Genomic DNA, 57671 nt, shown 5'->3' with positions numbered 1-57671 from the left:
GGCCAGGTCCATGGCATTGATCCCCTGGCGCCCCTGCAACTCGGCGAACAATAACTCGCGCCGGTTCTCCCGCAGGATCGCCAGCCGCCCCTCGATGGTCTGCCCCGGCACCTTGCGCAGCTCCGCCGGATTGCGCTTGTAGAGCTTGATGGTGAGGTCCCGCACCAGGCTGCGCGTCTCCACGATCACCTCGTCCGCCACCAGGTCGATATCCGACTTGGCCAGGTTCTTGATGTCGTAGTGGCCGCAGGCGGACAACAGCAGGAACAGGCCGGGCAGCAACAAGCGCGCGGCCCGGCGTCTACCGGCAAACCCGGACAGCCCAGTGGTAGCCCTCACTCTCGCCCCCTCGCGCATCCCCAAACGCCCACATGGTAAGCGATCCAGGTGACAAATACAGGGGCGTCAACGGAGCAGCGGGGCTATCAGCTCGCGGTCGTCAAACGGTCCTTACCCGCCGACTTGGCGCGGTACATGGCGTGGTCCGCGGCGGCGTAGAGGCTGTCGGCGTCGCGGCAACCCGGGCCGAAGGCGGCCAACCCGATACTCACTGTCACCTGCAGCGGGGTCCCGTCCGGAAGGATAAAGCGGTGCTGGCGAATGCTGTCCAGGAGCCGCCCGGCCACCGCCCGCGCCTGCGCCACCGGGGTGCGGGGCAGTATGCAGAGAAACTCCTCGCCGCCGACGCGGGCCATCTCGTCGCCGGGGCGGAGCTGCCCCCGCCCGAGTTCGGCCATGGTTTCGAGGATGCAGTCACCGGCGGGATGGCCGTAGCGGTCATTGATACCCTTGAAGTCATCCACATCGATCAACACGATGGACAGTTCGCCGCGATCCTCGGGCAGGTCGCGGGTGAGCTTTTCCAGGTGATTGAAGATAAAGCGGCGGTTGTACAGGCCGGTGAGTTCGTCGCGACTGGACAGGTCGCGGAAGCGGCGGGTGTTGCGCAGCTGGTAGGCCAAAAAGCCCACCACGATGCAGGTCGCGCCAATCCAGGAAGCCGTGGTCAGGCGTTGCGCGCGGTTGTCGCGCCGCTGCTGCTCCAATTCGAGGGCGTCGACCCTGGCCTGCTCCCGGAGCAATTCGATCTCGTGGTCCTTGCGCGCGTTTTCCAGGTCCAGGCGCAGGGTCATCAGGCGCTCGGAGGCATTTTTACGCTCCAGCGCCAGCATGTCCTCGTGGTAGGCCAGCAACAGCGCGAAGGCGCGGGTGCTGTCACCCAGGCGGGCCTCCACCTGCGCCAGGGCCTTGTCGACCTCGAGCACCCAGCGCGTGCCCTCCAGTTCAGTGAACTGGTCGAAGATGTTCCGGGCGGCGGCGATGGCCCCGCGCGCGCCCGCGGCGTCACCCCGGCCGGCGAGGCAGACGGCCTGGCGTTTGTAGAGTTCGGCCTTGAAATCCAGCGGTCCCTCGGTACCGAGAGCGAGGCCGATATTGGGCAACGCGCTGGCGCAATCGTCCATTTCGGCGTAGGTCATGCCCAGGCCGTAGTGAGCCATGAACCTGCCGTGGTCGCTGCTGCCGCCCTCGGTGAGTTCGCGGTAGCGGCGGAAGCTGGCCAGCGCCGCCTCCCAGCGCCGGGCATAGCGGTAGGAAATGGCGAAGCCGTAGGTCGCCTCGGCTTCGTACACCGTGTAGCCCAGCTCGTCATAGGTATCGAGGGCTTTCTGGTAGTGCGCGATGGACTCGTCGTAGGCGTTGATGTAACCGTAGAACGCGCCGAAACTCTCGTTGACGAAGGCGATCAGAAAATCATCGCGCCGCGCCACCGCCATGGCATAGGCCCGCTGCAGCTCGGTCAGGGCCAGCTCGTTGTCGCCGGCCACGCTGCGGGTGAAGCCCAGTTCCGCCATCGCGAACACGGCGAGAAATTCGAGACCCCGCGTCCGGGCCTCCTCCACGACCTGCTCCATCCGCTGCCGGGCGCGCGCGTAATCGCCGGCACGGCGCGCGCGAATGCCGTCGAACAGCTCCAGGAACAAGCGGGTTTCCGCCGGCGCGCCCGGCGTGAGCGACGCGAGGCCGGCCTCGACGGCGCGCTCGAATTCATCCCCGACATAGAGGTTCATCAGGGCAAAGGCAAGGCGCTGGTAATAGAGCGCCTGTATCCGGGCCTCCGCCCGGGCCACCTCGGGGCGCAGCGCATTGAGATGCTCCCGCGCGGTCCAGGGGTCGCGCCAGATCAGCTCCTGCAGCTCGTGCAGGGCCCGGGTCAGGTCGGCGGCGGGTTCGCCCCGCGCGGGCAGGGCCAGCCCGGCCAGGGGAGCGGCCAGGAAAAGTACCAGGGCCAGCCGCGGCGGCCACGTCGATAAACTTGAGCGAATCACGGCTGCCCCAGGACGCCGGAAAGCAATCAGTTTATCACCACCCCCACCCACCGGCTGAAGCACCGCGTCGATAGTGTGACAAATTTCCCAGTTTCGCCCCGGCGGGGGCGCCCGCGGCCCGCCCCCGGAGGGCGGCGGGGACGGGGAAGCACCCCCGGCAATGCCGGGGCCGCGGACTCAACCGGCCAGGTCCGCGGGCAGCTGGTCCACCAGGGCGTCCACGTCCCAATACACCTTGAGGCTCTGGAGCTTGCCGTGCGGGTTCACCTCGTAGGTGGCGATCATTTCGATGTAGGTCTTGAGACCCTCGATATTGTTGGCCGCGGTCATCGCCACCGCCACCACGTCCTCGCCACAGGGGTAGCGTTTGTGGGGGATGATGGTGAGATTGCCGGGGCCAATCATCATGTCCCAGAACTCGGAGATGCGTTCCTTGCCGCGAAAACCCTCGCCGTTCGGGTCGTGCGGCGACTTGCCCACCGGGTCGTGCACCACCGCGTCATCGGCGAACAGGGCCAGCCAGTCTTCCTTGTTACCGGCCATGGCATTGGCGATGGAGGCTTTGTGGGCGCGGATCGCCGGGGTGTCCTTGTCCATGTTATTCACTCCTGATTCTACAATGGGGGGATCGAGGTGAATGTGCTGTATAGCAGCCGCGGGCGCGGCTGCCATCCCGCCGGGGACGAATTCATCGCGCGCGTTTACGATGGTATACCCACGCGGGCAAATCGGCGGCGACAAGGCGGCCCGGGAGCCACGCCTGGCGCGCCGGCCGCGGCCCCGCCGACTCAGGAACCGAGGTGGTCGAGTTTGCCGCCGTACAGCAGGGGCGTGGACACCTGCTCCGCCACCAGCGTCACCATAACCCGCTCGGCACCGGGCTCGTCGAGGTCGAAATCGCGCCCCATGTTCTTGCGGAAGATTTTCTGGTTCAGGGAACCGCCCGGATCATCCTCGAGCAGCGCCCGGCCACGTATTTCGATATAGCGGGTAGGCGCCACCGGGTCCATGACACACACCGTCAACCGTGGGTCCGCTTTCATGTTCCGGTATTTCATGCGGCTTTTCAGCGTGCTGAAACGAAGGGCTTCGCCATCCCAGTCAAAACTCACCGGGTTGGTGGAAATCAGCTGGTCCCTGGCTCGAATCGTGCTCACATAGGCAATTACCGCCGTCTCAAGAATCGGGCGGTGGCTCTCGGGAATCGCGGGTGAAGCGGGCATCGCAACCTTCCTCCTGGTTTATCGATTATTAGACACCTCAAGGATAGCGCCCGCGGGCCACGCCGGCAGCGACCTCCGGGGCCATCCGGGTGGACTTCGAAGCTCAACACGGTATTCCCGGACCCGGGCCGCGAGGCCTGGTCCAATTCATCGCAACGGCCGTAGTGTAGGTGGCTGGCCTACAACGCTGGACACCGCAAACCGCCAAGCCTCAACATGGGGCCCTGACGCGGTTCACCGCAACCTGGAGACGAACATGCCACGCCTTTTGATCGCCAGCCTGCTGGCCTGCCTGCTTACCGCCTGCGCACAGTACGAGAGCCAGCGCGGCGTCGACGTGACCTGGGACACCCCCGCCATGTCCGGTTTTGTCGTCGGCGAGACCACCCGCGCCCAGGTGCTGCGGCAGCTCGGCCCGCCCTCCCAGCTCATCGCCCTGGGCGGTGAAACCGTGCTGTACTACCTGTTCGAGCGGGCCGAGGGCGAGGGCCTGATCCTGATCGCCTACAACCGTTTTGCCATCGACACCCGCTACGACCGCGCGGTATTTATCTTCGACGACAACGACCGCCTGACGGAATTCGCCACCAAAATCCATGACCAGGACAGCTAGCCTGCTCGGCGCCCTGCTGCTGGCACTGCTGCAGGGCTGCACCCAGTGGCACTACGAGCTGGGCTCCCCGCTGGAGACATCCGGGAACGACCTCCACCGCGGCACGCCGATCGCGGAGGTGTTGCTCGCCCTGGGGCCTCCGCAACGCATCAGCGGCTCGGAGCTGGGCTACCTGATGGCCTGGGAATACTGGCGGATACGCGAGAACACCCTCGGCCTCAGCCTGGGTGCGCTGGGCGTGGACTTCCTGTCCCTGGACTGGGGCGGCGCCCGGGTCAGCGGGGAGTTCCTGGTGCTCGCCTTCGATCGCGAGCACCGGCTGGCGGCCGCGCGCTTCAAGCGCTGGGATGACCGGCGCGGCAGCGGCCGCGCCATCCAGCCCTCGGTCGGCATCGCCGATATCATCGATGTGGACGACCTGGTGCAGCCCATGCCACAGCACACCTGGGGCGCCAGTCTGTTCAAGCCGCTGCCGCAAACACTCAACACGCCACACGCCCCCGATGCCGGCAACGCCGGCCTCGAGCAGCGCGGCACCCCCTCCGGCACGGGGCAGCGCTCGCTGGAGATGGAATAGCCCGCGCGGCGCGGCGGTAGTAGACTCTCCCCCTTTTGACCACTGTGGCCACCCGAGGGGCGGACCGGCAGCGGCGTCGAAAGGAGTGCCCACCATGGCGGACCTCGCCACCTGGCAATACGTGGCCATTGCCTGCCTGTTTGTGTGGAGCGGCTTTGTGCGTTCCGGCCTGGGATTCGGCGGCGCGGTACTGACCCTGCCCTTCCTGTTGATGGTCCACAACGCGCCGCTGGTGTACCTGCCGATCATCGCGGTGCACCTGCTGGTTTTCTCCGGCCTCACCATCACCCAGGCCCATTTCCGGCACTCCGGCAAGCCCGAAGAGGGCACCGTCAACTGGCCCTTCCTGCGCCATGCGCTGCTGCTGATGATCGTGCCCAAGCTGATCGGCGTGGCGGGAGTGCTGACCCTGCCCACCGCGGTGGTGAGCGGCTTTATCTTCATCGTGGTGGCCGCCTACGCCGTGAGCTACCTGCTGGACCGCCCCTTCAAGAGCAAGAACCGCGCGATGGACACGCTGTTCCTGCTGCTGGGCGGCTACGTCAGCGGCACCTCACTGATCGCCGCGCCCCTGGTGGTGCCGGTGGCGGCCAGCCGGGTGCAAAGGCACCAGCTGCGCGACACCCTGTTCGTGCTGTGGTTTGTACTGGTGGCCATCAAACTGGCCGCCTTCGCCTGGACCGGCACCGACCTGCAGTGGCGGCACCACCTGTGGCTGCTGCCCTGCGCCGCGATCGGCCACGTGCTGGGCCTGCGCTTTCACGACTACACCCTGCGCGCCGACACCCGGGTGTTTTTCCGGGTACTGGGCGCGGGATTGTTGAGCGTCAGCCTGGTGGGCCTGGTGCGACTGTTTACCACCACTACCTAGCGGGCCGGGCTCCCGCCCGCCTCAGGCGGCGAGGAAATCCTCCAGGAACGAGGCGGAAAACGCGTGCCGTCCCTCCAGGCCCGACTTGCCATAGATGGCGGAGGCCTGCTGCCGCACGGTCTTCTCCCGGGTGTCTCGCACCACCGCGATTTCCTTGAAACTGAGCCCCTTCAGCAACAACATCGCCACTTCCTGCTCACTCTGCGTCAGCCCCCAGTCGCGGAACTGCCGCTGGATCGCCTCGCCGTAACGGGTACGCGCGCAACGCGTTTCCTCGGTAATGGTCTGCAATTGCCGGTCGACATGGGAAAGGTTGGATTTGAGGGCCTTCAGTTCCCGGCTGCGCCGGCGCATTTCCCACAGTAAATAGCCGAAGCCGACCGCCGAGACGAGGACAAGCATCGACTCCTGGACAATGTGCCAGGTGGGCACGCCGAGATTGATGTCGGTCACCACGTCCAGGGAATTCAGGACCATTATCACGCCCAGCGCCGCCGCAATCAGAATATCTTTCATTTTCCCTTTATAAACAGCAAGTTATCGAATATGGGACAAGTGTACCACAACGCCAACACCGACAGATGCCCGATGCGCGCCAGCCGGGCCGCCACTACATTGGCCCCGATTTCAGCCCCGGCGGTCAACGACAGGCATGACACTATACACTCGATTCCGACACATTTTGCTGGTCGCGTTCCTGGCACCGGCAACAGCGTTTGCCACAACCTCGGCGGCTGAGCTGCCCCTGTCGGAGGTTGCGCGGGCGGCCCTGACCCGGGGCGCGGCGACCGCGACCGGGGCCCCGCCCTTCAGTGCCTCGGCCTGGCTGGCGGCATTGCCCTCCCTGGAGGCGAGCTACCTGCGCAGCGAGGAGCCACTGGGCACCGACGAGTCCGAACTGGGACTGAACCTGCCGCTGAAGTCGCCCTTTCTACGCAAGCAGGACGCGCGCCTGCGCCAGCTGGCCGCCGACCTGGCGGAGGCGGAACACCAGCGGCAGCGGCTGTACTACTCGGGCCTGGTGCGCGAAGCACTGTGGAGCGCGAGCATCGCGGAGCGCCGCGCCGGGCAAACCCAGCGCAAAATCACCCTGCTGCAAGAGTTGCGGGAGCGGACCCAGGCGCTGTTCGACGCCCGCGGCGCAAGCCGCTACGCGCTGCTGCTGGTGAGCCAGGAGCTGGTCGACGCCCGCCTCGAACACGAGGATCAACTGGCCCTGGAGAATCGTTGGCGGGAGCGGTACCGCGCGCTCACTGGCCTGGGCACGCTGCCCCGGCGGATCGAGGAAGCCCCGGTTACCGACCGCCAGGCCTGGCAGGCACACCCCGCCCTGCGGCTTCTGGATCTGGGCTGGGAGCAACAGCAGGCCCTGATTGCCGCCGGCGGCGCCCACGGCGCCCCCTGGAACTTGCGCCTGGCCGCCAAACACCTGGAGAGTCCGGCCTTCGACGATACCCAGTACGGCGTGTCGATCGAGGTGCCTCTGGGCTTCGCCGGCAGTGACACCCAGTCCAGCAGCAGCGAGTGGCAGGCGGCGGCGCGCGCGCATGCGCGGGAGCGCGACGAAATGCAGCTGACCCTCGCCCAGAGCTGGCGACAGCTGCAGCTGGAGGCAAGGCACTTGCAACGTCGCCAGGCCCTGTTGGACGAGGCCGCCGGCATCAGTGGCGAGCTGAGCGTCGAGGCAACGGCGCTGGGACGCCTCAACGAACTGGGGAGCGAAATCCGCATCAAGCGGCTGATCGCCGACCTCGACCGCCAGTCCGAGGCGGCCATCAATCAACTGCTCATCGGCCAGAACCGCGCGATGAGCCAACAGGCAGCGGGAATCCCCCTATGAAAACACCCATCCTGGCACTGGCGCTGGCCGGATTTTGCGCCGCGCCGGCGCAGGCCCAGCGCATCGATATCGACACCCTCGGATCGCTACAGCTGGACTACACGCGAGTCGCCGCCAGCGCGGGCTACACCGGAGCGCCGCTGGCGGGGGACGTGGGATTCCGGCCGGGTGACGCCCTGAGCGTGGTGTCGCCCTACCATATCCAGCGAATCCGCTACCTGGTGAACCCGGGCGGGGCGGTGACCCGCGGCCAGCCCGTCGCCGAGCTGGCAGGCCCCGAAATCCACCATTTCCTTGTCCAGTACGAGGTCGCGGCCGAGCGCCTGGCGGTCGCGCGCAAACGCTTCGAAAGCAACCGCGAGCTGTACCAGCGGCGGGCGATCGACGAGCAACGCTGGATCGAGATCAGCGACGCCTACTTCAGCCTGCGGCTGGAACACGAGCACCTGGCCCATTTCCGCGAGTTACTGCGCGAAGCCCCCGACAACTCCGATCACATCCTTTTCACCGCCCCCGCGGCGGGACGGCTGCTGTACCGATTGACGTCTCCCGGCATCGCCGCCGGAGGCGAAATCGCCCAGGTGGTGCCCGACTCCGCCCTGCGCCTGCGCGTCGCCATCCCCGCCGGGGCCGGAGGCGGCCCGTCCCGGCTGGCGCGGGGCGAGTGCGACCTCGCCATCGACGCCATCGACAGCGTCGTGGAGGGCTTTCACCGGCGCGCCTGGAGCGCCCCCCTCGCGCCTGAATGCCCCTGGCTGCCCGGCCAGCGGGTCATGGTCTCCCCCTTCTACCCGCAACAAGGCTATGAGGTCCCGCGCGAGTCGCTGCTGCATTGGGAGGGCGATCCGGCAGTGCTGCTGCGCTCCGGCGCACAGCTGGAGCTGGTTCCCGTAGAGGTGGTATCGAGTACCACCGGGGGCTACTTCGTCCGTTGCGACGCGACCCTGAGTGATCGCGAGGTACTGTCCGCCTCGGTCAGCGCCGTGCAAGGCATCCTGCTTGGCCTGGGGGGAGAATAGTGCTGGACGCCGCCATTCGCTTCGCCCTGACCCAGCGCCTGTTTGTCCTGATGCTGGCCGCGCTGCTGGTCGCGCTCGGCACGCGCGCCTGGCTGCAGATTCCCATTGACGCCTTCCCGGATATCTCGCCCACCCAGGTGAAGATCATTCTCAAGGCGCCCGGCATGACGCCGGAGGAAATCGAACAGCAGGTCACCCGCCCCATCGAGACGGAACTGCTGGGCATCCCGCGCCAGCAGATGCTGCGCTCCACCACCAAGTACGCCATTACCGCCATCACCCTGGACTTCGTCGATGGCACCGACATCTACTGGGCGCGGCAACAGGTGAACGAGCGCCTGGCCAATCTCTGGGACAGCCTGCCGACGGACATCGCCGGCGGCCTCGCGCCGATGAGCACCCCTCTGTCGGAGATGTTCATGTTTACGCTTGAGAATCCCGAACTCACGCTGATGCAGCGCCGGGAGATCCTCGAGTGGGAGGTGCGCCCGGCGCTGCGTACCGTGCCGGGCGTGGCCGATGTCAACATCCTCGGGGGCTATGCCCGCACCTACCAGATCACGCCGCGCCTGGAACAGATGTCGGCGCTGGGGCTGGGCGTGACGGACCTGCGGGACGCGCTGCGCTCTAGCAATCTCAATGCCGGCGCGGGGCGTATCGTGGAGGGCAACGATACCCTGATCGTGCGCACCGAAGGCAGGCTGGAATCCATCGACGATCTCCGCGCGCTGGTCATCGGCGCCCGCGACGGCATTAACTACCGGCTTTCCGACGTCGCCGAGATCGGCATCGGCCACCTGACCCGCTACGGCGCGGTCACACGCAACGGCGAGGAGGCCGCCGAGGCCCTGGTCGTCGCGCTCAAGGACAGCAATACCGCCGATGTGATCGCCGGCGTGAAGGACAAGCTTGCGGCACTCGAACCCACGCTGCCCGCGGGCACCCGACTCAATGTCTTCTACGACCGCTCAACCCTGATCGATACCGCGGTGGGCACCATCACCAAGGCACTGCTTATGGCGGTGGTGCTGGTCATTGCCCTGCTCGCCCTGTTCCTGGGTGACCTGCGCGCGTCGCTGGTGCTCTCGCTGTCGCTGCCGCTGGCGGCACTGGCGACTTTCCTGTGGATGTCGGGCTTCGGCCTGTCCGCCAACCTGATGAGCCTGGGCGGACTGGTGATCGCCATCGGCATGCTGGTCGACGCCTCGGTGGTCGTGGTGGAAAACATCACCATGCAGCTGGCACAGAAACCCAGCCTGCCGCGTTTACACCTGATCTACCGCGCCAGCAAGGACGTCGCCCTGCCGGTGGTGTCGGGCACCGTGATTGTGCTGATCGTGTTCTCGCCCCTGCTCACCATGACCGGGCTGGAGGGTAAACTGTTCACCCCGGTGGCGCTGACCATCGTGTTCGCCATGATCTCGGCGCTGATCCTCGCACTGACCGTGATCCCGGTACTGGCTTCGCTGTTGCTGAAATCCGGCGGCGACAGCACACCCGGCTACATCCGCCGGCTACAGGCCGCCTATCAAGGCAGCCTCTCCCGGGTAATGTGGCACCCGCGTCCCCTGCTGTTCACTCTGCCACTGCTGCTGGCCGCCAGCGGCATCCTGCTCGGCTTCGTCGGCAAGGCCTTCATGCCGACCCTCGACGAGGGCGATGTGATCGTGCAACTGGAGAAGTCGCCGAGTATTTCACTACCGGCCTCCGTCGCCCTCGACCGGCAGGTCGAGCGCGCGCTGCTCGAGGCGATACCGGAAATCCGCCAGATCGTCGCGCGCACCGGCTCCGACGAACTCGGCCTGGACCCCATGGGGCTGAACGAAACCGACATTTTCATGGAACTGCGCCCCCGCGACGAATGGACCGTGGCATCCAAGGACGAGCTGGTGGCGCGCATGCGCGAGGTCCTGCACCAGTTCCCCGGTATCAATTTCGGCTTCACCCAGCCCATTCAGATGCGGGTCTCGGAGATGCTCACCGGCTCGCGCGGCGACCTTTCCATCAAGGTGTTCGGCGATGATATCGCCACCCTCGCCTCCCTGGTGGCCCAGGTGCAGGAACTGCTGCAGGACATACCGGGCGCGGTGGACATCCAGGCCGCGGTGATCGAGGGCGGCCGCTTCCTCAACGCCCGCCTGAACCCGCAGATCGCCGCGAGCCACGGCATGACCGTGGAACACCTATCCCGACACCTGCGCACGCAACTCGAGGGCATGCCCGTATCGGAGATCATCGAGGGCAAGAAGCGCTTTCCGCTGGTCCTGGCCAATCGCGGCGCGCAGCCGGACCCGGCCTCGAGCATCGACGCCCTGCAACGGCAGCTGGTGAACCTGCCCGACGGCAGCCTGGCGCCGCTCGGGGCGATCGCCGACATCGGCTTCCGCGAGGGGCCGCTGCTGATCAACCGCGAGCGCGGCAACCGCTTCGGCGTGGTCACCAGCAACGTCGCCGAGCGGGACATCGTAGGCTTTGTGGAGGAACTCCGGGGCCGTGTCGACACTGCGATCACACTGCCCACCGGCTACTCGATCGACTTCGGCGGCGAGTTCGAAAACCAGGTCCGCGCCACCCGCAACCTGCTGCTGGTGGTACCAGCGGCGCTGCTGATGATCCTGGTGATTCTATTCGCCACCTTTCGCTCACTGCCCCTGGCGCTGCTGATCCTGGCCAATATCCCCTTCGCCCTGATGGGCGGCATCGTCGCCCTGTTCATCAGCGGCGAGTACCTGTCGGTGCCGGCCTCGGTGGGCTTCATCGCCCTGCTGGGCGTGGCGGTACTCAACGGCGTGGTCATGATCAGCCATTTCGAACAGACCGCCGCGACCATTCCGGACCACGAAACCCGTGTTACCCAGGGCGCGGTCAAGCGCCTGCGCCCCATCCTGATGACCGCCACCACCGCGATGTTCGGCCTGCTGCCGCTGATTTTCGCCAGCGGACCGGGCGCGGAAATCCAGCGCCCCCTGGCCATCGTGGTCACCGGCGGCCTGTTCAGCTCAACCATCATCACCCTGTATGCGCTGCCCATGGCCTATCTCTGGCTGCAAAGGAGGACGACATGACAGAGCAACTACTGGTGGCCATCTTCTCCGAGGGCATCCGCGACGACCTGATCGATGCCCTGGTGCAGCTGGATGAAGTATCCGGGTTCAGCCTGCAGGCCATCGACGGCTACAGCCGGGAGCACAGCCAGTACGATGTGCGCGAGCAGGTCGCGGGCTACCGCCGGATGTGCCGGGTTGAGGTGCTGCATTGCGCCCGGCACGAACCCGCGCTCCTGGCTTCGCTGCGGGCTGTGTGCGGCGCCAGCCCCATTCGCTACTGGATCGCGCCGTTGCAATCCGCGGGCCATCTGCCGGAAGACCCGCCTTCCCCGGGATAGCCATTCGCCTGCGCGACACAAAGTCACATCGCCACCCGCGCGTTCAATCCCGGCCAGGTCTGCGCTACCCTGATGCCAGCAATCCTCAGAGAGAGAACTGTGCATGTGGCGACTACTGATGGGCATCATCGCCCTCGCCTGGCAGGCCCAGGCCATGGCTGGCGAGAACCGCCCAGCGATACAGGCGGAACGGCTATCCGGGACCGTCAAGATCCTTGCCTCGGACGACTTCCAGGGCCGTGCTCCCGGCACTCCGGGCGAAACCAAAACCGTGGACTACCTCATCGCGCGCATGCAGGCGCTGGGCCTGCGGCCCGGCGGCCCCGACGGGCGCTGGACGCAGGATGTGCCGATGATACGCACCCGGGTCCAGTCGCCCGCGACCATGGCCTTCACCGGCGGGCAGTCGAAGCTGGCGCTGCAACAGGGCGTGTCGATCGACCTCGCCACTGCGCGGGCCCTGGAAACCATTGACGCCGAAGAGATCCCCGTGGTCTTCGTCGGCTTCGGGGTGCACGCCCCGGAACAGGATTGGGACGACTTCGGCGATATCGACCTTACCGGCAAGCTGGCGGTGTTCCTGGTCAACGACCCGGACTTCGCCGCCGCGCCGGAGGAACCCGCGGCCGGCCGCTTCGGCAACCGGCGCATGACCTACTACGGCCGCTGGGCCTACAAATTCGAGGAGGCCGCCCGCCGGGGGGCCTTCGGCGCACTGGTGATCCACGAAACCGAGGCCGCCGGCTACGACTGGAGCGTGGCCGCCGCCGGTGCCGGCGAGCGGGTCGCGCTGGGCAGCCAGCCGGCGGATACACCGGCCATCACCGTGCAGGGCTGGTTGCACAACGACGCGGCCACCGAGCTACTGGCCATGGCTGGTCGCAATCTCGACGACCTGCGCACCGCCGCGCGCAGCCCGGATTTTCAGGCCTTTGAATTGACGGGGGTCCATTTCAACGCCGATCTGGCGATCAACCTCAGCCGCTTCGACAGCCGCAACGTCCTGGGCCTGCTGCCCGGCGCGGAGCGCCCCCGGGAGGTGATCATGGCCTCCGCCCACTGGGATGCCTTCGGCGTCGGCGACGCCGACGAGCAGGGGCGCACCGTGCGCCCGGGCGCCAACGACGACGCCCTCGGCAGCGCCGGCATCCTGGAGATCGCGCGGGTGCTCAAGGCCGGCCCGCCGCTGGCGCGCAGCGTGGTGTTCGCCTTCTGGACCGCCGAGGAAGCGGGCCTCATCGGCTCCAAGGCCTACGCCAGCGACCCGGTCTACCCCCTGGAGAGCACTGTCGCCAACTTCACCCTCGACATCCTGCAGACCGCCGGCGCCGCGCGCGACGTGATCCTGGTGGGCAAGGGCCAGAGCGACCTTGAGGAGGACATGGCGCGGGTGGCCAAGTCCCAGGGCCGCTACGTCACCGAGGAAAACCTGCCGGAAAACGGCCTGTTCTACCGCGCCGACCACTTCTCCCTCGCCCGCGAGGGTGTCCCGGTGCTACTGATCATGGGCATCGCCGGCGGCGCCGACCTCGTCGATGGCGGCCGCGAGGCCGGCAACCAGTGGATCGCCGACTATGTCGGCAACTGCTACCACAAAACCTGCGATGCCTGGTCGGCGGACTGGGACCTGACCGGCGCCGTGCAGGATATCGAATTGATCCGCCATATCATCGAAGACTTGGGTAACTCCACGCACTGGCCGCGGTGGCGGGCGGGGTCGGAGTTCAAGGCGGTGCGTGAAGCGAGCGCATCGGTAAGGGAGTGAAGTAAAACTGGCCGCGCCGGCGGGCTGGCGGGCTGGCGGGCTGGCGGGCTGGCGGGCTGGCGGGCAAGTGTATTCATTGTTAACATCGGTCGCGGAAACACGATAACAATAACAGGGAGAATGACCGTGACCGCACGACAAGGTTTCCTGCCAAGCTTGGTATTGGCTTTTTTCAGCACCCTCCTCACCGCCTGCAGCGACAGTGGCAACGACGGCCCGGAGGTGGAACTGCAGAACAACATTCTGGTGCTTACCCAGGCGCGCGTCCCCAGCCGCCTGGTACAGGACATCGTCGACGAACACGAGGCGGCGCCGGATGTCCCGCTGCAGGACGACATCCTCGGCCCCTCACTGAGCCTGGTCAAGCTGATGGGCAAAACCAACCACTTCGGCATCGATATACAGGTCGATCCCCCTGAATATATCGACTACCACGCCACGGTTCCGGAGACCCTGGTATGGATCGCGGAGTACCCCGAAACCCGCGAGCGCAACCTGCAGACCGACGCCTCCGGCTGGTGGACCATGTACGTGTTGAAGGACCGCGGCGCGGACCTGGAGTTCTCTTTCATCTACGAGAAGGAGGACTGGATTACCACCAAGACCAACGTCAACACCATCAACGACGAAGACAATACCGACTTCGCGATCCAGTTTATCGACCCTTACTATTACCAGTACGGCATGCTGCCCTTCGTGGAAAACCTGATGCGCAGCAACGGCCACCCCAACTTTTTCTTCTCCAATGCGATGGTGGTCACGGTGGGCAAGTCCTGGGGTTCCATGCACGACGACCGCCTGCCCCACGGCGACCCCGGCGCCCTGGTCTCGCTGAGCCCGGACACCCCGGACGCCATCGGCCCGATCTATTTCAACAAAGCCGTGATCCCGGACCTGAACCAGGAGAGCGTGTCGGTGGACGGGGGCGTCACCTGGCTGAATATGCCGGTGAACGCGACCTATAACGTGACCGCCCACAAGGAAGGCGTCACCTACCCCACCGCAACCTTCCGCATCACCGATGCCGATATCGAGGCCGGCGTGGAGCTCTTTATCGCCTCGCCGCCGGACTCCCTGGAAGGCGACAACGACTCCCCGCCCGGGGAAGACTGAGCCCAAAGTAGTGAACGAAATTGTCGGACATAAAAAGGCCCGCCTAAAGAAGCGGGCCTTTTTCATCAAATGGAACCCGGGCCAGTACCAGGACGACCTCCGCTAGTTGAAATATGCCTCATCGCCGTAGTCCGGGCAGACCTCGACCAACTCTGGCGCTTGCGAATTCTTGCGACTATCCGCAAGCCAGCACTCATCAAAAATTGAACAGTAGCAGAAAATGACCTCGCCTCGCGGCTCGCTGACGACGCCAAAAAGCTTCCGCGCCAGATCAGCATCGGTCGTACTGAAAACGACGACCTTTTCATCAGGTCGGAGGACGCGATCACTGATAAAGCTACGGCTGACCGCGGCTCCAGTGTCCCCCCCAACACTGGCAACCAGCTCAGACCAGTTTCGGGTGACGTTACCACCGACACTGATGCGAACGTCCCGCATCTTTGCGGGCCCGACACCGGCATTCGTAAATGCCAACGTGAATCCCGCGGCGTCTCCCGTGTCATAGTCTTCGAGCATCACCTGCACGAAGGGCCAAACGGCGGCCGCGGTCTGCTGGCGAACGGCAGCGGATTCAGTGAGCGCGGCATACAGGGCGAGGACCGCAATCAACACACCGACGACCGAGAGGACCGTTTGCCAAAAGGTCAGGCGGATGATGTGCTGTTCCGCGCGTAACAGGGAATGGGTTCTCACTGACTCCACATCAGTCATATCTGCCTTTTCATCAGTCATAAATCGGGCCCTTATTGCCTCACGGTCGCCGGTAAAGGATAGTCCAGATGTCTTGAAACAGGCGAAAGCGGGCTTCTCACCAATCTAACCCCTACTGAGCATGGAATTAACTTGCACGATGAAGGTGAGGGACCTTGAGAGGATCGGGGAACTACTCCGGTAAGCGCTTGGCCATTTTCCTAATCCTCCACTCGTACTCAACCCGCTGTTCGCAGTGTGATAGCGCTCTCCCTGAAAGCGTCAAAGCGTAGATAAACCCCTTTCCAGGAGGGCCTACGGCTTGAGGAACTTTGCGAGTTACCGCTTTGGAGTGCTGACCCACTGCGGGTGGGATGGCATTACTTATCAGCTACGCGTGGAGGCCCATCCCGCGTGTATGGGGTGGAGCCAGAAAAACAGGGAAAATCGAAACCCGGAAAACAAAAAAGCCGCTCCGGGATTACCGTAAGCGGCTGATTTGTAAGAGAAATTTGGTCGGGACGGCAGGATTTGAATTATTCGACACCGACCATATTTCCTTATATATCAATAGGTTACTAATATCACCCTCTCTCAAATTGATCCTCAGAGACCTCGATTACGACGCTTCTGCCGACAACGTGCCGACAGGCCCCTAGTCCGATCAAACCATAGCAACCCGATACCCTAACTATGATTTTTCAGAACCGATACCCACCCGAGGGGCTAAGCACCTCTCCACAGAATATCCAGGACCACGGCCCCAGGCACCAAAGTCAGTGATAGCGAGGCCTCGAGAGTTGGGTTCTGAAACTACGTCGGAAGCGACCTCTCACCTGTACCCGGTGTACTAAGCCCTCCACAGAGGCCCAACACGGCTATATCAACCCGGTGGGCTAAAAAGGTTTAGGAAAACCTTTAAGGCAGGTATCTCATCTGCCTACGACGGCAGTAACTGTCATGTCGCTTCAACAATCAAAACTCCCCCCCCCCCCCTGTGATCCTGCACTGGTTTGCAACTCATCTCCAGCAGGCCGGCCGACTAATGGGCCTGGCCCGGGTTCATAGGGCCAACTACCACTTCATTGATTCACAACCCGCAGAGGCCTACTGGTCTCACTGCACCTACCCCCTGATAAGGACTCACATGAAAACTGAAAACCTCCCAGCTCCACACGGACGTATCCTCAAAGGACTCCCCTTCAACGCCCGTCACCAGGCCACGATCCGCGAGGCCGTTGGCATCCTGGAGTCCCATCTGCAGACATCACCAGTGTTTACACACCCAAACCAGGTAAACGAATACTGCCAGCTTCAACTGGCAGGAGAGGCAGATGAAGTGTTCTGCTGTCTGTACCTCGACACACAGCACCGGCTTCTCAACTTTGAGCAGCTCTTCCGCGGAACGATCGACTCAGCCCACATTCATGAGCGTGTCATCCTGCGTCGCTGCCTGGAGGTCAATGCTGCCTCTCTGATCGTCTGTCACAACCACCCTTCTGGCTCACCTGAACCGAGCAATGCAGACATCCACTTCACCGCCCAGCTCAAGTTCCTGCTCGCCATGATTGATGTCCGCTTGATGGACCACATCATCGTCGGCGCAGAGGGCCATGTTTCTATGGCACAGGCAGACCTACTCAACTCCGTAGGTAGATAGTCTGACCAAGTAAGTTAGAAGTCCATCCCGGAACTCCAACCTCAACATTCCAACCATCCGTTAGGGTACTGCCCACCTGAGCCATATCTTTAGCCCAGTAAACATGCGGGTTGTGGAGGATAGTTAGAATGCCGGGATGGCATTTCTGACGAGGTAGTTCGAGGGACAATGCGGAACTCGAACCTTCCGGAACTGGCTCACATCCAGACCAATCTACCTACAACAGATCAGCATCATTCAGGCTCATCAAGTACCACATAGATGGCCTGTAAGTTACTCTTACCCGAATATCTCACGGCCATATGGCAGTTCATTTTTTAACCAGAACGCAGGACGCTATGAATAACTCGAACTCTCTGGAAGAACGGATTCTCGCCCTCCTCCCCGCTGATGGCAGCACCATGGGCAACATGGCCGTTCTGCAGGCCCTGGAGGCCGGTGGACACCAAACCACGGATGATGAGTACCAGGCTGCCAGGGACTCTCTGCTGACTGCAGGCCTGATCGTCAAAGGACGTGGCCGCGGCGGTTCTATCGCCAAGGTACTGTCCAGTTCCGATGCCCTAGTCCTGGAGGTCCAGACCACTCCAGAAGATAGTCCAGAGACAAAGAAGCCCCGGCAGAAGAAGGCCACCAAGAAAGCCAGTAGATCAAAAACTGACCAAACTCAGGTCCTGTCCTACCGCTACGATGACAAGCGGAAGAACAACCCACATGTGGGCATGGTGGACACGCACAGCGATGGGGTCGAAGAGAAGAAGGTCTGGCGCTATGACCCACACCTGGACCCGGAACTGCAATTCGACTCATCAGCCAATCGGAGCCAGGTCGAGGCCCTCATAGACAACGCTCTTCAGGCCACTGCCGCAGAAGCAGAACACACCAAGGGTGAACTACTAGCCTGGCTCGATCATGCCCTGGCGGGCCACGACGAGGCTGCTGTCAGGGAGGTTGTTACCAACCTCAGGAAGCGTGTAGCAGATCAGAAGCCTTCCTCAGATGCACAACGCTCACTCGAGGAGTTGAAGCGGCTCCAGGCTCCCTACCTCCAGTGGACCGGCAAGGCAGAAAGAACCAGCTTTGAGGTCGACACAGTCTCCCTCCATGTCCATGAGCGTATTGACCCCGCCACCATCCTGGCAGCAGTCCAGAAGCGCATTAAGGATGCCCAGAGCGGTGACAGCACCGGCCTGCAGAGTGACTTGTTCAGCGCCCCCTTCGAGAACCTGCCCATGCATCAGGCCATAGACTTCTACAAGCATGAGAGAGACTGGGCCAACCGCCTTATAGCAGGTGATTCGCTACTGGTGATGAACTCTATGTTGGAGAAGGAGGGTATGGCAGGGCAGGTGCAGATGATCTACATCGATCCTCCCTACGGGATCAAATACGGCTCAAACTTTCAGCCATTCACGAACAACCGAAGTGTTTCCGATGGTCGGGATCAGGATTTAACCCAGGAGCCTGAGATGATAAAGGCGTTTAGGGATACTTGGGAGCTCGGCATTCATTCCTATCTAACCTACCTGAGAGACCGCCTATTACTTTCCAAAGATCTACTTCGATCTAGTGGTTCCATCTTCGTTCAGATTTCTGATGAGAACCTTCACATCGTCAGGCAACTACTGGACGAAATATTCGGGCAAACCAACTTTATTAGTCAGATTTCTTATTCGACAACAACAGGCACCGCCGATGCGCTACTAAGCAGTGAGCACGACAAGATTCTCTGGTACGCCCGAAACCGATCCGAGGTTAAGTACAATCAGCTGTGGCTAGAAAAATCGGTAAAAGACGTTAAGAGCTATAAATACAAGGTCGCCAGCAACCGCCGTAGTTACTCAAGTTTAAGCAAAGAAGAGAAATCTGGCTCTAGAAAGGTTCCAGATGGGTGGGCTATATCTCAATTGAGTTTTGCTGTTTCTCAAGACCCTGGATCGCCAGAAGAGCGTTTCTATAACCTTTTTGGTAAGGAATATGATTGCGGAGTTTCCCGCCATTGGAAAACTAAGAACCCTACTGGCCTAGACCGGTTGCATCGAGCAGGAAGACTTCTCCCACTGGCATCTCAGCTAAACTACATCCGATTCTTGGATGACTACCCATTAACCGTTCTCACAAATGTCTGGGATGATACTGGAAGTGCAGGCTATTCAAACCAGGATCCCAAGAGATATGTTGTTCAAACAGACACCTCCGTTGTCCAGCGATGTCTGTTAATGGCCACCGATCCAGGCGACATCGTAATTGATCCAACCTGTGGCTCAGGGACTACAGCGCTAGTTGCTGAGCGGTGGGGGCGGCGCTGGATTACTTGCGACACTTCACGAGTCGCCATAACTCTAGCAAAGCAGAGACTAATGACCGCCAGCTTCGACTACTTCGACTTGAAATATCCCCATGAGGGCCTCCGAGGTGGCTTCATATACAAGACCGTGCCTCACGTCACTCTGAAATCCATCGCAAACAACCCCGAGGTCGACCAAATATACGGCCGGATGCACCCCGAAGTTGTTGAGGAACTTGCCAAGCTTAATGCCACACTGAAAGGTCACGACCACCAGTTCATTGTCGCGGAGGGGGGACGTAAAGGCAGATCTGTGCAGTTCAATGCAACCGATACCGACACCCTTGAATTACCCTCTGGTGAAGTCGCCAAAGTCAACGCCCTACTTGAATGGGAAGTCCCGTTTGAATTCCCCGAGGACTGGCCGGATGTGGCCAAGGAGCCCTTTGAGGCGTTTCACACTGCTCGCCGGACCATGCAGCAGCAAATGGACGCCAGCATTGCCGCCCACGCCGGACAGGAGGTCCTATACGACCAGCCTACCGTAGCGAAGGACAAATTACGCATTACAGGGCCATTCACTGTGGAGGCAGCCCCCTTCCCGACCGTTCTGGGTTTAGACGACACTGAGCAGCCGACTGAAGCAGATATAGCTGTGGCGCGGTCGGGTGCTACGTCCCTACAAGCCCAGTGGCGTGACGAACTTATCAAGACCGGCATCAGAGGCAAGGGAGGCCAGAAACTCAAACTGATGGATCTCGAACCACTTCCCGGCACTCACTACATCCATGCAGTCGGCACTGTGGCTGACAGTGGCGAACGAGTAGCCGTCAGCTTCGGTCCTGAACACGCAGCCCTGGAGCAACGTCAGGTCGAGATCGCCATGAGGGAAGCCAGTGAACTCTTCCCCTTGCCCAAGATGCTCCTGTTCTGTGCTTTCACCTTCGACCCCGAGGCCGCCAAAGACATCGACGCCATCAAGGGTGTCCAGGCCCTCAAGGCCCAGATGAACACCGACCTGCTGACCGAGGACTTGAAGAAGGGCCGGGCCAGCAATGAGTCCTTCTGGCTCATGGGCCAACCAGAGGTAGAGGTTCACAGCAACAAGGACGAGACCCTCACCGTTGAAGTTCATGGCTTCGACTACTTCGATACCAAGACCGGTGAACTCAAGTCGGGTGGCAAGAAGAACATCGCCATGTGGGCCCTGGACACCGACTACGACAACCGATCCCTGTACCCCCGGCAGGTCTTCTTCCCCATGGCCGGCAGTAAGGATGGCTGGTACAAGCTGAAGAAGGACATCCGGGCCGAGCTGAATGAAGACCTGCTGGAGAGCTTTCACGGCACTGTCTCTCTCCCCTTCAAGCCAGGTGACAACAAGTGCCTGGCGGTGAAGATCGTTGATGACCGGGGTATTGAGTCGCTCAAGGTGATTCGTCTGGACTAGTGGTGACCCTCTACCACAGTTCCAACAATCCAATAGATGAACGGATCACCAAGATAAGGACTTACCCGTGACAGCCGAATCACTCATCATCAACTCGCCCTATGACGTTCCCAGCCAGCACTGGAGCCAGGACGCCAGTGGCAAGGTCGCCAACACCGTGACGGGGCGTAGACCCGCCGCCTATGAGATTTACGACACCCGTAACAATACCCGCCGGGTTGAACCTCTTGAGACCGTCAACAAGATCCGAGAGAGACTTGACCAGTGGCGAGCTGACCGATGGCCTGGAGTTACCAGCGTCACCCGGGAACTACTGCAGCACTGGCATGCTCGAGGAGACTGGGAGGTAGACTCCCGAAGCTGGCAGGGAGGCCCCCGCCAGTACCCTTTCTACTTCTGCCAGCTGGAAGCCATAGAGTCCCTGATCTGGTGGCTTGAAGCACCGGATGCCTACAAACAGGGGATCGCCCTACCTGGCGATGGAGGCCCCTGGGAGCGCATCTGTAACAAGATGGCCACCGGGTCAGGCAAGACCACGGTCATGGCCCTAATCATCACCTGGCAGGTGCTGAACGCCCTCCAGTACCCCAAGGACAAGCGGTACTCCCTCGCCGTGTTCATCGTGGCCCCAGGCCTGACAGTGAAGAGCAGGCTCCAGGTCCTCTACCCGGGCGACCCCAAGAACGTCTACGACGAGTTTGTGCTATGTCCCAATGAAGCCATGCGCCAAAAGCTCAACCGGGCCGAGATCCTGATCGAGAACTGGCACACCCTGATGCCCCTCAAGGAGACTACCCGGTCTGTGGTCAAGAAAGGGGCCGAGAGCGATGAGGCGTTCACCCGTAGGGTCTTAGGTAAGCTGTCCCAGCACAAGGACATCATCGTCATCAACGACGAGGCCCACCACGCATACCGCCAACGGGCTGAGGTAAAGGTCAAAAAGAAGGATGCTGATGAGTTAGGTATCGACCTTGAGGAGGCTACCCGCTGGATCGAGGGGCTAGACCGCATCCATAAGACCCGCCGCATCCGCCGCTGTTACGACCTCACAGCAACACCCTTCGCCCCCACTGGCAAAACCAACACTGAGAAGGGCCTGTACGAGTGGATCATCTCGGACTTCGGACTCAATGACGCGATCGAAGCCGGGCTGGTGAAGACCCCCCGGATCGTCATCCGGGACGATGCTCTGGCGAACGCTAAGACCTACGCCAGCAAGCTCTACCACCTGTACCGGGAACCCGAGGTACAGGAGGACCTGAACCGGAAGGCAGAGCCCCATGAGTCCCTTCCTGACCTGGTTCAGAAGGCCTATACACTACTGGCCTACGACTGGAGAGAAACCAAGAATGAATGGGAACGCGGTGGACACACTATCCCCCCGGTGATGCTCACTGTGGGCAACCGGACGGAGACCGCCTCCCGTATTGAGCACTTCTTCAACTCTGACGACTGCCTCATCAAAGAGACCCATCAGCCCAATGCCACACTGAGAGTGGATTCCAAGGTGCTGGAGAAGGCTGAACGAGGTGAGAGTGTCACCAAGGACAAGGACTACGCCGAACGGTTGAGCGACATCATTCAGTCATCCGGCATGCCCACGGACAAGATGGAAGAACTGCTGGGTGAGAAGCAGGAAGTTCAACTGAGGGCGCTGGTCGACACCGTCGGCAAGCGAGGCCAGCCCGGCCAGAAGCTCCAGAATGTGATCTCTGTGGCCATGCTCTCAGAGGGCTGGGACGCAGCTAACGTGACTCACATCATGGGCCTGAGAGCCTTCACCAGCCAGCTACTGTGTGAGCAGGTGATTGGACGAGGCCTGCGCCGAGTCGCACATGACATGGACGAACACGGCCGCTTCCTGCCTGAGTACGTCAACGTCTTCGGTGTCCCCCTGTCCATCTTCCAGGATGTTGAAGGTGGTGGAACCCCACCTCCACCACCCAAGCCGAGTGTTCGAGTCGAGGTGGAACCCGGTCGTAACCACTTGGAGATCCGCTGGCCCAACATCGAGCGCATCCAGGAAGTTCTTAAACCAGAACTGACCATGGACTGGAACAAGGTCCCGCACTACTCACTGGACCCTGCCCAGACACCACTTAACGCTGAGATTGCACCTTCACTGACTGGCTTCCCGAATCTGGCCCAGGTCTCTGAGATCGACCTGGAGAAGGCCCTGGACGACTTCAGGCTCCAGCACCTCATCTTCAAGGCCGCCAGGAAGCTGTTCCTGCAGGCCGCCACAACCTTCGAGGGAGACAAGCAGTACCTGGCTGTCCAACTCATCCGCATTGTTGAACAGTTCCTGGAGTCCGACAAACTGGAGATTCCCAGCCTCTGGCACCAGGACCCAGTACGTCGCCGGCTCCTCTTCGCTCTCAACATGGATGCAGTTGTGGGCCATGTGAACCAGTATGTGAACCTCCAGAACGTTCAGCGTATGGAGCCCCTGTTCAATGAGCACCAGCCCATAGGCTCTACGGCCTACATGAGAGCCTGGCTAACGACCAAACCATGCCAACCGACAGTCCGGTCCCAGATCAGCCCGGTGGTGTATGACAGCACCTGGGAGAAGCTCGTGGCCGATGTCTGTGAGAAAGACTCCAACGTAGTGGCCTGGGCAAAGAATGACCACCTCGACTTCAAGATCCGCTACATCTGGCGGGGCTCCTCCAGAAACTTCGTACCGGACTACCTCATCAGGTTGAGTAACGGGAAACACCTCATCCTGGAGGTGAAGGGTCAGGACAGCGACCAGAACAAGGCCAAGCGCAATGCCGCTGACCTCTGGGTGAAAGCTGTCAATGACCACGGCGGGTTCGGGAGTTGGTGCTTCGACACCGCCTTCGAGCCGGCTCAGATCAAGGACCTGCTCAACCGACACACTTGACATACGCTCACCCAGCTTAGTTGTTTGGGGCCGTTTCCCGCGGCCTCAAGGCCCTTGCCGTGACAACTGGAAGACCATCTGACCACAAGGAAGAAACAGTGAAACTAAGCACTCCACTACTCTCACTCTCTACCGCAGTACTTCTCACAGGCTGCAAGATTCAGCTTACGGCGCTAGATGGTGGGGACATCTATGCTAAGAACGCCGGATTTGTCTGTGATGAACAGACCACCTGTTCTGCCAATGTTGACGATACCACCTTCAATGAGTCCTTCCAGCCCAGGGCCAAAGAAGGCTACACATTCGACAGCTGGGTGGCTGGTGACGGCCTCTTCTGTGGCGGCAAGAAAGGCACGTGTGACCTCTCCACTGCAGGCTTCGAAGGGAATCAGCCACTCCTTGATGTTCTTGATTCTGGCAGGGAGTTCTACCTGATCGCCCGCTTCAAGCCAGAATGCTACTCAGGTAGCAGTGAGCTGGGCGGCATGTACAGAGAGCCACTGAGACTATGCCGGGAAGGTAGCCCCTACACAGTCACTTCTGACATCCAGTTGGGGCCAGAAGCCCCACTTTTCATTGATGCTGGTGTCACACTCAACTCCACTTCACCGACCGGCAACAGGATCGTCGCCTACTCCAACCTCTACCTGCTGGGCAAACCCAAGCAGAAGGTTCGGATCAATGACCTGAACATCGAGACTGCCTATAACGGGCAAACCAGTACGATCGACATCAACCACACCTTAATCACGTACCCGAAAACCCAGGATGTCAGAACGCCCTCACTGGACATGGTATTTACTGAGGCAGGAGGCTATGCGCGTCTAACAGATTCCGAAATTCATGCCAGTGTGTTCTTCAACGCTGGCACCTCGGAGAGGGTGAGCTCAACGCTCTCTAGCGGAAAGTCGCCCCTCATGGCAACTCGGATCGAGAGAAACAGATTTGTTGATTCAGGACTCCTGCTACTCATCGATACGGAACTGCTCATCAAGAACAACCTGTGGTCAGGAGAGGGCACCGAACTCGTAGTCAGGCGGGCAGGCAAGTCCAAGATCGTAGCCACGCAGAACAGCTTCCTGGCCACTACTCCTGAGTCATCTTTCCCGGGCTCAGAAAGCCAGTGGAATAACTCCGTTATCATTGAACCCAACAGCACAAGCCAAGAAGTAGATCTCAGCAACAACTTCTGGGGTACGACAAACAGGGCTGAGGTAGCCGATGAAATCTGGGATGCCAATGACACCTTTGACGTTGAGGTCACCGGTGTGTTCGAGCCTGTCCTTGGTAAGCCACATCCAAAGACACCGGCTGTGGACTGACTCAACCTCTCCTGCCCTATTTAATCAGGGCTACCAGGCTCACCGCGGGGCGCAGCCAGAGCGGTGAGCCGGCAAGGCCCATGGCAACTCCCAGTTCATCTCCACGACCCAGATTGAGCAAACCTGCTCCATTCATTTATCTGACTGGCTTCATGATGCCCAGTTGAGCTCAACATAAAGTGAATTGATCACCACTTGAAGGCGCCCTCCGGGCGCTGGGTGAGGAATATGGAATCTTCCTGTCTACTCGACATATATTTTTAATATATAAAAATATATTACTTAATTTTCAACAGGTTAAAGAATACAAACCATACAAATATGTAACATATGCTAACCACATAGTTCACTTATATGTATGGTTTTCAGCATACACTCGTAATGGATACCAGCTATGTCTAACTTAAAGAATACCTCCACTCAGGCCCTCACGGTGACCATACCGAGCGACCACACCCTGGAAATGGGTGCGATCAGAGAGGGCAAAAACTACCCTGCTCCGCCCTACGGCATGCTTGGCCGGTCAGGTCGATCGAAGCACAAGATAGACGGCGTGAATGTCCCGTTTCTCTTGAAGCAATTGACCGGCACAGGGCACTGGTTCTTCTGGACTCTGGTAGAGGCACGTGACTATGAAACCAATCTGGTAAAGCCCACCCAGCTGGCAGGCCTCTCCCGCCAGGAACGTGGCCGAATCGCCAGAGCATACAAGGAGCTTGAGAAAAAGCGCTTGGCCATTCGAACAGCTCGACAGACCTACCTGATCAACCCGAAGGTCATGCTGCCGATGCTCAAGTACTTTGAGCGGACTTGGTTTGAGTGGGAAGCAGCCTGTAACAAGAAAGGGCTGACAACAGAGGCATCTGTGCCCTTTGCATTGAAGGTCACACCTGGCAACAGCCCTCCTGCCAAATTGGCATGACATGACCCTGCGGGTTCAGCATTGACAGATAAAAACCACGTCGTCAGAGCCCGTAGCCCATGTGGTCACCCTCTCCAGCATCAAGCCAAGCTTGGCATGGAAATCCTAGAGGAGCACACTCCTATAAATCAAGCATCCGCTTCCGTCCAGGCTCCGCGTCCGCTAACGCTGCGCTAGGCCTGGCCGTCAGCCCTCCAATCCATCATCACCTTCAATATACTCAGAGGTGCACCCCTCGGCACACAGAGGGCGATGAGTGCTAGGACCGCCCTAATTGCCAGGGCAAACATGGTGGCCTCCGGCCACTCGGTGATCTAAGGCAAGACCTCTCCCTATTTGTATTACTCAGGCTGGCTTCAGCCCGGGGGAGCACCCCTGTCTGCGATTCACACTGACCAAAATTCAACCAACTACCACAAGGACACTCCGGTGGTCGAAAAACCAACAATCCCCATCACAACCGTCTCCCTTGAACAGTACTCCGAGTGGGTAGGGTTCAGCCTGCCCACCCTGAGGGGACGGATCAGAAACCAACTCTGGAAGGAAGGCGTGGAATACGTCAGGAACCCCAGTGGGAAAATTGTCGTAAACATTGAGGCCGCACAGGCCTGGGAGCAGAAAACATGGAAGGAACGCACAGGAAGCGTGGCTCAGTCGAAACAGTACGGGACAAGCTCGTCTACCGCTTATGGTGGCGCCACCCCGATGACCCATACCGGGAACACCGGTGGACGGTCTCGACACATCAAACCGCGACCGATGAGAACAGAAGCCGCCTGAGGCAGAACCTGGAGGTTCTCAACGCCAAGATTCAGGCAGGGGCATTCTTCCCCTGTCAGGAGTTCCCTGGCACCAAGATCGCCGCCTACTGCCACTGTGGTACCTGCGCGGCTGTAGAACCACTCTCACAGGCTCACCAGGCACCCAGCACTCTGGGCGACCTCTTTAAGCTATACAAGCCATACGAAGAGGCCAGAGCCACCGGAGACCGGCGAGTCATCGAGGCCTCCTCCTGGAGAACCAAGAAGCGTGGCATGGACGCCATGGAGAAGACCTTCACCTGGCTGGATGAGAGTGGGCTCCTCTGTGATGTCAGTCCCCTGACTGACTACCAGATCAAGGAACTGATGCCAGATGCTGTCAAGGACTGGTTGAGCGCCTTCCAGCACCGCCAGGAGTTGCTGACAGAAGGGAAGGGTCCAGCCTCCACCAAGTACATGATCAATCTGCTGTCCACGATCCGGCAGGCACTGAAGTATGGCCAGCTCAGGCGGTGGTGGAGAAGCCACCCACTCCTCGAGTTCTCCGGGACCCTGATCGAAACCACCAAGGAAGAGAGGCATCGCCGGAACAACCGGACTCTGAACAAGCCCTTCTCCATCGTCGAGAGGGACCGCATCATTCAATGGTTTGAACGCCAGTGGCACCAGTGCTCGGCAAAGCACTACAGAGGGAAGGAGAAAATCAGGCTCCTCTTTCTGCTCCACTATGTTGTGATTGGCTTCAACACCGGTCTGCGGAGTCCCTCAGAGATGACCGCCCTCGAATGGGCTGATGTGGACTACAGCAACCAGTGCATCAACATCAGGAAGTCCCGCGAGTCCTCAGGTCGGATCGATGAGCAGATCATTCGCCCCTACACCAAGACAGTCAGGCACCGATCTGTTCCCATCAACAACATGGTGCTTGAGTCCCTCCGGGCCCTGGAGAAGTTCCGCCAGACCGACCATGACTGGATCTTCTGGAACCCGCGGGCCAGTACCTCAAACCCTCTGGCGATCTCCAACGGGTGGGCCCCACTCACCGGAGAGAAACGGATCCGCTACCAGTTCGAGGAGTGCCTGAAGGCCCTGAACATCCCCTCCCCTGAGAATCAGGGGCAGTACCGGATGAGGCACACCTTCACCACCCTCGCCCTAGACAACACTGACCTCTCCGACGAGAAGGTGGCCGCCCTCATTGGCGACAATGTGGAAACCATGCGGTCCCACTATCAGGGGCATTGTAGGAACAGGTGGAGGGACGACGGCGACGTGGACCAGCTCAACAGGCTCAATGGCCTGGGCAAAGGAGTGCTGAGAGCTGTGCAGTCAGGGTAACAGTCAGCCCTGTTGATGTGGCAGAACCTGGATGGTCGAGCCAGGGAAGGCGGCCAGTAAGGCCTTCTGCCGACACTGTGCCGACAAAAAAGGGCTTGCACTGCAAGCCCTTGATTTTGTTACTAAATTTGGTCGGGACGGCAGGATTTGAACCTACGACCACCACACCCCCAGTGTGGTGCGCTACCAGACTGCGCTACGCCCCGAGACACGCCTTAATCGGCGAGGGCGGCATTATACTCAATCACGCCGCCAACACAAACCCTATTTGCCGCCGGGGGCGAGGACTTTAAGTACGTCCTCCAGATCCTCGATGGTTTCCTTGATCACCGCCTGCAGCTCCACCGGGGTGACGCTGTCGCCGTCGTCGGTCATGCGCTGGCGGGCGCCGCCGATGGTGTAGCCCTGGTCGTACAGCAGGCTGCGGATCTGGCGGATGGTGAGCACGTCGTCGCGCTGGTAGTAGCGGCGGTTGCCGCGGCGCTTGACCGGCTTGAGCTGGGGGAACTCCTGCTCCCAGTAGCGCAGCACGTGGGGTTTCACCGCGCACAGCTCGCTCACCTCACCGATGGTGAAATAGCGCTTGCCGGGGATGGCCGGCAGTTCGTTATTGTGGGTCGGTTCCAGCATAAGCCTCTACTCGCGCCTTCAGCTTCTGTCCGGGCCGGAAGGTAACGACCCGGCGTGCGGAAATGGGAATTTCCTCCCCGGTCTTGGGATTGCGACCCGGGCGCTGGCTCTTGTCGCGCAGGTCGAAGTTGCCGAAGCCCGACAACTTCACCTGTTCGTTCCCCTCAAGACAGCTGCGGATCTCCTCGAAAAAGAGCTCAACAATCTCCTTGGCTTCCCGTTTGTTGAGCCCCAGCTCTTCAAACAGGCGTTCGGCCATCTCGGACTTGGTGAGCGCAGTCATTGGGGTTCCGTCAGTTCCTGAGTTCGGCGTTGTAATTTTTTTCCAGTGAATCAACGACTTGGTTCACTGCCAGGTTCACATCCTCATCACTAAGAGTGCGCGATTGATCCCGGAAAGTCAAACCCAGTGCCAGGCTTTTTCTTTCTGGATCAATGCCTTTCCCGGCATAGACATCAAACAACCTTAAGTCCGTCAGGTAAGCCCCTGCCGCCGCTCGCACATTGGCCATGAGCTCCGCCGCGGGCACGGCCTTATCCACCAGCACCGCCAGGTCGCGGCGCACCTCGGGGAATTTGGACAGCTCACTGAACGCGGGCTGGCGGGCATCCACCACCGCCTTCAGGTCGATCTCGCAAACGTAGAGCGGCGCGTTGAGGTCCAGCTGCGCCTGCACCGTGGGGTGGATAACGCCGATGTAGCCCACGTCAACGCCCTGGCGGCGGATGCGGGCGGTCTGCCCGGGGTGCAGCGCCGGGTGGGTTCCCGCCACGAATTCGAACTCCTGTGCGGCGCGGCCCAGGCTCAGCAGGCTCTCGAGGTCGCCCTTGAGGTCGAAGAAGTCCGCCGCCTCGCCGGCCGCGGCCCAGGACTCGGCAAAGCGCTGGCCGGTGGCGACCATGGCCAGGGTCGGCTCCTGGCGCAGGCCGGGCAGGCCCGGTTCGTCGCTGGAGCGCTCCTCGCCCTTGATAAAGCGCAGCCCGGTCTCAAACAGGCGCACCCGCGGCTGTTGCCGGTGAGTGTTGCGCAGCACCGCGCTCACCAGGCCCGGCAGCAGGCTGGTGCGCATCACCGCCATGTCGGCGGAGATCGGGTTGGCCAGGTGCACGGGCTCAAGGCCGGGATCGAAGACCTGCTGCAGCTTGGGCTCCACAAAGCTGTAGGTGATGGCCTCGCGGTAGCCGCGGGCGCTCAGGTGGCGGCGCAGGGTGCGCGGGGACACCTCGGCCTCCTTGCGTGCCGGCATCGCCAGGTCGGCGCGGATGCGCGTGACCGGCAGGTTGTTGTAGCCGTAGACACGGGCCAGCTCTTCCAGCAGGTCCGCCTCGATGGCAATGTCGAAGCGCCAGCTGGGCACGGTGCAGGTCCAGCCTTCTGCCGTGGCGCTCACCCCCAGGCCGAGCCCACTGAGGATGCGTTCCACGTCCTCCGCGGCCAGCTCGATGCCCAGCAACTTCTTGATCCGCGCCGCGCGCAGGGTCACGTCGGGCCGCGCCGGCAAATCGTCCGCCGACACCGCCTCCGTGACCGGTCCCGCCTCGCCGCCGACAATTTCCAGCAGCAGCTGGGTGGCGCGCTCCATGGCGCGGTGCTGCAGTTCAAAGTCCACCCCGCGCTCGAAGCGGTGGGAGGAGTCGGTGTGCAGGCCGTAGCCCCGGGCGCGGCCCGCCAGGGGGTCGGGGGCGAAGAAAGCCGCCTCCAGGAACAGGTGCCGGGTGCCCTCGCCCACCGCGGAGGGCTGCCCGCCCATGATCCCGGCCATCGCCAGGGGACCGCTGTGGTCGGCGATCACCAGGGTGTCGGTGTTCAGCTCCACGGTCTGGCCGTCGAGCAACTCCAGGGACTCCCCGGGCTGCGCGGTGCGCACCACAATGCCGCCGCTCAGCTTGTCGAGGTCGAAGGCGTGCATGGGCTGGCCCAGTTCCAGCATCACGTAGTTGGTCACATCCACCGCGGCGTCGATGCTGCGCACGCCGCAACGGCGCAGTTTTTCCTGTAGCCACAAGGGGCTGGGGCGCGACAGGTCGACGTTGCGGATTACCCGTCCCAGGTAGCGAGGGCAGTGCACGGGGGCTTTCAGCTCTACGTCCAGGGTGTCGCCGTGGCTCTCGGCCACCGTGTCGATGACCGGCTCGCTCACCGGCAGGCGGTTCAGCAGGCCCACTTCCCGGGCGATGCCGGCAATGCCCAGGCAGTCCGCGCGGTTGGGGGTCAGGCCGATTTCGATCAGCCTGTCGTCCAGGCCGAGGAAGCAGCGGATGTCCGCGCCCACCGGTGCGTCGGCGGGCAGCTCCATCAATCCGTCCGAGGCATCGGACAGGCCCAGTTCCTGCTCGGCGCAGAGCATGCCGAAGGACTCCACCCCGCGCAGCTTGGCCTTTTTGATCTTGAAGTCGCCGGGCAGCACCGCGCCCACCCTGGCCAGGGGCGCCTTGAGGCCCGCGCGGGCATTGGGGGCGCCGCATACAATCTGCACGGTCTCGTCGCCGGCACTGACCTGGCACAGGCGCAGTTTGTCGGCGTCGGGGTGCTGTTCGGCGCTGAGGATCTCCGCCACCACCACGCCGCTGAAGTCACCGGCCACCGGCTCGACGGCGTCCACTTCCAGGCCCGCCATGGTGATCTGGTGGGCCAGCTCGTCGGTGGAAAGCTCCGGGTTGACCCATTCCCGCAGCCACTGTTCGCTGATTTTCACTCTCTATCTCTCCGTGGTCCGGGGCTTAAAACTGCTCGAGGAAGCGCAGGTCGTTGTCGAAGAACAGGCGCAGGTCGTTCACGCCGTAGCGCAGCATGGCCAGGCGCTCGACGCCCATGCCGAAGGCGAAGCCGGAGTATTTCTCCGGGTCGATGTTGGAGTACTGGAACACCCGCGGGTGCACCATGCCGCAGCCCAGGATCTCGATCCAGCCGGTGTGACTGCACACCCGGCAGCCGTCGCCGTCGCAGATCACACACTGGATATCCACTTCCGCCGAGGGCTCGGTGAAGGGGAAGTAGGACGGACGGAAGCGCACCGCGGATTTTTTCTCGAAGAAGACCTGCAGGAACTCCTCCAGCAGGCCCTTTAGATCAGCCAGGCTGGAGTGCTCGTCGATCAACAGACCCTCGACCTGGTGGAACATGGGGGTGTGGGTCAGGTCGGAGTCGCAGCGGTACACGCGGCCGGGGCAGATCACCCGCAGCGGCGGCTTGTCGTTTTCCATGACCCGCACCTGCAGCGGTGAGGTGTGGGTGCGCAGCACGGTGTGCTCATCCACGTAGAAGGTGTCGTGCATGGCCCGGGCGGGGTGCTTCTCGGGAATGTTGAGGGCTTCGAAGTTGTGGTAGTCGTCCTCGATCTCGGGGCCTTCGACGATGTCGAAGCCGATGCTGGAGAAGAAGTCTTCGATGCGCTCGATGGTGCGGGTGATGGGGTGAATACCGCCGGTACTCTGGCCGCGCCCGGGCAGGGTGACGTCGATGGTCTCGGCGGCCAGCCGGGCTTCGACCGCGGCCGATTCGAGGGCCTGCTTGCGCTCGCCGATGAGGGCCTGGAGCTCCTGTTTGACGACGTTGATTTTGGCGCCGGCCTCGGGGCGCTCCTCGGCGGACAGTTTGCCGAGGCCCTTCAACAGGGCGGTAATCTGTCCTTTTTTGCCGAGGTAGTCGACGCGCAGCTGTTCCAGCGTGGCGCTGTCATCGGCGGCTTCGATTTTAGTCCTGGCCTCGGCGGCCAGTGGTTCGAGGTTTTCCATCTGATCTCGTCTTGAGCTCTGGGTTAATTGTATTGGTACTGTGCCAAATTGCCGCGCCGGGGACCGGGTAGGGCCTCTCCGGACACGCCGTGAACCCATCCATGGGGGCTTGTGTTCGACATCCCTGTCTCTCACAGTCCTGAGAGGCCCTACCCGGCCCCCAACGCTACCTTCGCACTTCGATTCAATCCTGAGATCGAAGCTGCCAAAGGTGCTGTTCCTCAATAGGGAGCACAGAGCATACGGGAGGGGTGTCACGGACCGTCAGCGGCATGGATGCCGCTGCCGAGCCCCCATGGAAGGGTTCACGGCGTGTCCGTGAGGCCCCTACCGTATGATCTGGGCGTGTTGCGAAGTCCCAACACTCTGTCCGCATTGACGAACCACCGGAACACCGGCCACCGCCTGCGCGAAAATTACAAATGCAAACAAAAAAAGAAGGGAAAGAGCATAGCCCTTTCCCTTCTTTGGTTTTTCAGTGTAGCCAGCGATCCGCGGCGCGTTTGACAACGCCGCGGCAGGGGTGGGCTTAGGCCAGCGCGGCCTTCGCTTGCTCCACAACCGCTGCAAAAGCCGGCTTGTCATGCACAGCCAGGTCCGCCAGCACGCGGCGGTCCAGCTGGATGTCGGCCTTTTTCAGGCCACTGATCAGGCGGCTGTAAGTCATACCGTTGGCGCGGGACTGAGCGTTGATACGCGTGATCCACAGCGCGCGGAACTGGCGCTTGCGTTGGCGCCGGTCGCGGTAGGCGTACTGGCCGGCCTTGGTAACGGCCTGCTTGGCAACACGAAACACACGGCTGCGGGCACCGTAGTAACCCTTGGCCTGTTTCAGGATTTTCTTGTGACGGCGGTGAGCCACCACACCACGTTTTACGCGAGGCATAGTCTTCTCCTAATCTCCAATGAGTCCGTTAGCGTGCCCGCAACATGCGGTCGATCAGCACCTTGTCGCTGGCATGGATCATTGAAGTTCCACGCAGCTGGCGCTTACGCTTGGTAGTCATCTTGGTCAGGATGTGACTCTTGTAGGCGCTTTTACGCTTGTACCCGCCGGCGGTTTTCTTGAAACGCTTGGCGGCCCCGCTGTGAATTTTTGCTTTCGGCATAGTTAAATACTCCGGATCTACGCATTGATAAAACGAAGCGCTAAGGCATTCACGGGCCCTAGTTCTTCTTCTTCGGTGCGATCACCATGGTCATCTGGCGGCCTTCCATTTTCGGGAACTGCTCCACGGAACCGAGCTCGGCGAGATCGGCTTCAACCCGTTTCAGCAATTCCAGGCCAATTTCCTGGTGAGCCATTTCACGGCCGCGAAAACGCAGCGTGACCTTGGCCTTGTCGCCCGCTTCGAGGAAACGTGTCAGGTTGCGCAGCTTGACCTGATAGTCTCCCTCTTCCGTCCCGGGACGAAATTTCATTTCCTTGACCTGTGTTCGCTTCTGCTTCTTCTTCTGGGCAGCTTTTTGCTTCTTGGCTTCGAACACATGCTTGCCGTAGTCCATGATCTTGCAGACTGCGGGATCTGAATCAGCAATCAGAACCAGGTCCATACTGGCCTGTTCCGCGGCCGCCTTGGCCTCACTCAGTGGAACAATCCCGACCTGTTCGCCATCGGCGCCAATCAGGCGCACCGGGTCATGGGTGATCTGGTCGTTGGTGAGGGCCTTCTTCGAGGCGCCTTTGCTGGCACTGTTTCTCTTAATGCTGATTCTCCATTGCAATTGCAATACGGCCACGACGCGCCACATCGTCCGCGAGCTGCGTTACAAACGCATCGAGGTCCATCGACCCCAAGTCCTCGCCACGACGGGCCCGCACGGCCACGGTCTGTGTTTCCACTTCCTTGTCCCCCACCACGAGCAGATAGGGAACCTTCTGAAGAGTGTGCTCGCGGATTTTAAAGCCGATTTTCTCATTTCTCAAGTCGGAAACGACCCGAAAGCCCTTGTTTTGCAAGGATTCTTCCACTTTTCGGGCGTAATCGGCCTGTTTATCGGTAATATTCAACACTACCGCCTGGGTCGGCGCGAGCCAGGTGGGGAACACGCCCTCGTAGTGTTCGATCAGAATCCCGATGAATCGCTCGAAGGAGCCCAGGATCGCCCGGTGCAGCATCACCGGCACCTGGCGGGAGCCGTCCTCGGCCACGTACTGGGCGTCGAGCCGGCCCGGCATGGAGAAATCCACCTGGATGGTGCCCAGCTGCCACACCCGGCCGATGCAGTCCTTGAGGGAGAATTCGATCTTCGGCCCGTAGAAGGCGCCCTCCCCGGGCAGTTCCTGCCAGGGCAGTTCGTGAGCGTCGAGGGCGTCGGCCAGGGCTTTCTCCGCCCGATCCCAGTCGGTGTCGGAGCCCACCCGCTGGTCGGGGCGGGTGGACAGGCGGTAGATGATCTCGTCGAAACCGAAGTCGGCGTAGACCCCGTGCAGGAAGTCGATGAAATCCGCCACCTCGGGCTGAATCTGCTCCTCGGTACAGAAGATGTGGGCGTCGTCCTGGACGAAGCCGCGCACCCGCATCAGGCCGTGCAGGGAGCCGGAGGGCTCGTTGCGGTGGCAGGAGCCGAACTCCGCCAGGCGCAGGGGCAGGTCGCGGTAGGACTTCAGGCCCTGGTTGAATACCTGCACGTGGCAGGGGCAGTTCATCGGCTTGACCGCGAACTCCCGCTCGTCGCTGGGCAGCATGAACATGTCGTCGCCGAATTTGTCGGCGTGACCGGAGCGCTGCCACAGGGAGATATCCACCAGTTGCGGGGTCTTGATCTCGTCGTAGCCGTGCTCGCGCTGGGCGCGGCGCATGTACTGCTCGATGGTCTGGTAGATGCTCCAGCCGGCCGGGTGCCAGAACACCATGCCGGGGGCCTCTTCCTGGGTGTGGAACAGGTCCAGCTTCTTGCCGATCTTGCGGTGATCGCGCTTCTCGGCCTCGGCGATGCGGTTCAGGTAGGCCTTGAGTTCCTTCTTGTTGGCCCAGGCGGTGCCATAGATGCGCTGCAGCATCTCATTGCTGGAGTCGCCGCGCCAGTAGGCGCCGGCCACCTTGGTCAACTTGAAGGCCTTGAGTTTGCCGGTGCTGGGCACGTGGGGGCCACGGCACAGGTCCATCCAGGGGCCCTGGCGGTAGATGGACAGCTCTTCATCCGCCGGCAAATCCTCGATGATCTGCACCTTGTAGTGCTCGCCCATATTGCGGAACAGCTCCACGGCCTTGTCGCGGCCCATCACCACGCGCTCGACGGGGAGGTCCGCGGCGACAATCTCGGCCATGCGCTTTTCGATCTTCTCCAGATCCTCCGGGGTGAAGCTGTGGCCGGTGGCGAAGTCGTAGTAAAAGCCATCCTCGATCACCGGACCGATGGTGACCTGGGTGCCCGGGAACAGTTCCTGGGTGGCCATGGCCAGCAGGTGGGCGGTGGAGTGGCGAATCACTTCCAGGCCGGCCTCGTCGCGCTCGGTGATGATGGCCAGTTCCGCGTCGTTCTCGATCACATGGGAGGTATCCACCTCGCGGCCATCGACCACGCCAGCCAGGGCGGCCTTGGCCAGGCCGGGGCCGATATCGGCGGCGACGTCGTGGACGGATACGGGGGCGTCGAAAGTGCGTTGGCTACCGTCGGGCAGGGTAATAACAGGCATGAGCTTTCCTTTGTCCAGTGGTGGCCCCTACTAAAGGCCACGTGAGTCAGCGTCAATCTAAGATCGGGGGCTGAGATTCTTTTCGTCCCGAACCGAAAAATTCGAGGGCGCGCATGGTAGCACAGCGCGCACCAAGCCCAAAATCCCGATAAAAGGGAATAAAAGGGGTCAGAACCCTTTATTAAAGGGTTCTGACCCCTTTTATTCCCTTTTATTCCGAAAATTGGTATGCGTCCCTGTTTGGGGGCGGTTTATCGCGGGGAGGGCTCGCTTCGTCGCAGCGGGGCCGCGGTGTTGTTGCGGAGGCGGCGCCCCCTGCCTAGGCTGGCAAACACCAGAATAGCGGGATACAGCCCATGATCCAGTTTTCGGTCAATGGCGAGGCCGTCGCCCACACCGGCGACCCGGAAGAACCCCTGCTGTGGGTGCTGCGCGACTCACTGGGATTGACCGGCACCAAGTTCGGCTGCGGCGCTGGCCTGTGCGGTGCCTGCACCGTGCATGTGGATGGCGCCGCGCGGCGCGCCTGCGTCACGCCGGTCAAAACCGTCGAAGGGCAGGCGGTGACCACCATCGAGGGGCTCGGCGCGCAGGGCCTGCACCCGGTGCAGCAGGCCTGGATCGCCGAGGACGTGGCCCAATGCGGCTACTGCCAGGCGGGACAGATCATGGCCGCGGTGGACCTGCTGCGGCAGGTGCCGAACCCCAGCGACGCCGATATCGAGCGCCTGCAAACCAACCTCTGCCGCTGCGGCACCTATACCCGGGTGCGCAAGGCCATCTTCCGCGCGGCGGCCGCGCAGGGCCGGACACCGGCGACGGAGGGTGAATCATGAACGACGCAGCCCACCTCCCCCGCCGGCGCTTCCTGCAGCTCGGCGCCGCCGTCGGCGGCGGCCTGCTGCTGGGCATCCGGCTTCCGGCTCTCGGCGAGGAAAAGCCCGCGGGCAGCATCGGCGCGCCCCCCGAGGGCACCCTGGCCTTTTTTGTCCGCATCGACCCCGACGGTGCCGTCACCATCGGCTCGCCACAGCCGGAAATGGGCCAGGGCGTAAAGACCTCCTTGCCCATGCTGATCGCCGAGGAACTGGACGTGGACTGGGCGCGGGTGCGCGTGGCGCAAATGCCGATGGGCATCCAGCGCAACACCGAGGGCCAGATGAGCTGGCTGCACGTGGGCCAGGGCGCCGGCGGCAGCACCAGCATCGCTTCCAGCTGGCAGCCCCTGCGCGAAGCCGGGGCCACGGCCCGCCAACTCCTGACGCAGGCGGCGGCAAACCGCTGGCAGGTGGACATCGGCAGCCTGTCGACGGAACCGGGCGCGGTGGTGCACGCCGGCGGCAACCGCCGCCTGGGCTACGGCGAGCTGGCCGCGGAGGCGGCGCGCCTGCCCCTGCCGACGGCACCCCCGCCGCTCAAGGCGCCCGGGGAGTTCCGCATCATCGGCACCCCGCGCCCGGTGGTTGACGCCGAGGATATCGTCACCGGCCGGGCCCGCTACGGTATCGACGCCCGCCTGCCCGGACAGGTCTATGCCGTAATCGAGCGCTGTCCCTGGCTGGACGGGCGCCTGCTGACCGTGGACGACAAGGCCGCGCGGGCGGTGCCGGGGGTGATCGACATCGTCCTCATCGAAGGTCCTGCGGCGGGGGAACCCTACACGGTGCTGGCCAGCGGCGTGGCCGTGGTGGCCTCCTCCACCTGGGCCGCCGAACGCGGCCGCCGGGCATTGAACATCCGCTGGGATCGCGGGCCCCACGCCAAGGAAAGCAGCGCGGGATTGCGCCGGCGGATGGAGGAAGCCCTGGCCGCCTCCGATGGGCAGGTGGTGCTCGATGAGGGCGACGTCGAGCAGGCCTTCGCCGGGGCCAGTGACAGCGTCGAGGCGAGCTACTACGTTCCCTACGTGGCGCATGCCACCCTGGAGCCCCAGTGCTGCCTGGTGGAGGTGCGCGAGGACGGCGCCACCGTGATCGGCCCGATCCAGATGCCGGCCGCGGCCTCGCGCATGGTGCACCAGCTCACCGGGCTGGACCGGCTGTCGATAGAGGTACAAATGACCCGCCTGGGCGGCGGTTTTGGCCGCCGCCTTACGGTGGACTATGTGGCGGAAGCCACACTCATCGCCCAACAGGTGAAGCGCCCGGTGAAGCTCCAGTGGAACCGCCGCGACGACCTGCACCACGACTTCTACCGCCCCGGCGGGCTGCAGCAGCTGCGCGCGGCATTGAACGACAAGGGTGAAGTAACCGCCTGGCGCCAGCGCCTAGCCAGCCCCTCCAAGTACTACCGGCGCGATGGCGTGGCCGAGGATGGCATGTGGGAGTCGGAACTCTACCCCGACGATCCGCCCCGGCGGCTGGTGCCCCATCTGCGCCTGGAGTACTTCGCCATGCAGTCGGGCATGCCGCGCGGCTCCTGGCGGGCGCCGGCCCACTGCGCCAATGCCTTCGCGGTGCAGAGTTTTATCGACGAGCTGGCACACCGCGTCAACGCGGACCCGCTGCAATTCCAGTTGCGCCTGCTCGGCGAGCCGCGGGAATTCCCCTACGAACAGCACGGCGGCCCGATATTCGACACCGGGCGCCTGGCGGGGGTGCTGCGGCTGGCCGCGGAGCGGGCCGACTGGGGCAGCCCCATGCCCGCGGGCTCCGGCCGGGGAATCGCCGGCCACTTCACCTTCGGCGGCTACTGCGCCTATGTGGTGGAAGTCACCGTCACCGACGGCAAGCTGCGCGTCGACCGTGTGGTCGGCGCCCTGGACTGCGGCCTGGCAGTCAATCCCAACCACGTCAAAGCGCAGATGGAGAGCGGCATCCACGACGGCCTGTCCACCGCCCTGCGCCTGCGCATCACGCTGCAGGACGGCCGGGTACAACAGGACAATTTCGACAGTTACCCCCTGGGCTCGCTGGCCGACGCCCCGCGGGTGGTCGAGACGTATCTCGTCGACTCCGGCGCGGCACCGTCGGGTGTCGGCGAGCCGCCGATCCCGCCCCTGGCCCCGGCCCTGACCAACGCGATATTCGCCGCCACCGGGCAGCGTATTCGCGAGTTGCCGCTGATCGATCATATCGACCTCGCTTGATTCTGGGTTGAATCAGAGTCCTTTGCCGCGGTGCGTGGCCGGTTGATATCGGCCCTGCATTTGCGGTTTATGGCCGAATGAATTCGGCCCTACATGGGTGGATTCAGCCCCCCTGTAGGGCCGAATTCATTCGGCCTCCACGACCTCCACGACCTCCACGACCTCCACGACCTCGACGACCTCAGTGACCTCGACAGCATCGACGGACACTCAACCACGTCAACGGACTGATACAAGCTCAATTCATCAGCGCAAGCAGCGGCGTGCCATCCCCAGAAGAGCCCTGCGTGGATACGCCGCGTTCCGGAACCGAGTAGCTGTGCTGCTCGCGAAACACCGACACCAGGCGGGCCGGGCCGACCAGCTGCGACGACAGGGCGGGCAACTCGCAGGTGGGCACCCGGTACTCGAGGTGCTCCCGGTAGGCCACGGTTTCCAGGTCGAAGCCGGCCAGCGCGGATTCCGGCAGCAGCAGGCGCACCACATAGCCGGCGCCGTGCACCGGCACCGCCCACTGGCGGGCGATCATCTCCGCGTAGCGCTGACGCAGCTTGAGGTAGCAAAAAAACTCGCCGCCTTGGCCCGGCTCGATGCGCCGCCAGTCGGCGCGCTCCAGGGCGGCGAGTTGCACAGGGGACAGGGTCTGGTAGAGGGCCAGCATGGGGCGGTGTGGCAGGGTTTTCATAGCTCGAACACTCCTCCGCTTGGGTGAACAGGAAACAGGTCCGGGACCGCCAGACCGGCGGCGGGCGTCCCCGCGGCGGGCGTCCCCGCGGCGGGCGTCCCCCCGGCCGGCGCGGCGCGCACCACATAGCGCAGCGGGCCGCCCGGTTGCAATGCGTCAAAGGGGTAGCAGGTCACCAGTTCCAGCCCAGCGGGGCCATCGGTGGCCGGCGACATCTGGGGCTGGCGCGCGTCGACCACCCGCGCATCCCCCACCCGGTAGGACACCCGGCGCCCGTCCGGCAGCTCCAATTGCAGACTCATCGCTGGCCGCAGGCGCTGCAGGAAACGGAAATGGGTATCGCGATGACCGGCGATGACCGCGGTGCCCGGCGCACCGGGGCGCGCGCCGGCGGCGTCCAAGCCGGGCCCGAAAGCCAGCGCGTTGCCGGTGGCGCCAGCGAGCACAAACTGATCGATACCGAGCTGCGGCACCCGCAGGCGCGCCACCGGCCAGGTATCCGCCCAGGGCCAGGGTTTGTGTACTTCTCCGCCCGCCGCCAGGGTCGCCTCCCAGGCGCGCTCCATCAGCACCGGCGCCAGGGCGGCCTTGGCGTAGATCATCCCCGCCGCGACCAGCTGCTGGGCGGCAACCGACAGCAGCACCAACAACACCCAGCTCCGCGGGCGCTCAAGACTTTTCAACAACACGGTCTTCCTCCGGGCGACGCATGACATGAACCAGCAGGGCGACGAACAGGGCCAGACAACCGAGGAAGGCCTTGGCGGGGCCGGTGGTGGCGGTGTTCGGGTAGGCATAGGGCTGGGGACTCTGCCCCCGGGGCCGGGTATTGGGCACGGGGCTGGCGCGCAGCGGCGCCCGGGGGTCGCGGCTTACCCGCTCCTCGATAGCCACAAAGCTGGTATAGGGGCTGAGCAGCTGATGGGCCAGAGCCACTTCCAGCACCCGCGGCCGAATTTCCTCCTCCGGGGTGGACGCGGAGCGCAGCGCCAGCAAACCGGCGATCTTGCGCCGCGCCCACAGGCTGGCGACGCCCTCGTGCTGTGCCGTATCCGGCCGAGCCAGGCCCGGCTGCCCCGGCACCGCGATACGCTGCCGCCAGGGGCGGCCCGCCAGCTCGCCCGACACAGCCACCTCGCCGGCGGGCAGGGCCGCGCCGAAATGCACCGCCTGCACCAGGGGCTCGCCGCGGTACAGGTCCGGTACCCGGGCCGGCCAGGCCTCCACTGCCTGGGGCCAGGCGACTCGCAATTCAGAGGCCAGCGGCGCGGAGATCCGCTCGAACAGCGCGCCCATGCGCGCGCTCACGTCCTCCACCCGACTCACCTGCACGCTGAAGCCGCGCCCGGCCTCCGCCGCCTTGCGCATGAACCATTGATTGGGGGCGGAGCCAATACCCACGGTGAACAGCCGGCTGTCGCCCAGGCGCTGCTCGATGGCCTCGAACAGGGCCTGCTCATTGCCCACCGCGCCATCGGTGATAAAGATGACCTGGCGCAGGCGCCGCACTTCCTCCTCCCCGGCCTGGGTGTCGAGCGCCCGCGCCAGCGCCGGCATCATCTCGGTACCGCCGCTGGCGTGCAGCTGGCGCACGAACTCGCCGGCCCTGGCCAGGTTGTGGCGGGTGGCGGGCACCGGCTGGTTAAACAACGCCCGTGTGCTGGAATCGAAGGCGATCACATTGAAGGTGTCCCCGGGCCGCAGCTGGCGCAACGCCAGCGCCAGGCTCTGGCGCGCCTGCTCGATGGATACCCCGCCCATGGAACCCGAAGTGTCGATCACGAACACCTGCTCCCGGGGCAGCACCTCCCCCGGCCGCTCGATGTCGGGCGGCAGCACCATCAACAGGCCGTAGTACTGGCCATCGACCGCCTCGGTAAACAGCGCCGCCCGCGGCGCGGTACCGGTCACCGGACGCCAGCGCAGCTCGAAGTCGCGATCCATCTCGGTGACACCCCGGGCCAGGGTCATGCGGTAACGCTCGCCGTCGCGGCTGAGCGCCACCTCGTGGTACAGGGCCTGCACTTCCGCCAGCGGCATGCCGGCATCCAGCTCGACCTCCACCGCCAGGGGGTTGAGCGGCGCGCTGTCGCTGCCGGGCTGGGGATAGAGGCGCGGCGTAATGGCGTCGGCGTCGGGCACCTGATCGGTGGGCGCCGCCCAGCCCAGGTAGCCATTGACCGACAGCGCCGGCGCCAACGCCGGCTCCTCGGCCCGCGGCTCGGGCCGGCGGGAAATGCCAGGGATATAGCGCGGCGTCAGCGTGGTGGGTATGCTCAGGGCGAACTCGCCACCGTCGTAGCGGGCCTGCTGAACATATTCCAAGCGTACCGTCACGGTTTCGTCGGGCGCAATGTTGGCGATGCGATTGGTGAACAGGTTGGGCCGCTGCTGTTCCACCAGCGCGGCTTTCTTGCCCGCGGCGCGGGCCTCTTGATAGAGCGCCTTGGCCTGCTCGCGCTCGCGCACCTTGCCCACCACCAGCCGCTCACCCACCTGCATCTCCAGGCGGCGCACGGCGGCATCGGGTGGCAACGGAAAACTGTAAATGCCCTCCCGCCACTCGCCGGTAGTATTGTTGAAAGTCTGCTCCAGCGTCACCACCGCCACCATGCCGGCGACACGCAGGTTCAACTGACTGTGCTGGGTGACCGCGGCGCTGTAGCTCGCGGTAGCCGGGTCGAACCAGCGCATCTCCCCGGCGCCGGTCTCGGCTTGCGCCTCGGACCGCGCCGGACTGGCCAGAATCAGCAGTAGCACCAGCACACCACTCACCGCGGTGGGCAGGGCCCGGAAACAGAACCACAGGCCGCCCCGGCCCGGGAGATCCGGCGCGGCGCCAACCGGCGCGGCACCGGATATGTTCATCGTTAATTGCTGCACGTCGTGCCTCCCTTGTTGTTGTGTTGCCATTACAGCGCGGCAATCTGGCAATTCAGGGGGGCAATTCGGGCAGTGCGGTGATCAATTGTGGCGAAATATGGCGGTGGCTTGAGCTGCCCCCGCCTTTCTGGAACCATGGCGCCTCGCCACCCGGTAACCGAACCCATGCCGAAACACATCGCCATCGTCGAGGACGAAGCCGCCCTCGCCGCCAATTACAGCGACGCACTGCGGCGCCAGGGCTTCGAGGTGGCGGTGTATGACAACCGCCCGGCCGCGGCGCGGGCCTTCGAGGCGCGCCTGCCGGACCTGGCGATCATCGACGTGGGTTTGGGCGACGAGGTGGAGGGCGGCTTCGACCTGTGCCGGGAACTGCGCAGTCGCTCGCCGGAACTGCCTATCGTATTCCTCACCGCACGCGACTCGGAGCTCGACATCATCTCCGGCCTGCGCCTGGGCGCCGACGACTACCTGACCAAGGACATCAGCCAGGCCCACATGCTGGCGCGCATCAACGCCCTGCTGCGCCGGGCCCGGGCCATGCGCGCCCCCGAGGCCGGCGAGCACCGGGTGGAACAGGGGGCGCTGGTGCTGAACCTGGAGCGCATGACCGCCAGCTGGCGCGAGGCCGCCGTCGAACTCACGGTCACCGAGTTCTGGATGGTGCACGCCCTGGCGCGCCACCCCGGGCACGTGAAAAACCGGCGGCAGCTCATGGAGGCCGCCAACGTGGTGTTGGACGACAACAGCATCACCTCCCACATCAAGCGCATTCGCCGCAAGTTCCAGCGCGTGGACACGGACTTCGACGCCATCGAAACCGCCTACGGCATGGGCTATCGCTGGCTGGGCCGCGATCGGTGAGCCTGCGCCGGCAACTGATCCTGGTCAGCCTGCTGCTGCTTACCCTGCCCTGGGCCGGCTGCCAGTTCGTGCGCGAGATCGAGGGCGCCCTGCGCCAGGGCCAGGCCCGCGCACTGGAAGCCACCGCGCAGGCCGTGGCCGCCAGCTTTGCCGACCAGCCCGAGCTGCTCTATCCCTGGCCGGGGCGCCTGGCGGAACCGGCTGACACGGATCACACCCTCTACGCCCGCGCGGCCGGGGCGCCGATCATCGTCGACGGCTACGCCGACGGCTGGCCGGAGCAGTGGACCGGCCGCTTCGCCAGCGGCGGCGGGGCGCAGCGCGCCGCCTTTCGCTACCAGGCGGCGACGCGTGACGAGCAGCTCTATCTGCTGTTGACGGTGGAGGACGAGGAGGTCGTCTACGACAACCCCGGCCTGTCACCCGAGCCCAACGGCGACCGCCTGCTGCTGCAAACCTGGCTGCACGGCAAACGCCAGCAGTATGTGATCGCCACCGCGGCCCCGGGCAGCGTGCGCGCCCGTCCCGATGGCCGGCGCCACCCGGGGGCGGATGCGCAGCGCATCCGCGGTTACTGGCAGGACACGCGCAACGGCTACACCCTGGAACTCGAGCTGCCCCTGGCCATGACCGGCGGCCGCCTCGGCCTGCAGGTGGTGAACATCAGCCGCCGCGCGGGCAGCGCACCGGTCATGGCCGGCAATATCGGGCCGCTGGATACCGCCGCCCCGCCCTGGCTGGTGTTTTCGCCAACGCCCCTGCGCGCCGCCCTCGATGCCTTCGCGACGCCCGGCCGACAGCTGCAGGTGTTCGACACCGCGGGCTGGCAACTGGCGCAGGCGGCACCGGCGACGGACAGCGTCGGCGGGGGCGCGACCGGAGACGGCAATGGCACCTTCTGGCTGTTGCAAGCGCTATACCGGCGCATCCTGGCCAGCGAGGACACCCCGCCCCTGCCCCGCACCGCGGCGGACGGCCGCCTGGCGGCGACGGAACTGGAACGGGCCCTGCGCGGCGCGGTGGACAGCCGCTGGTACCGGGAACCCGAAGGCGGCAGTCGCACGGTATTGTCGGCGGCCGCGCCGGTGCGGGCCGGGGGCCAGACCATCGGCGGCGTGGTGGTACGCCAGAGCAGCGAACAGTACCTGTCACTGACCGACCGCGCTTTCGGCCACCTGCTGGGGTACAGCCTGCTGGCCATTGGCCTCGCGGCGCTGGGGCTGCTGACCTACGCCAGCGTGCTGTCCTGGCGCATCGGGCGCCTGAGCCGCGCCGCGGGCGAGGTGGTGGACAAGGGCGCGCTGCAGCTGGAGCGCTTTCCCCGCAGCCGCGCCCGGGACGAAATCGGCGAACTATCGCGGCGCTACGCCGATCTGCTGGCGGAGCTGCAGGCCTACAACGAATACCTGCGCACCTTGAGCCGCAAGCTATCCCACGAACTGCGCACGCCCATTGCGGTCATCCAGTCCTCCCTGGACAACCTGGAGCAGGAAGACACCCGGGACCAGCGCGGCGTCTACGTGGGGCGGGCCCGGGAGGGCCTGGCGCGACTGAACCGCATCCTCACCGCGATGACCGAGGCCAGCCGCGTGGAAGAAAGCGTGCGCGGCGACCCATTGATCCCCCTGGACCTGGTGCCGCTGCTGCGGGACCTGCTGCCGGCCTACCAGGGCGCCTATCCCGGGCACCAGATCCGCCTGGACTGCAAGGTGGACAGCGCCCTGGTACTCGCCTCGCCGGACCTGCTGGTACAGGCCCTGGACAAGCTGGTGGACAACGCGGTGTCGTTTTCCGCGGAGGAAGCCCCCGTGCGCATTGGCCTGCGAGCCGAGGATACCCACTGGGAGTTGAGCGTCAGCAATCGCGGCCCCGCACTGCCGGCATCCATGCAGGGACAGCTGTTCGAAGCCATGGTGTCGGTGCGCGAGAACCGGGCCAGCGGCGGCGTCCACCTCGGCCTGGGGCTGTATATCGTTAAATTGATCAGCGAATACCTGGGCGGCAGCGCGACGGCGAGTGACCTGGCCGACGGCAGCGGCGTGTGCGTGAGCCTGCGGCTGCCCCCCGAGAAAAACTAGTTCTTACCCTGCTTGTGGTCGCGCTTGTCCTTATGTTTGTCGCGCATGTCCTCGGCCTTGTCGCCGGCGCCCTTGCGCACATCGTCCATTTTGTCACCGACGTCGTCGCGGGCATCGTCGGCGAGCCGCTCCGCGTCACAGGGCCCCTTCACGCCAATCGTAGCCTTCATCGCCGCATTGCGCGCCGCCTTGCCCGCGTCGCAGTCGATGATCTCGGGCTTGAGATCAGCCAGGGCCGGGACGGATAGCGCGAACAGCAACGCTGCGGCAGGTACTAGTTTCATCGCTTGTCTCCTTGTGCCACTGCCCACAACTATAGCCCAGAGCCGCCAGCCCGCTAGCTGACGAAAGCCAGTTGCTTGATCTCCGCCACCTGGTCGCGCAGCGCCGCGGCCTCCTCGAACTCCAGGTTTTTGGCGTGCTCCTGCATCTGCGCTTCCATCTGTTGCAACTTGCGCGCCAGGGCGGCGGGGCTGAGACTGGCGATCTCGCTGCTGTAGGGCATGGTCTGCTCGGCCACCTTGCGCCCCTTCGCCTTGCCGCGGGTGGGCATGCGCCGGGCGCCTTCCATGATGTCCTGCACCGACTTCTCCACCCCCTTCGGGGTAATGCCGTGTTCTTTGTTATGAGCCAGCTGTTTTTCCCGCCGGCGCTCGGTCTCGGCCATGGCCCGCTCCATCGAGCCGGTGATCCGGTCCGCATACAGAATCGCGCGCCCTTCCAGGTTGCGCGCGGCGCGGCCGATGGTCTGGATCAGCGAGCGGTCCGAACGCAGGAAGCCCTCCTTGTCGGCGTCGAGGATGGCCACCAGGGACACCTCGGGCATGTCCAGGCCCTCCCGCAGCAGGTTGATGCCCACCAGCACGTCGAACTCGCCCAGGCGCAGGTCGCGGATGATCTCCACCCGCTCCACGGTATCAATGTCGGAGTGCATGTAGCGCACCCGCACATCGTGTTCGGCCAGGTACTCGGTGAGATCCTCCGCCATGCGCTTGGTGAGCGTGGTGACCAGCACGCGCTGGCCGGTCCCCACCACCTTGCGGATCTCGCCCAGCAGGTCGTCCACCTGGGTGCTGGCGGGGCGCACCTCCAGCTGCGGGTCCACCAGGCCGGTGGGGCGCACCACCTGCTCCACCGTGCGCCCGGAGTGCTCCTGCTCGTAGGCCCCCGGGGTCGCCGACACGAAGATCGCCTGGGGCACCAGCCGCTCCCACTCCTCGAAACGCAGGGGGCGGTTGTCCAACGCCGAGGGCAGGCGGAAGCCGTACTCCACCAGGGTCTCCTTGCGCGAACGGTCGCCGCGGTACATGGCGCCGATCTGGGGGATGGTGGCGTGGGATTCGTCGATGATCACCAGCGCGTTGTCCGGCAGGTATTCGAACAGGGTCGGCGGCGGCTCCCCCGCCGCGCGGCCGGACAGGTAGCGGGAATAGTTTTCCACCCCGTTGCAATAGCCCAGCTCGCGGATCATCTCCAGATCGTACTTGGTGCGCTGCTGCAGGCGCTGGGCCTCCACCAGCTTGCCGGCGTCGTTGAGCTGCTTGAGACGCACGCCCAGCTCCTGCTCGATCTGCTCCACCGCGTTCAGCATCACGTCACGGGAAGTGACGTAGTGGCTCTTGGGGAAGATGGTCACCCGCGGCACCTTGGCCTGCACCTCCCCAGTGAGGGGGTCGAAGAAGGTAAGGTTCTCGATCTCCTCGTCGAACAGCTCCACCCGCACCGCCTCGCGCTCGGAATCGGCCGGGAAGATATCGATCACATCCCCCCGCACCCGGTAGGTACCGCGCTGGAAATCCACGTCGTTGCGGGTGTACTGCAGTTCCGCCAGCTGGCGCAGGATGTGCCGCTGGTCGATGATCTCCCCCCGCGACAGGTGCATCACCATCTTGAAATAGGACTGGGGGTCCCCCAACCCGTAGATCGCCGACACCGTGGCCACCACCAGGCAGTCGTCACGCTCCAGCAGGGCCTTGGTGGCCGAAAGCCGCATCTGCTCGATGTGGTCATTGACCGAGGAATCCTTCTCGATGTAGGTGTCGGAGGACGGCACATAGGCCTCCGGCTGGTAGTAGTCGTAGTAGGAGACGAAGTACTCCACCGCGTTGTCAGGGAAGAACTCCCTGAACTCCCCGTAAAGCTGGGCCGCCAGGGTCTTGTTGTGGGCCATGACAATGGTCGGCCGCTGCAGCTTCTCCACCACGTGGGCCATGGTGAAGGTCTTGCCGGAACCGGTCACCCCGAGCAGGGTCTGCGATGCCAGGCCCGCCTGCACCCCCTCCACCAGGCCCTCGATCGCCTTGGGCTGATCCCCCGCCGGGGCGAAGGCCGAATTCACCTTGAACGCTTTGGACATAATCTGTACAGCTCTACTCGCGCAAATACCCCTTGATTATCATCCACATAAGCCCGAATTGCAGCCGCCAGGGGGCCATCGAAGAGAAACTGAAATAATCGCGCCAAGGGTGTTGACCGAACCCCCATCGGTCATTAATATACGCGGCCTCTGGTTAACGCCATTCCGCCTTAGCTCAGTTGGTAGAGCAATTGACTGTTAATCAATGGGTCGCTGGTTCGAGCCCAGCAGGCGGAGCCATACAACGTAAGGCCGGTGAGGTAAGCATCTACCAACCCTCACTTTTAACGGTTTTACAGGCTATTTTAGCTACATCAAAGCCCTGATTGCTTAATCTGCATCGGGGCTTTTTTGTGCCCGCCAGATTCTCGCCGAGTGTCGATTTGCATACCACTTGCATACTGACAGGATACCGGCAGATATGGCGACCAGAGCCCCTTACGTCCTCACACTCAACGGCAACCACTACTTCCACCGCAAGCTGTCCGGGAGAATCCTACGGGTTTCCCTGAGAGCCACCGACATCCGCATAGCGGCCCACCGGGCCAGCATCCTTTACGGCTACAGCAGCCAACTTTCCCGACTGGGACTCCCTCACAACGAGATAAAGCGGCTTGTCCGCCTCCGGGCTCAACAGCTCTACGAGGAGGGCCTTGTAGGGTCCCACAGCGCCCCCGTCGTATCCCTGCCGGAACCGGGCACCACTATCCCAATCATTCTGCCCCTTCTGGTCCCTAGCCCGGTACGCGGTTGAGTGCATGACGCAATTCTTCCCAGACCTCCAAAAAGTTATACTCCAGTGAATTTAAGGGCACCCCACACTGAATTCTTAAAAATATTGAGATGACTCTGCAATACGGGCTGACCCCAGGAGTCTTTAATGAATGGGGCGGGAGTGCGCTAATACTTAAGAGCCTGGATAAAACCTTAAACGCGGCTCAAACGGCATGATCTGTTGCCCCGACCAATCGTTTCCCCAGCTTGGACTTTGCCTACGCGCCTCAGTATCAGGCAAAAAATCTAGATTCCTTTCAGCGCGTTCGGACTTTGGACTCAATAGCAAAATTTTTCCTCTACCCGTCACCGGATCAAGCCACTTACTCATGAAATCCTGACTGGTAAGCGATGTATTTCCCCAGGAAGGATCTGCAAGGTGAAAATTCTCCGCCCCGACACCCCGAAGCACAGTGAAATGCGCAAAGCCATCATGTTCGAGCGCCGCAACCGCTGGAAAACGTAACTGTCTTAATCGTTTCTCATCGAGAGACAGGCCAGTCGCGACATAACCATATTTTTGAGCCAGATATCTCAGTATCCACAAAGACACTCCGGTGCTCTCCCAATCCAAAGTGCGGCTCACAAGTGCTTCGTCCTCCAGAAGATCACTAAGTATCTGCTCTTCGGAGATCGGCTGTTGAAAATAGTGCGTGAGAAGCGTAGCCAGGGCAGCCAGGCCACAACTATATTCAAGCGACTGCTTTACAACACCATGATCACGAAGTTCCTTCCAGCTTCTAAAATCCCTGTCACCAAGAACCTCTTCTGCATTCGCGCAGATCCAAAAGCTGGCGAGAAATGGAATAAGTAGTGCATTCCGACACCTAGTGACGAGAATTCTCATCACGCTCACTGGAATCTTCTACTTGATTTGCCTCCCTTTTCGCAATTCGGGCTCCAAAATGGTCTCCAATTGCGATACAAACCAAGAATGCGGCACACCCTATTACTAAGATTACGGGCCCCGGCACCTTGTCGCCGTAAATGCAGTAAACAAGCAGCAGAAAGCCAAATACGACGACGCCCGCGGCAGCCACGATCATCCATGTATATTTTGAATACAGCTTTTCGTAACGATACTCCCTCAACTTTCTAATCAGCGCCGGATGCTTCATAACGAATCCCTTAAATATATGACATACATTTATGCGCCCACATATACAAACTAGCCCGACAGGGAAAAAATTCCAGTCGGGCTAGAAGAAGTCATAATTACTGGAGATCCGTGTTTTTATCCGAGCAGGTCAGGCACCCACCACCCGATGAGGCATAGTTCGGCACATAAACACCGTAGAAGAACGACATGAGCGCGATATCAAGGCCCGCTATTGTCGCAACCATAACCAAAGGTGCGACCTTCCCGTGCGTTTGCTGCAACTCCATGTCACTCAAAAAGTCCTCGCTTGAGATTGACGCGCCTGGTCCGAATGCAGATGAGACAACATGCCTGTCTGTCAGTTCGCTGCGCTCTGCTGCGTTTACACCTGTCGCAATCACTTGAGACAGACCGATTGCAAGGGCTACTGTGGCTAGTCTTTTCATCGTACTACTCCCTGTACTTGAGAATATTTGAGCAATTCCCATTCACTCCTATTGGTCAAAACTGATATATCCACTCCAACATCAACGAGGCTGACTCCTCCCCAGCCAAGGTAAACTCAGTGTTCGCGAATAATGTAGACTGCCTCCCGAGCCGCAGGCCTACACCCAGCTTCGTAAGTAAAAAGGTCTCACGGGAAGAGAGGCTCATCCCGTTTAGCGTTGAAGGTTGGTAAATGCGAAGCCCTACTCCGCCAAGGAGAGAAAGCCGGTGATTCACGGCAAAGTTCAGGTTTGAGTGGAATGAGGCGACATCCCCAGGATTTACCTGAACCACCCCGACAGGCCTGGATTCATAATTTGTGTAGTTTGCACTCGCACTCAGAACAACGGGATCTAATGATCGGTATATCGTTGCACCAACACTTTGTGTCTTGGCGTAAATATACTTTTCATGAGAGTAGGAGTTTCCAGCCGCTTCAAGGCTAAAATTCAATACTAATGCTGGGGTGCTGTTCTCCGGACTTACCTCCCAAGCACCACCAATCAAAAGGAATTCACGATCACTTCCCTGCTCACCAATCCCCATAGAGGCGTCAAGAGTTTGATGCCCGTAGCTGGCATTCAGCTCAACTCGTGACCCCAATCCCCAGCGAACCTGAGAGATCGCACTAGCTGTTTCAAAGCGATTAAACTGAACTAGTGAATTTTTTGAATTCAGAGCCAATGGGCCCACATTTACCAATTCACGAGTTTGCAAGTAGTCCAGCTTCACTGAGAATTTTATCGAGTGCTGCGGCGCAATAAGGTTTTCTATCTCTAATGGCGGTTGCGCTCCAATACCTGCACAGTAAAAGAACACAATCCCCAGTAGAATTAATTGAAAACGCATTCTGCGGGGTAAGTACAAACTGGGCATTCCATTGCCCTCCCAAAGTTGTCACGCTTTACTGACTTCCACTGTCAGCTAGTTTGCAGACAAACCTGGGTGGATTACACGTCATATGGAGGCAATTGAATCCAATTACTGTCACAGTGGATAAAAACGACGGGGCACTCCGCAAGTTCTTTGCTGCAAGCCTTTTCTCCTGGACTGAACAGAAACACGGGTATTGCCGCCGTCCAAGGCGTTGATCCCAGAAATCGGCACCTGCTCACAAACCGGCCTAGCCACCTCAGCAGTCCCCATCCACCGAAACGTAATATACCCATCCTCATGCCCCGAGGGATCCATCCAGTTACCGACCCCGGGGTCCTCGTGGCTGATGATCACCAGCAGGCTGCCATCCTCCTCGTAGTGGGCGTAGTGACCATTGATGCTGGTGATGCGTTGCCGGTAGTCCATGGTTTCCCACCAGTAGTTCCCGAACTCGCAGTTCCAGTAGGTGCAGTCCTTGGGCGGCGTCACCCGGATTAGCAGGGCCTCGTCCCGGGGTACGCGCCAATAGGCGATGAGTGGCGTGCCGGCGGGGGTGAAATCGATCTTTTTGTCTTCGAGTTCGCCATAGCTGACGAATTCGTTGCGGCGGGCTTTCCACAGGTCGATTTTGTCCGCCCAGAAATGGGTGGACCAGGCGACCCATCTGGCCGCGCCGAGCAGCCCCGCGCGGGCGCGCTCCGGTGTGAAATCCTCTGGCACAGCCGGTGGGCCCAGGCGCTCGATGCGCGCTTCCATGCGGCGCTCGTTTTCCCAGTCATTGAAAAACTGGCGGAAGGTCACGCGGTAGGAATCCGGGCTGGTTTTGATCCAGTTGCCGGGCTGCGGCTCGGGGCCGAGATAGAGTTCGAAATCGCCGTGCTCGTCGACCTCGAGGTCGTCCCCCAGCAGGGTGCCGACCACCGCCCCGCCCCAGGGGGTTTCGCCGTTTTCCAGTACGGTGACCGCGAAGAAGGCCGCGGTACCGCGGTTGCCGCTGATCCGGTAGGTGTCGGTGCCATTGATCGGTGCGCCCTGGTAGAGAGCGTCGGCGTTGTCGCCGCCTTGCTTGCGTACCGGGTCGAAGTAGTGCATCAGATGCGGGACGCGGGGGTCGTTGTTTTCCAGCTCGAACTGCAGCCCCAGCGAAATATTGCGCGCCAGTAAACGCAAGCCGGTGGCCCGGGTGACCGGGTTGGCCGGCGTGGTATCGCGGAATATCAGTTCGCCCGCCTCGCGCAACTCGTCGCAGAAACGGTGCCAGGTATCGCGCAGCTGCTCGTCATCCTTACAGTCGCCAAACATAAAGTCCGTCCTCTTACCGGGCCCGCTAGCTGGCCATGAATCCACCATCGGTGAGCGGGGCGCCGCCAGTGGGATTGTTGTGTCGATGCCTCACAGCAAGCTAGGGCAAGTGCTCGGCATTTGCCAGCAACGACCCAAGTCCCCGCTGGATCTACCACAAGTTTGAACCAGCGGCGCCATAGCAAGCCGCCACCGGCCCACGCAGTTGAACCGCCGCGCTTGCCCGGCGCACGGCGCTGCACCATAGTGGGTTCATCCGACCCGCCGCATTCGAGGGGCCCCAGGGCATGACTGATTTCAAGCGAGACAATGGAGCGGGACCCTCGACCCTCGCGGGGCGCTGGTCGCCACCGCCCCATCCGGACTGGCTGCGGCGCATGAACGCCGAAGGCGCCTGTTTCGACCTGCCGGGCGTGGTCCCGCTGGACGAGAACTCACTGCTGCGATGCGCACGGGAGGCCACCGGGCTCGCCGATTTTGGCGATGACGTGTGGAGGGAACCGTTCCAGGTGCTACTGAAAGCCCTGGAGGCCGAGGCAGGGCTCACCCTGATGGGCCGCCTCATGGCCCGCAGTGACATCCTGCTGTGGCTGCAAAACCGCTTGCGCATCGTCGACACCTTCCGGCGCCATCCCGAAATTCACGACGAGCCAATCGACCGACCGATTTTTATCACCGGGCTGGCCCGCTCGGGCACCTCGGTGTTGTTCGAACTGCTGTCCCGCGACCCGGCGCTGGGATCGCCCCAGACCTGGGAAACCTTCCTCAGCTGCCCTCCCCCCGCCGCGGCGAGCTACGCCACGGACCCGCGCCGGGAGCACATTCACGCCCTGGTGACCCAGTGGAGCCGCGTGGTCCCGGAGTTCGCTACCATGCACGAGATGGGCGGGCACATCCCCGCGGAGTGCGGCATGCTCTGGGCCAACACCTTTATCTCGGACCATATCGCCGCGCTCTACCAGATTCCCAGCTACCACGCCTGGTATGCCAGCGCCGACCTGGCGCCGGTCTACGCCTGGCACCGGCAGATGCTGCAATTGCTGCAGTGGCGCAACCCGCGCCGGCACTGGCTGCTCAAGGCCCCCGAGCACCTGGGGCATTTACCCGCGCTACTCGAGATCTACCCGGACGCCCGCGTCATCCAGACCCATCGCGATCCGATCCGATGCATGTCATCCGCCACCAGTCTTCTCGGCAGCCTGTACTGGATGCGCAGCGACCGGCCTTTCGACGCCACCGCCTTTGCCGGTTTGGTGGAGGGCGAAGCCACCGCCGCCCGGCTCGAACGGGTGATGGCGCAGCGCGCGGCGGGGCTGGTTCCCTCTCAAAACATTCACGACCTGCGCTACGCGGACCTGCTCACCGATCCAATGGCCTGCATCGAGGCACTCTACACCCACTTTCACATGCCGCTGACCGAGGTGACGCGCGGCGCCATGACCGCTTTCCTGGCGGACAAGCCCCAGGGCAAGTTCGGCAGCCATCAATACGGCATCAGCGCCGCGGACCACGCGTCGCGGCGGTACTTCGCCGCCTACCAGGCCCACTACGGGGTACCCAGCGAGCGGGCCTGAAACAAACCCGCCAAACGATCGCGCCAAACCGTCGCTCCAATCCTTCGCGGCTTGCCCTCACCTGACAATTGCTCTAGGTTTAGGGCCGACAACAACAGCAATGGATATCGCCCATGGCCAACAACTTCGATGCCGGCAGCTTCCTCTGGCGCTGGGTCTTCGCCCTGGCGCTGGTCCTCGGCACCTACAATCCCACCGACTACTCCTACGTCAGCTGGGTGCTCGCCGAGGGCACGCAGTTCGGACCGGTGATCGCCATCGTCGGCATCGTCCTGCTGATCCTGTGGATCATCTACTTGCGCGCCACCTTCCTGTCCATGGGCTGGCTGGGCATCATTCTGGGAGCCGCGCTGTTCGGCTGCATTGTCTGGTTGTTCGTCGATCTCGACTGGATACAGCTGGACTCCGCCAGCGCCCTGGCCTGGGTGTCACTGGTGCTGATATCGATACTACTGGCGGTGGGCATGTCCTGGTCGCACATTCGCAAGCGCCTTACTGGCCAGATCGACGTGGACGACGTGGAAGATTAGGTGCCGCTGTCGGCGCCGCGGTAGGCACCCGCAAAAACGGCCGCCCGGAAGGGCGGCCTCGGTCAGCTCTGATTCACTATGGATGGCTATTCATTCACTCAGTGACACGCGCTCGCCGCCATCGTAAGCCGGCGTACGCAGCGCGACACCATCCTTGGTTTGCAACGTCACTCCGCCCTGCTCGTCCACCCAGCAGTTGAGTACCTGGCTATCCCCCTCCGCGGGCAGGGCCTTGAGACGCAAACGGTCGCCGTCACGGCGATGCTGGATGCCGTAAAGCCGCGTGTGGGTGTCCTCACCGAGCGCCTGCCGGATATTGTCGTTACACATGGCGAGATGCGCGCGATCGTTGCGATCGGCCGCGGCGTTCAGTGATGTGGCGGCCACGGCCAGACCGATGGTAATGCTTGCGAGTTTGTTCATGGTTCTACCTCCCTATAGGTTGCTGGGAGGAAGCATAGCGGCGCCAGGGAATAAGCGTGATAGCCAGAACTGCTCGCGAGTGTTGCAAATCCGGGACACCCTGGCTCGACAAACCGTCACATGGGGCGCTCTCCCCGCCGAGCGCGAGGAAACACCTAGCCTACCAACTGGCGTCATGCGGCAAAACGCTTCCTCGCCGCCCGTGTCTCGGCTTCCGCGGCGTCGCTATCCGGCACCGGTTCAGCCCGGGTATTGTCGGGTTCGGCGGGCGCGGCGCCTTCTTCATCAGTGCGGAACCTCGCCACAAGCGCCTTGAGTTCAGCGGCCTGCCGTTCCAGCGACTGCGCCGCCGCGCTCGACTCCTGCACCAGCGAGGCGTTCTGCTGGGTCACGGTGTCAATCTGCGCAACCGCGGTTGTTACCTGGTCGATCCCGTTGATCTGTTCGTTGGTTGCGACCAGCACTTCTCCCATCATGCTCGCCAGGCCATTGATCGCCCCCACGGTGCCGTCAATGGAGTCTCCGCTATTTTCCACCTGTACCGCGCAATGCTGGATCTTCTCCTGGATTTCCTGCAGCAACACGCGAATACGGCCGGCCGATTCCGTGGCTCCGCTCGCGAGGCCGCGCACTTCCTGCGCCACCACGGCGAAGCCCCTGCCCTGCTCGCCGGCCCGCGCGGCTTCAACGGAGGCGTTCAGGGCCAGGATATTGGTCTGGAAAGCGATGCCATCGATGGTTTCTATAATGCCGTTCATCTCGGTGGACTGGGTGGCGATTTCCCGTATCAGGCCGACACTGGTACGCACTTCCTCGCCACCGCCCCCCACGCGTTCCGATGCGTTTTGGGCCTGATCCGTCGCTCGTTGCGTGGTTTGGCTATTGCGCCGGGCAGTGGCGGAAAACTGCTCCATTGTGGCCGCGGTTTCCTGCAGTGCCGCGGCCTGCTGCTCGGTACGCGAGGATAACTCCAGCGCTCCGCCCGCCACCCCGTTGGCGCCGCGATACACCGTATCTCCGGCGCGCCGCAAGCCGGCCACCAGTTCCGACAATGACGCGCTCATCTGGCGCATGGCGGCCAGTAGCTGGGCGGCTTCATCGCGGCCGTTCACCGCGATCTGATGGCGCAAATCACCCTCGCTGATCGCCCGCGCCGCCGCTACCGCCCGCCCCAGCGGGCGCACGATACTACGGGTGACAACCACCGACAGCAGACCGGCCAGTGCCAATGCCAGGAGGGCAACCGCGCACAAGCCGGTCACCGCGCGATCATAGGAGCGGTTCATGGCCGGCATTACCCCGGCCATGTGCTCCGTTGCACGGACATTGATCTCCTCGGCGTGGGATTCAAGCCGGTAAATATTCGCCTTGTACTCGGAAAACGCCGCGTTGGCCGCGCCGGGCGTGGTCAGCTCGCCCGCGACTATGCGCTCGTGGACCGCCTTGAAATCCGCCTGATAGGCCGCCAGCCCCTCCCGCGCTCCACGGTAGTGTTCGCGCAGATCATCGTCCGGCGCCAGGGAACTTCCCGTGTGCAGCTCCGCGGCCAGCTGCGTGCCAACCTGCTGCCAGCGCTCGAAATACGAGCTCACTTTTTCCGCCGAGGCGATATTGATAAACACGTCCTTCTCGAAGCGCCGCTCCTGGAGCGCGAGGATCTGGACACGCTGGGCATTGAGTGCCAGCGCCGCGGCCCCGTTGATGGCTTCGTCAGCGGATGATTTCAATTTCGACAGGTAGTACAGGCCTACCCCGGTTGCCCAAATCAAAAATACACAGACGATGGCAAAAGCGATGGCGAGCCTGGCGCCAATCTTGATCCGGTTCAGAATACCCTCCTACTTGGGATTCGATTACCCCAATTCACCAAAAGATCGGCCGCGAAAGGCCGATACTTTAACTATTGGACGCACATTGCAGAGATGGTAGAGGCGGCCGATGAAAGAATTGTGAACACTAACAATTACAGCCCGGCCCGCGAAAGGTCATGGTCGCCACGATAAACCGGGGCCAACAATGACCAGGATAAGACACGGCGGTCACGATAAACCGTTTCGCAGTTGCGCTCTGTGACGCGTTTGCCAATCCATCGGTAACGAGGCTGTAGAAAAACCGACTCGGAAAGCGAACACATTTCCTCTACGGTTTTCCCTGGATTTTCAAAGCACAAATCGTTGTCAGAACGCATTTTCAGTATATATTCCTCTCGGAGTCACGCTGGGCCGCTTTCTAACTCGCTAACCGTCCATAGTTCTTTAACTTCTCAATATTATGTACCATACAGTACAGTTGCCATTGTCCCTGAACCTTGGTTTTTCCGCGTAAACTGAACTTGTTTAGGCGCTTATTAAAGCCTATGTTACCAAAAACGGGCTCCACCACTGACAATCTGTGGCCGTAAATAGCTTTGCCTCGATCGCTATCCACCCGGTGCTTCATCCAGTCGGTATAGGTGGGCTTGCGTTTTCCATCGAGCTGAAACGATACCTGTCGACCGGCACCTTTTCGATGATCCGCAGCTTTGGGGTTATGCATGCATCGCGTTTTGAGTGGGCAGTGCCTACATTGCAACAGTCTGCCCTCAAAGTAAGCTGT

General features: G+C 62.4%; 48 protein-coding genes and 2 tRNA genes (1 of these 50 running past the window's edge). 22 read left to right on the top strand and 28 right to left on the bottom strand.

Annotated elements, in window-relative coordinates:
- The 4 genes from JYP50_RS05145 to JYP50_RS05130 form a co-directional block, all read right to left on the bottom strand.
- Positions 1 to 339, bottom strand: the start of a protein-coding gene (locus JYP50_RS05145) for a hypothetical protein (protein WP_347136724.1). The gene continues 375 nt to the left of window position 1, outside the view; only the first 339 of its 714 coding nucleotides appear in the window; it begins with the start codon at positions 337 to 339; its stop codon lies off the left edge, out of view.
- 86 nt (positions 340 to 425) lie between these two features.
- The gene (locus tag JYP50_RS22080; protein WP_206559415.1) at positions 426 to 2327 is read right to left on the bottom strand and encodes a diguanylate cyclase; all 1902 of its coding nucleotides are present in this window, start codon (positions 2325 to 2327) and stop codon (positions 426 to 428) included.
- Positions 2328 to 2504: 177 nt separating this feature from the next.
- On the bottom strand, positions 2505 to 2924 hold the full coding sequence (locus JYP50_RS05135; RefSeq protein WP_206559414.1) for a nuclear transport factor 2 family protein: 420 nt from the start codon (positions 2922 to 2924) through the stop codon (positions 2505 to 2507).
- A 191-nt stretch (positions 2925 to 3115) separates the two neighbouring features.
- Complete coding sequence (locus JYP50_RS05130) at positions 3116 to 3550, bottom strand: pyridoxamine 5'-phosphate oxidase family protein (RefSeq protein ID WP_206559413.1); 435 nt, start codon at positions 3548 to 3550, stop codon at positions 3116 to 3118.
- A gap of 256 nt (positions 3551 to 3806) precedes the next feature.
- On the opposite strand from JYP50_RS05130, the gene JYP50_RS05125 reads away from it, so the two are divergent.
- The 3 genes from JYP50_RS05125 to JYP50_RS05115 all read left to right on the top strand — a co-directional run bounded on the left by JYP50_RS05125 (position 3807) and on the right by JYP50_RS05115 (position 5611).
- Positions 3807 to 4163 carry a hypothetical protein gene (locus tag JYP50_RS05125; protein ID WP_206559412.1) on the top strand — a complete coding sequence of 119 codons (357 nt, stop codon included), beginning with the start codon at positions 3807 to 3809 and terminating at the stop codon, positions 4161 to 4163.
- On the top strand, positions 4147 to 4740 hold the full coding sequence (locus JYP50_RS05120) for a hypothetical protein (RefSeq protein WP_206559411.1): 594 nt from the start codon (positions 4147 to 4149) through the stop codon (positions 4738 to 4740). Before JYP50_RS05125 ends, JYP50_RS05120 begins: the two co-directional genes overlap by 17 nt.
- 94 nt (positions 4741 to 4834) lie before the next feature.
- On the top strand, positions 4835 to 5611 hold the full coding sequence (locus JYP50_RS05115; RefSeq protein ID WP_206559410.1) for a sulfite exporter TauE/SafE family protein: 777 nt from the start codon (positions 4835 to 4837) through the stop codon (positions 5609 to 5611).
- Between the two features lie 21 nt (positions 5612 to 5632).
- On the opposite strand, the gene JYP50_RS05110 is transcribed toward JYP50_RS05115, so the two are convergent.
- Positions 5633 to 6127, bottom strand: a complete 495-nt coding sequence (locus JYP50_RS05110; protein WP_206559409.1) for a helix-turn-helix transcriptional regulator — start codon at positions 6125 to 6127, stop codon at positions 5633 to 5635.
- Positions 6128 to 6263: 136 nt separating this feature from the next.
- Here JYP50_RS05110 and JYP50_RS05105 point away from each other — a divergent pair, with 136 nt between their 5' ends.
- The 6 genes from JYP50_RS05105 to JYP50_RS05080 all read left to right on the top strand — a co-directional run bounded on the left by JYP50_RS05105 (position 6264) and on the right by JYP50_RS05080 (position 14733).
- Complete coding sequence (locus JYP50_RS05105; protein ID WP_206559408.1) at positions 6264 to 7451, top strand: TolC family protein; 1188 nt, start codon at positions 6264 to 6266, stop codon at positions 7449 to 7451.
- Positions 7448 to 8470, top strand: coding sequence for a hypothetical protein (locus tag JYP50_RS05100; RefSeq protein ID WP_206559407.1), 1023 nt, complete (start codon positions 7448 to 7450; stop codon positions 8468 to 8470). The genes JYP50_RS05105 and JYP50_RS05100 overlap by 4 nt, the downstream gene beginning before the upstream one ends.
- Positions 8470 to 11535: an efflux RND transporter permease subunit gene (locus tag JYP50_RS05095; protein WP_206559406.1), complete on the top strand. Its 3066-nt coding sequence runs from the start codon at positions 8470 to 8472 to the stop codon at positions 11533 to 11535. The genes JYP50_RS05100 and JYP50_RS05095 overlap by 1 nt, the downstream gene beginning before the upstream one ends.
- A complete protein-coding gene (locus tag JYP50_RS05090; protein ID WP_206559405.1) occupies positions 11532 to 11855 on the top strand; it encodes a DUF3240 family protein in 324 nt (107 codons plus the stop codon). Before JYP50_RS05095 ends, JYP50_RS05090 begins: the two co-directional genes overlap by 4 nt.
- A 103-nt stretch (positions 11856 to 11958) precedes the next feature.
- Positions 11959 to 13620, top strand: coding sequence for a M20/M25/M40 family metallo-hydrolase (locus JYP50_RS05085; RefSeq protein WP_241262861.1), 1662 nt, complete (start codon positions 11959 to 11961; stop codon positions 13618 to 13620).
- A gap of 126 nt (positions 13621 to 13746) precedes the next feature.
- Positions 13747 to 14733 carry a hypothetical protein gene (locus JYP50_RS05080; protein WP_206559404.1) on the top strand — a complete coding sequence of 329 codons (987 nt, stop codon included), beginning with the start codon at positions 13747 to 13749 and terminating at the stop codon, positions 14731 to 14733.
- A 102-nt stretch (positions 14734 to 14835) separates the two neighbouring features.
- Here JYP50_RS05080 and JYP50_RS05075 read toward each other — a convergent pair whose 3' ends face one another.
- Positions 14836 to 15465: a hypothetical protein gene (locus tag JYP50_RS05075; RefSeq protein ID WP_206559403.1), complete on the bottom strand. Its 630-nt coding sequence runs from the start codon at positions 15463 to 15465 to the stop codon at positions 14836 to 14838.
- A gap of 1105 nt (positions 15466 to 16570) precedes the next feature.
- Between JYP50_RS05075 and JYP50_RS05070 the strand changes: the two genes are divergently transcribed.
- The 6 genes from JYP50_RS05070 (at position 16571) to JYP50_RS05045 (ending at position 28053) form a co-directional block, all read left to right on the top strand.
- Positions 16571 to 17083, top strand: a complete 513-nt coding sequence (locus JYP50_RS05070) for a JAB domain-containing protein (RefSeq protein WP_206559402.1) — start codon at positions 16571 to 16573, stop codon at positions 17081 to 17083.
- A 338-nt stretch (positions 17084 to 17421) separates the two neighbouring features.
- Positions 17422 to 20820, top strand: a complete 3399-nt coding sequence (locus JYP50_RS05065; RefSeq protein WP_206559401.1) for a site-specific DNA-methyltransferase — start codon at positions 17422 to 17424, stop codon at positions 20818 to 20820.
- Between the two features lie 67 nt (positions 20821 to 20887).
- Positions 20888 to 23710 (top strand): BPTD_3080 family restriction endonuclease, encoded by a 2823-nt coding sequence (locus tag JYP50_RS05060; protein ID WP_206559400.1) that lies wholly within the window; start codon positions 20888 to 20890, stop codon positions 23708 to 23710.
- Between the two features lie 98 nt (positions 23711 to 23808).
- Entirely contained in the window at positions 23809 to 25032 is a 1224-nt protein-coding gene (locus JYP50_RS05055) for a hypothetical protein (RefSeq protein WP_206559399.1), read from the top strand.
- Positions 25033 to 25426: 394 nt separating this feature from the next.
- Positions 25427 to 25954: a hypothetical protein gene (locus JYP50_RS05050; protein ID WP_206559398.1), complete on the top strand. Its 528-nt coding sequence runs from the start codon at positions 25427 to 25429 to the stop codon at positions 25952 to 25954.
- A 623-nt stretch (positions 25955 to 26577) separates the two neighbouring features.
- Complete coding sequence (locus JYP50_RS05045; protein WP_206559397.1) at positions 26578 to 28053, top strand: tyrosine-type recombinase/integrase; 1476 nt, start codon at positions 26578 to 26580, stop codon at positions 28051 to 28053.
- A gap of 129 nt (positions 28054 to 28182) precedes the next feature.
- Here JYP50_RS05045 and JYP50_RS05040 read toward each other — a convergent pair.
- The 9 genes from JYP50_RS05040 to thrS form a co-directional block, all read right to left on the bottom strand.
- Positions 28183 to 28259 (bottom strand) — tRNA-Pro (locus JYP50_RS05040).
- A 58-nt stretch (positions 28260 to 28317) separates the two neighbouring features.
- The gene (locus JYP50_RS05035) at positions 28318 to 28683 is read right to left on the bottom strand and encodes a MerR family transcriptional regulator (RefSeq protein WP_206559396.1); all 366 of its coding nucleotides are present in this window, start codon (positions 28681 to 28683) and stop codon (positions 28318 to 28320) included.
- On the bottom strand, positions 28661 to 28966 hold the full coding sequence (ihfA, locus tag JYP50_RS05030; RefSeq protein WP_206559395.1) for an integration host factor subunit alpha: 306 nt from the start codon (positions 28964 to 28966) through the stop codon (positions 28661 to 28663). Before ihfA ends, JYP50_RS05035 begins: the two co-directional genes overlap by 23 nt.
- Positions 28967 to 28976: 10 nt before the next feature.
- Complete coding sequence (gene pheT / locus JYP50_RS05025; protein WP_206559394.1) at positions 28977 to 31379, bottom strand: phenylalanine--tRNA ligase subunit beta; 2403 nt, start codon at positions 31377 to 31379, stop codon at positions 28977 to 28979.
- Between the two features lie 25 nt (positions 31380 to 31404).
- Positions 31405 to 32418 carry a phenylalanine--tRNA ligase subunit alpha gene (gene pheS, locus JYP50_RS05020; RefSeq protein WP_206559393.1) on the bottom strand — a complete coding sequence of 338 codons (1014 nt, stop codon included), beginning with the start codon at positions 32416 to 32418 and terminating at the stop codon, positions 31405 to 31407.
- Between the two features lie 529 nt (positions 32419 to 32947).
- A complete protein-coding gene (rplT, locus tag JYP50_RS05015) occupies positions 32948 to 33304 on the bottom strand; it encodes a 50S ribosomal protein L20 (RefSeq protein ID WP_206559392.1) in 357 nt (118 codons plus the stop codon).
- A gap of 28 nt (positions 33305 to 33332) precedes the next feature.
- Positions 33333 to 33527 carry a 50S ribosomal protein L35 gene (gene rpmI, locus JYP50_RS05010; protein ID WP_206559391.1) on the bottom strand — a complete coding sequence of 65 codons (195 nt, stop codon included), beginning with the start codon at positions 33525 to 33527 and terminating at the stop codon, positions 33333 to 33335.
- 58 nt (positions 33528 to 33585) lie between these two features.
- Positions 33586 to 34158 carry a translation initiation factor IF-3 gene (infC, locus tag JYP50_RS05005; protein WP_431311288.1) on the bottom strand — a complete coding sequence of 191 codons (573 nt, stop codon included), beginning with the start codon at positions 34156 to 34158 and terminating at the stop codon, positions 33586 to 33588.
- A complete protein-coding gene (gene thrS, locus JYP50_RS05000) occupies positions 34121 to 36058 on the bottom strand; it encodes a threonine--tRNA ligase (RefSeq protein ID WP_206559389.1) in 1938 nt (645 codons plus the stop codon). The genes infC and thrS overlap by 38 nt, the downstream gene beginning before the upstream one ends.
- Positions 36059 to 36414: 356 nt before the next feature.
- Here thrS and JYP50_RS04995 point away from each other — a divergent pair, with 356 nt between their 5' ends.
- Positions 36415 to 36894 (top strand): (2Fe-2S)-binding protein, encoded by a 480-nt coding sequence (locus JYP50_RS04995; protein ID WP_206559388.1) that lies wholly within the window; start codon positions 36415 to 36417, stop codon positions 36892 to 36894.
- Positions 36891 to 39146 (top strand): xanthine dehydrogenase family protein molybdopterin-binding subunit, encoded by a 2256-nt coding sequence (locus JYP50_RS04990; RefSeq protein WP_206559387.1) that lies wholly within the window; start codon positions 36891 to 36893, stop codon positions 39144 to 39146. Before JYP50_RS04995 ends, JYP50_RS04990 begins: the two co-directional genes overlap by 4 nt.
- A 238-nt stretch (positions 39147 to 39384) precedes the next feature.
- Here the strand turns inward: JYP50_RS04990 and JYP50_RS04985 are convergent, their stop codons facing one another.
- Genes JYP50_RS04985 through JYP50_RS04975 form a run of 3 tightly spaced genes read right to left on the bottom strand, consistent with a single transcriptional unit; the run spans position 39385 to position 42714 of the window.
- Positions 39385 to 39831 (bottom strand): hypothetical protein, encoded by a 447-nt coding sequence (locus JYP50_RS04985; protein ID WP_206559386.1) that lies wholly within the window; start codon positions 39829 to 39831, stop codon positions 39385 to 39387.
- Positions 39828 to 40520, bottom strand: coding sequence for a class GN sortase (locus JYP50_RS04980; RefSeq protein WP_347136723.1), 693 nt, complete (start codon positions 40518 to 40520; stop codon positions 39828 to 39830). The genes JYP50_RS04985 and JYP50_RS04980 overlap by 4 nt, the downstream gene beginning before the upstream one ends.
- Positions 40501 to 42714 carry a marine proteobacterial sortase target protein gene (locus JYP50_RS04975; RefSeq protein ID WP_206559384.1) on the bottom strand — a complete coding sequence of 738 codons (2214 nt, stop codon included), beginning with the start codon at positions 42712 to 42714 and terminating at the stop codon, positions 40501 to 40503. The genes JYP50_RS04980 and JYP50_RS04975 overlap by 20 nt, the downstream gene beginning before the upstream one ends.
- Positions 42715 to 42879: 165 nt before the next feature.
- Between JYP50_RS04975 and pdsR the strand changes: the two genes are divergently transcribed.
- Positions 42880 to 43578, top strand: coding sequence for a proteobacterial dedicated sortase system response regulator (gene pdsR / locus JYP50_RS04970; protein ID WP_206559383.1), 699 nt, complete (start codon positions 42880 to 42882; stop codon positions 43576 to 43578).
- Entirely contained in the window at positions 43575 to 45656 is a 2082-nt protein-coding gene (locus JYP50_RS04965) for an ATP-binding protein (protein WP_206559382.1), read from the top strand. The genes pdsR and JYP50_RS04965 overlap by 4 nt, the downstream gene beginning before the upstream one ends.
- Here JYP50_RS04965 and JYP50_RS04960 read toward each other — a convergent pair.
- Entirely contained in the window at positions 45653 to 45940 is a 288-nt protein-coding gene (locus JYP50_RS04960; protein WP_206559381.1) for a hypothetical protein, read from the bottom strand. The genes JYP50_RS04965 and JYP50_RS04960 overlap by 4 nt on opposite strands.
- A gap of 53 nt (positions 45941 to 45993) precedes the next feature.
- The gene (uvrB, locus tag JYP50_RS04955; protein WP_206559380.1) at positions 45994 to 48012 is read right to left on the bottom strand and encodes an excinuclease ABC subunit UvrB; all 2019 of its coding nucleotides are present in this window, start codon (positions 48010 to 48012) and stop codon (positions 45994 to 45996) included.
- A gap of 164 nt (positions 48013 to 48176) precedes the next feature.
- Between uvrB and JYP50_RS04950 the strand changes: the two genes are divergently transcribed.
- Positions 48177 to 48252: transfer RNA gene (locus JYP50_RS04950), tRNA-Asn, on the top strand.
- A gap of 667 nt (positions 48253 to 48919) precedes the next feature.
- On the opposite strand, the gene JYP50_RS04945 is transcribed toward JYP50_RS04950, so the two are convergent.
- From JYP50_RS04945 to JYP50_RS04925, 5 genes are all read right to left on the bottom strand, one after another.
- On the bottom strand, positions 48920 to 49633 hold the full coding sequence (locus JYP50_RS04945) for a C39 family peptidase (protein ID WP_241262884.1): 714 nt from the start codon (positions 49631 to 49633) through the stop codon (positions 48920 to 48922).
- Positions 49614 to 49904, bottom strand: a complete 291-nt coding sequence (locus tag JYP50_RS04940) for a hypothetical protein (RefSeq protein WP_206559378.1) — start codon at positions 49902 to 49904, stop codon at positions 49614 to 49616. Before JYP50_RS04940 ends, JYP50_RS04945 begins: the two co-directional genes overlap by 20 nt.
- A 97-nt stretch (positions 49905 to 50001) precedes the next feature.
- On the bottom strand, positions 50002 to 50331 hold the full coding sequence (locus JYP50_RS04935; protein ID WP_206559377.1) for a hypothetical protein: 330 nt from the start codon (positions 50329 to 50331) through the stop codon (positions 50002 to 50004).
- A gap of 55 nt (positions 50332 to 50386) precedes the next feature.
- Positions 50387 to 51247, bottom strand: coding sequence for a hypothetical protein (locus tag JYP50_RS04930; protein ID WP_206559376.1), 861 nt, complete (start codon positions 51245 to 51247; stop codon positions 50387 to 50389).
- 111 nt (positions 51248 to 51358) lie between these two features.
- Complete coding sequence (locus JYP50_RS04925) at positions 51359 to 52549, bottom strand: DUF1214 domain-containing protein (RefSeq protein ID WP_206559375.1); 1191 nt, start codon at positions 52547 to 52549, stop codon at positions 51359 to 51361.
- Between the two features lie 287 nt (positions 52550 to 52836).
- Here JYP50_RS04925 and JYP50_RS04920 point away from each other — a divergent pair, with 287 nt between their 5' ends.
- Together JYP50_RS04920 and JYP50_RS04915 are read left to right on the top strand one after the other, a co-directional pair.
- Positions 52837 to 54123, top strand: coding sequence for a sulfotransferase family protein (locus tag JYP50_RS04920; RefSeq protein ID WP_206559374.1), 1287 nt, complete (start codon positions 52837 to 52839; stop codon positions 54121 to 54123).
- A 113-nt stretch (positions 54124 to 54236) separates the two neighbouring features.
- Positions 54237 to 54653 carry a DUF6524 family protein gene (locus JYP50_RS04915; RefSeq protein ID WP_206559373.1) on the top strand — a complete coding sequence of 139 codons (417 nt, stop codon included), beginning with the start codon at positions 54237 to 54239 and terminating at the stop codon, positions 54651 to 54653.
- Between the two features lie 90 nt (positions 54654 to 54743).
- Here the strand turns inward: JYP50_RS04915 and JYP50_RS04910 are convergent, their stop codons facing one another.
- The 3 genes from JYP50_RS04910 to JYP50_RS04900 form a co-directional block, all read right to left on the bottom strand.
- A complete protein-coding gene (locus tag JYP50_RS04910) occupies positions 54744 to 55076 on the bottom strand; it encodes a hypothetical protein (RefSeq protein WP_206559372.1) in 333 nt (110 codons plus the stop codon).
- Between the two features lie 173 nt (positions 55077 to 55249).
- Positions 55250 to 56803: a methyl-accepting chemotaxis protein gene (locus JYP50_RS04905; protein WP_206559371.1), complete on the bottom strand. Its 1554-nt coding sequence runs from the start codon at positions 56801 to 56803 to the stop codon at positions 55250 to 55252.
- A 502-nt stretch (positions 56804 to 57305) separates the two neighbouring features.
- Positions 57306 to 57671, bottom strand: a 366-nt coding sequence (locus JYP50_RS04900; protein WP_206559370.1) for a transposase, incomplete at its 5' end; no start/stop codon positions are given.

It is taken from the genome of Parahaliea mediterranea, from assembly GCF_017255185.1.
Lineage (GTDB): Bacteria > Pseudomonadota > Gammaproteobacteria > Pseudomonadales > Halieaceae > JAFKCZ01.
Note: the sequence above shows the minus strand (reverse complement) of the source record. Positions and strands in the feature narration are given on the sequence as shown.

Excerpts from the sequence above, each read along its gene's own strand:
- JYP50_RS05135 (WP_206559414.1), bottom strand. The coding sequence starts at position 2,924 with ATGGACAAGGACACCCCGGCGATCCGCGCCCACAAAGCCTCCATCGCC.
- JYP50_RS05130 (WP_206559413.1), bottom strand. The coding sequence starts at position 3,550 with ATGCCCGCTTCACCCGCGATTCCCGAGAGCCACCGCCCGATTCTTGAG.
- JYP50_RS05125 (WP_206559412.1), top strand. The coding sequence starts at position 3,807 with ATGCCACGCCTTTTGATCGCCAGCCTGCTGGCCTGCCTGCTTACCGCC.
- JYP50_RS05120 (WP_206559411.1), top strand. The coding sequence starts at position 4,147 with ATGACCAGGACAGCTAGCCTGCTCGGCGCCCTGCTGCTGGCACTGCTG.
- JYP50_RS05115 (WP_206559410.1), top strand. The coding sequence starts at position 4,835 with ATGGCGGACCTCGCCACCTGGCAATACGTGGCCATTGCCTGCCTGTTT.
- JYP50_RS05110 (WP_206559409.1), bottom strand. The coding sequence starts at position 6,127 with ATGAAAGATATTCTGATTGCGGCGGCGCTGGGCGTGATAATGGTCCTG.
- JYP50_RS05105 (WP_206559408.1), top strand. The coding sequence starts at position 6,264 with ATGACACTATACACTCGATTCCGACACATTTTGCTGGTCGCGTTCCTG.
- JYP50_RS05100 (WP_206559407.1), top strand. The coding sequence starts at position 7,448 with ATGAAAACACCCATCCTGGCACTGGCGCTGGCCGGATTTTGCGCCGCG.
- JYP50_RS05090 (WP_206559405.1), top strand. The coding sequence starts at position 11,532 with ATGACAGAGCAACTACTGGTGGCCATCTTCTCCGAGGGCATCCGCGAC.
- JYP50_RS05085 (WP_241262861.1), top strand. The coding sequence starts at position 11,959 with ATGTGGCGACTACTGATGGGCATCATCGCCCTCGCCTGGCAGGCCCAG.
- JYP50_RS05075 (WP_206559403.1), bottom strand. The coding sequence starts at position 15,465 with ATGACTGATGAAAAGGCAGATATGACTGATGTGGAGTCAGTGAGAACC.
- JYP50_RS05070 (WP_206559402.1), top strand. The coding sequence starts at position 16,571 with ATGAAAACTGAAAACCTCCCAGCTCCACACGGACGTATCCTCAAAGGA.
- JYP50_RS05065 (WP_206559401.1), top strand. The coding sequence starts at position 17,422 with ATGAATAACTCGAACTCTCTGGAAGAACGGATTCTCGCCCTCCTCCCC.
- JYP50_RS05050 (WP_206559398.1), top strand. The coding sequence starts at position 25,427 with ATGTCTAACTTAAAGAATACCTCCACTCAGGCCCTCACGGTGACCATA.
- JYP50_RS05045 (WP_206559397.1), top strand. The coding sequence starts at position 26,578 with ATGGAAGGAACGCACAGGAAGCGTGGCTCAGTCGAAACAGTACGGGAC.
- JYP50_RS05035 (WP_206559396.1), bottom strand. The coding sequence starts at position 28,683 with ATGCTGGAACCGACCCACAATAACGAACTGCCGGCCATCCCCGGCAAG.
- ihfA (WP_206559395.1), bottom strand. The coding sequence starts at position 28,966 with ATGACTGCGCTCACCAAGTCCGAGATGGCCGAACGCCTGTTTGAAGAG.
- pheS (WP_206559393.1), bottom strand. The coding sequence starts at position 32,418 with ATGGAAAACCTCGAACCACTGGCCGCCGAGGCCAGGACTAAAATCGAA.
- rplT (WP_206559392.1), bottom strand. The coding sequence starts at position 33,304 with ATGCCTCGCGTAAAACGTGGTGTGGTGGCTCACCGCCGTCACAAGAAA.
- rpmI (WP_206559391.1), bottom strand. The coding sequence starts at position 33,527 with ATGCCGAAAGCAAAAATTCACAGCGGGGCCGCCAAGCGTTTCAAGAAA.
- thrS (WP_206559389.1), bottom strand. The coding sequence starts at position 36,058 with ATGCCTGTTATTACCCTGCCCGACGGTAGCCAACGCACTTTCGACGCC.
- JYP50_RS04995 (WP_206559388.1), top strand. The coding sequence starts at position 36,415 with ATGATCCAGTTTTCGGTCAATGGCGAGGCCGTCGCCCACACCGGCGAC.
- JYP50_RS04990 (WP_206559387.1), top strand. The coding sequence starts at position 36,891 with ATGAACGACGCAGCCCACCTCCCCCGCCGGCGCTTCCTGCAGCTCGGC.
- JYP50_RS04985 (WP_206559386.1), bottom strand. The coding sequence starts at position 39,831 with ATGAAAACCCTGCCACACCGCCCCATGCTGGCCCTCTACCAGACCCTG.
- pdsR (WP_206559383.1), top strand. The coding sequence starts at position 42,880 with ATGCCGAAACACATCGCCATCGTCGAGGACGAAGCCGCCCTCGCCGCC.
- JYP50_RS04960 (WP_206559381.1), bottom strand. The coding sequence starts at position 45,940 with ATGAAACTAGTACCTGCCGCAGCGTTGCTGTTCGCGCTATCCGTCCCG.
- uvrB (WP_206559380.1), bottom strand. The coding sequence starts at position 48,012 with ATGTCCAAAGCGTTCAAGGTGAATTCGGCCTTCGCCCCGGCGGGGGAT.
- JYP50_RS04945 (WP_241262884.1), bottom strand. The coding sequence starts at position 49,633 with ATGAGAATTCTCGTCACTAGGTGTCGGAATGCACTACTTATTCCATTT.
- JYP50_RS04940 (WP_206559378.1), bottom strand. The coding sequence starts at position 49,904 with ATGAAGCATCCGGCGCTGATTAGAAAGTTGAGGGAGTATCGTTACGAA.
- JYP50_RS04935 (WP_206559377.1), bottom strand. The coding sequence starts at position 50,331 with ATGAAAAGACTAGCCACAGTAGCCCTTGCAATCGGTCTGTCTCAAGTG.
- JYP50_RS04930 (WP_206559376.1), bottom strand. The coding sequence starts at position 51,247 with ATGCCCAGTTTGTACTTACCCCGCAGAATGCGTTTTCAATTAATTCTA.
- JYP50_RS04925 (WP_206559375.1), bottom strand. The coding sequence starts at position 52,549 with ATGTTTGGCGACTGTAAGGATGACGAGCAGCTGCGCGATACCTGGCAC.
- JYP50_RS04920 (WP_206559374.1), top strand. The coding sequence starts at position 52,837 with ATGACTGATTTCAAGCGAGACAATGGAGCGGGACCCTCGACCCTCGCG.
- JYP50_RS04915 (WP_206559373.1), top strand. The coding sequence starts at position 54,237 with ATGGCCAACAACTTCGATGCCGGCAGCTTCCTCTGGCGCTGGGTCTTC.
- JYP50_RS04910 (WP_206559372.1), bottom strand. The coding sequence starts at position 55,076 with ATGAACAAACTCGCAAGCATTACCATCGGTCTGGCCGTGGCCGCCACA.